The organism is Hymenobacter sp. DG25B (assembly GCF_000801315.1).
Lineage (GTDB): Bacteria > Bacteroidota > Bacteroidia > Cytophagales > Hymenobacteraceae > Hymenobacter.
Map to the genome: position 1 here is coordinate 115,343 of NZ_CP010055.1, position 56,914 is coordinate 172,256.

The following is a 56,914-nucleotide window of genomic DNA, read 5'->3' on the forward strand; positions in this document are numbered from 1 at the left end:
GGGCTAAGCTAAAGGCCAGGTTGCGCCCCTCACTCATTTGGCGCTCGCTCCAACGGTAGAGCACTCGGGCAGTATCGGCGTGGATCGTCACCTGCGACGGCTGGCTTGCTAACACGAACTGGGTCTGCGCTTCCCCCGCCTGGGTATAGAGAACATGGTCAAAATCCAGCCCCTGAATGAAGCCGTCAGTCTGCGGATGCGCTTGCAAGGAGTCCTGGCATTGTTGGAAGTAGCGCCGCTGCACTTGCAGGTAGGCGGGTGACACCGTGCCACTGCTTTGCAACAAGCGGACGTAGCTGTCGACGGCGTGAACGTCCACCGCAAATACATTCGTACTGTCCTCGTCCAAGGCAGCGGGCACAAACGGCAGGGAGTTAAGCTGGGTTTGGTGCTGCGCATACCAGGTCAAAAAGGTGCGGATAACCGCCGTCGGGGACGCCGTGGTAGACACTGAGGCTGGGGTGAATGAGACCCTAGCTGGGGTAGTTTCGTTCTGCTGCGGGCTGGAGCAGGCCGTGAGCAGGAACAGCACGATTCTCAACAGCCTTTTGTCGTGTTTCATGCCCCTAAGGTACTAGTCGGCAGCAGACACCTACCTGCCGGAAAGCCAACTGGATTTTAAGGACAAGGAGAGCGGAATAGAGGCCGGCTAGCGGCGAAGGATTTATTTACATAACCTTTACTGATTGGACTGATTAATCACCTTTGATGAGTCTGATTATTATCTTGTTAGAACCGGTGTAAACGCAATTTTTACTTGGAGAATGAGCCCTAAGGGAACAAGGAAATGGCTCCCTAGTTAGGAGCTCCCATGGGAGTTTGCGTGCCACTTTCGTACTTTATCGCCATGTTCAAAAACTTCTTCTTCACCGGTTGCTGCCTGGTACTAACAGCATCGTGCAGTGAGGGGGATGGTGCTAATGGAGTCTATCAGGAGGTACCCCTCGTTTCCAGCGCCGGGGATACCCTTTACGTCAAGTCCTATAACTGGGGGTTAACAGGCGACCATCAACTCTCCACCATTAGCGACACGAACGTCCCAATCGGGTGGGATGACCAGCAGCGGCAGGATATTGTCAAAGGCCTGGATCCGTTTCTATATCGCTTTGCCCACGATACGCTGACCGTGTATACACGTGCCCCACTTCCTGACTTTAACATTCGCTGCCCCTCCATCGTGGTACGCTATCAACTCGTAGACAACCCACAGTACATGAGCTTGTATGAACAAGTTGGCAAACAGTCCTACTATCGTGTACCTAGATAGCAGGTTATCCCGTTGCCCTACCCAAGCGCCTGCCTAGGGGTGATCACTCCGTAACAGGGTGCTTTCCCGGGCCTAAGCAAACAGGATTTTAGGGGCAGCGGCCGGCGCTGCAGTGAAAGTGTACGATACCTTAGGCCGCGTGGTGCTTACAGTGACAGCCGATGCGAGAGGTTCCGCGCGACTAGTGGTGCCTAACGACCTGAGAGACGGATTATACATCGTACGCTGCGAAGCGGGGACCAAGCGCCTCGTGGTTAACTAGGGGTGCCTTTTACACCCTCTCTCCGGGTTACATGAATTTGCATTAAATAATACCCGAGGTTAACTCATCGGAGGTCCGTCGTGCGTGGCAAGTTGGCTTTGTTGCAGGGTAACTGCCAGTACACTATTGAGCGCTAGTTAACCGCCTCGTCTTTTGCCAAACCGCTTCCAAAGGCTCCGCTTTGGAAGCGGTTTGCCTACTATTTTTGTATTGGCTTACGTAGCTGTATAGACGACTTGACTTGTATTGAATGGCTCTATACTTTAATTCTCGCTACCCATCAGCAAGCACTAGCAGCAGAGTATATGTGGCAGTATTTACACGCTCATAATGCTGTTCAAATTGGCAATTGTCATAATGCAATATTGAAGGCCGTGCTCTGCCTCAATACAGTTTGCCAAACCGAGGGGGTAATACAAAGGGTTAACACAAGGTTCATGCAGGGCTGCCTAAGAAATTAAAGCTGCTATATAGGCCCGGTTAAGCACCTGCAACAAATGCAGTACGTCAACAGCTTGCCACAAGGGTGGGAGACCGAGGGCAACAACGTAGTCCGTTTTGCCTCTTTTATGTAGAGAGTATTCCTAAAACTCGTAGCCTCCTACCCCCTAAGCTATAGTGTTGCTATTTGGTAATCGGTGCTTCCGATGCTGACGAAAGCCCTAGGACGAGGCGGCGGACCCCGGCGGCGGTAAAGTGACAGCCGCGACGGGTCCGATATCCCGAGGCCGTGAGCTGGGCAGCAATGCGGCGGTAGTCCCACTGCAGACTACGATAGAGCCGCGCGAGCTCGGCTGCTTGGCGGTTGGCCAGACTGGCCTGGGCATTGACCTGGCGTTGCTGTTGGCCTTTGATCCGGGCCGCGGCCGTCAGATTCGCCGGCGTGCCCAGTTGAAAGCCCCGGGCTTTCTTGGCCGCCAGCGCATCTTTGGTGCGGGTGGAAATCGCTTTCGCTTCTTTCTCGGCCACGGCGCCCAGCACATGAATCGTAAACTCATCGGCGGCGGGCATGTCCACGGCCTTAAAGCGCACGCGGCTTTCCATCAGGGCCGTCAGGAAAGCCAGGTTACGGGCCAGCCGGTCGAGCTTGGCTACCAGCAGCACCGCCCCGCGTCCTTGGCCGCCTGCATCGCCGCTACCAACTGGGGGCGGGCATTCTTGCGCCCACTCTCGATTTCGATAAACTCGGCTACGATCTGCTCGCCGAAAGCGAGGAAGGTGCGCACCGCCGCTTGCTGGGCTTCGAGCCCTAAGCCCGACTGGCCCTGGCGGGCGGTACTGACACGATAGTAGGCCACGTAGTCGGGCATGGAAGGGATGGGGGTGGAACGGGAAGACCCAAACCTACGGCTTTATCCCGTTGTATCATTACATCAACGTGCGTTTGTGTAATGATACAAAATCATACTTGCTCTGTACTGATCTGAATTGTGTCGTTATGATACCTTACTTTACCTTCGAGTTAAGTGCGCTCTGGTGGGCCGAACACTAGGTGCGTTGTATCTTCTGTGTTTCTCAACATCCAGCGCCGATGGCATCATGTGTATTTATTTAGGACAGCAGCCACACTTGCACTACGACAGTGCGGAGCACATTATCCCAGCCGGCCTAGGCGGAATACAGAAGTTACCCCGTGAGTACGTCAGCCGCGAATTCAATCACCAAAGCTCTAAGCAGGAACGGGTGTTCATAAAGTCTTCTATCATTGCCCTGCCACGACAACTCTTAGGACCGGGCAAAAGAGGGAGTATGAACCCCTCGAAAGCTACTAAGTCCACAGTTAACGTATTTAGTAAGCAACCATTGGAAGACAGCTTTTCGCTGGGATACATCCAACAGGGGAAACCACGGGAGCTTCCTTATATCGTGTGGAACTCGAAGCGCGACGAGTTCACAATTAGTATAGAGAAGACAGCTAAGGAGTCAGACGTAGCTGAATTCAAGCGTTACATAGCCGCCTTTAAGGAGGATCGCGTTCGGATGATTTCGCATCCAGAATTAGACAGTGATACCTATATACTAGGTGTTCAACCTGGCTTGGAGCATACAGTAGACTTCTACATTGCCAGTCAGGACGGGATTACCCATCCCTTTACCCAAGAGTTGTTACGAGAAATAGATACTCTGATCGTAGACAAGGCGACTTTTACAGGTGCAGAAGCCTATCATGTAAGAACACATCAAACGGCCGTAATTGGGAACGAGTACTATACCTGTTGCGCCAAAATTGCTTTCAATGCGCTGGCCTTTATTCAGGGCAAAGATTTTGTCTTACAACCATGCTTTGATCCGCTACGAAAGTGGATTGCCCAGGGAGGAGATAACCAGTTTGTTAGGCTTGCCCCGGAGTTATTTTCGGAGATGAAGAGCGCTTTTCCAGTGGATTCCCACTATATACTCTTTACCAAAACGGATTTAGGTCTAGTTGCAAGTGTTAGCTTCTATGACAACATTCACAACCTAGTGTGGCTAAGTGAGGAACCTACGGGAGGCCCTGTTCTGGATGGGTTTATTTGTGATTGGCGGCAACGACGGGAGTTGCATTACAATGAGTACATGGCCCATCAAGTGGAAAGTCTTAATGGCATGTCCACTCAATTCTAGTAAGCTGTGCGCTGCATTAACCAGACAGTTTAGCGGCTGAGCAACCGTCGGCTTACGGCAATCCGGCTGAACCTCTTGGTACAGCACTAACTAGCAGTAAGCGCACCACTCCCTGCGGGCCTCCTTTATGACGGTCTCCAAGCTTAACGGGGCAGATGACAGCAAGGTGATGAACCAAACCAAGCACAAGACCACGGCCATGATTCGCCGCTACACCCGCATTGATAGCGTCCGGCAGCACAATGCCGCCCAGGAAATCGGCCTATAAACTTGCGCCCCTTCTTATGTCAGAATTGCACTTGTCTCCGAAAGACCCAAAACATCTCATTCAAGCTTATCACGCCGCCATTGAAGAAGGTATAGCCGCCGAAACGGCAGCAAAAGTGCTGGGCATGGCGGCTTACTTTCGCCGGGAGCGGGATAGTAGACCACATAAAAAAATGAATTCCGCCAAACTGGCGGCACATGGGGTTCTATACAAGTACCGTGATGCTAACAACAGGCATCATCTGGATATTCTAAGAAGTCAACAGATATGGTTGGCAGATCCGGCCACTTTTAATGACCCGTTTGATTCTCGCCTCTTGGTACGATTTGATTTGATGCCGGATACGGAACGAATCCAATGGCTCAACAAGATGATGAAAGCTCATCATCCCTTAGCTGGGGATTTTCTTATCAGATCCTTAGTCGAAAAGGCGGAGAAAGCTTTACTAGACTCAGCTACGCATGATGCAGCATCAAGGCTATGGGTCAGAAACTTCGTCTCCAAGATGAAGGTATTCTGCGTGTGTCCAGAAAAGGACAATATTTTGCTGTGGTCTCATTACGCCTATAACCATACTGGATTTGCTATAGGATTCGACCCGATCAAGTTAGAGAATCTCATTAAGCAAAATCAGGGCTTCACTACAGGTTATGTGGCGTATAGAGACCGCTACCCGACTTTACAAATGCCGCTAAATAGTAGCGCCCAAGTATTAAAGGAGGATTTGATAGCTAGCTTGCTGAATGTAAAGTCTCGACACTGGGCGTACGAAAAGGAAATACGGATGGTGACTTTTGACGGTCCATCCAGTATAAGCTTCACTCCCGACCTCGTTACAGAAATAGTGTTGGGCTGCCAGGTAGGGGAAAATTCTGGGGCCGAACGGGAGCTACTCCGAATTGCCGCTGAGCAGTACCCAGACACGGCGGTGTACCGTGCTCAAATGAGTCGGGACTCTTTTACCCTAGAATTCAATAGAGTGAGATAAGATGGAGGTATTGGATATTGTCCTGCACGAGTCAGAGACTACGGCTGTTGATTTCAAGTCAACAGCCTATAAGCCGGCTACTAATCCGGAGTTTATCAAGGATGTATTGGCGATGGCCAACGCCCAGGTAACAGGCGACAGATATCTGATTGTAGGCGTCAAGCACAACCCAGATAACTCGCGGCAAATACTCGGCGTGCCACCGGAAGATCAGATGGATGATGCCAGTTATCATAAGGCCATTCTGGATAACATTGAGCCGGAAATACCCTTCACCTATTCCTATATAGAGGTGGAAGGCAAGCAGGTGGGTGTATTCCGGATTCACAGCGTAACTGATCCGCCATATATGATGCGGAAGGATTCAGCTATGCTTAAAATAGGGCATTCTGTAATCCGGAAAGGCACTACAACCCTCAACCTGAGGCGGGCCGATATTGACCGCATGTTTGCTCAGCGGCAGGCAGCTGATCCGTTCGCGGGAAAGATCGACATACTGTTAGCAGTCGATGGGAAGCGGAAAACTACCGTGCATACTTGCTCAGAGGCCACATTGCCTTCCGAGGTGGCCCGTCAGAAGATAACCCATATTCTGGAGGAAAAGCGGAAAACACTGAGGCGCCAGCAAATGGCAGAGGAGTTGCTAAAGCAGCAAGCATCTGACAATTGGAGTACGCATCCCTTGCAGAAAGCCCTCGATAAAATGCAGTGGCCCAAAGGGCTCGACGTAGCCAGCATAAGCCTAATCGGGTCTGCAGGACCGCGCAAGTACGAGGACCGCAGTATCGAGGAGCTGGAAAAGAACCTGCAGAATGTCGAAAGTGACTACCGGGAAGCTGACCAGTATGCTAGGTATGAGGAGCTGGCCCACAAGATCAATTTCATTGTGCTGAATCACAGCGAGCAGTACGTAGAAGATTGTTCGCTAACGATTACGCTTCAGCATGGTGCCGGCGTGGACATTGCCACGAAAATCATCCAGGAGCCGCAAGCACCGTCCGCCTTTGGTTACACCATGCCGCGCCCTATGCCAATGGGGTATCCTTTCGTGGAGCAGCAAGCGGAGCAGTATCTGATCCGAGATAGTATGAAAAGCCTGAAGCACGGGGTCGAAAACCGGGCTTTTCAGGAGCCGTTACGGGTTTTTGTTCCCCTGCAGGCCTCCGGCCGACAGCTGCGTTTCCACTTGACCCTGACCGCTAAAAACCTGCGTAAGCCCGTAGTGAAGGAGGTAATTCTTACCATTCTATGACCGCTATAGCGTAACTGCTATCGGGTTCTCTCAGAAAACGGAAAATATAGCACGTTCTGACGCCGCCGACCGGCAGAACATCGCCGCCGGCTACTAGGGCCCGGTAACCCAGTCGAACCTGTACACGAACCCGAACTTCGTGATACGCATCAGTCTATAGATTATAAAAAAGCCCTGAGATGAGCCAGGGCTTTTTTATGATCGGGAAGCCAGGGTTTATGATGGTTCCTTGGAAGCATAACCTCCGAGTTGAAGTTATCGCCCTGCTAGTTAGGCAACGGGTGAAGATCAGCCTGCTGAACTGAGCTGCTCAGCTAGTTGCTTGAAAATTTCAAAGGCCGCGTGCCCACCTATGCTCCCAACACTTTCCTTGGTCAACTCGTGTAACGCGTCGAAGGAGCGCAATAAAATCCCCTTCTTGGGTTCACTGCGTTGTAGCTGCGCGTCGACTACCTGCAGTTGATCATTAATATCCTCTCTTTGCGTCGCAAAAGTTTCAGCGCTCAGTACCTCACGGAGTTGCTTAACCAGGTCTTTAAGCTGCTGAATCTGCGTACCCGAAATGACCTGCTTTACTGAATCTCCACTGGCTACATTCAACTGAGCCCCCTGCCCGGTATTCGTAGTTTGCACAGAATTAGCACCCGTAGAAACTGCGTTGGTGCTGTTATCGCCGAAATTGAAAACCTGATTCGCCTGAAAGGGAAAAGCCGCTTCTACTTTATCCAGCCTTTTTTCTTCCTGCTGGATGAAGTAGATCGTCTCCTGCATACCCAGATCAATTGGGCAAGCTTCGCTTTTCCCCTTGAAAGAGCATTTGAGCTTGTGAGCTATCAGTTCTGTATCCAGCAGATGAAGGACTTCTTGGAGATAGAGCTTTTTATCACTCTTTTCATGAAATTTGTGGGTGCCATCAATCAGGATACGGCGTGTTTCACTTAAGCCATCCGGTGTATTGAATGGGTAACGTTTTGCATTCACTTGGTCAAAAGCAACCTGTGCCTGCCGACGAATAATATCTTCGTGTGTCATTACGGAAGTAGTTATCTGAAGTGGACGTATCCTGTTAGCTGCCGCTTTCTCTCCAGCCTCGGTTAGATGTACACCGAAATAGTGAGTACGCCGACCGTAAGGCCATTCGTTGAGCGTATCGTTTGGCTTGTCGTACTCCAAGAGGCCGCGCCGTATGCCTTCCTCCAGAATAAGGTGAAACTCCACCTCATCTTTGGCAAATGCTAAAGGAAAGTCATTGTGGATAGTGATGTCGCGTGTTTTGTAAGCCGGCACATCCACATCATACAGCACCTGTAATAAGTGGTCCCGCTTTTCCTGCAGTGACTCCGAAGTGTCTTGGGCGTCGTGGAAGGCCTTGCTGGTGATGTGAAATGGCTCTTGTCCTTTCTCTGATGCCTCCCGGCAAAGCCCAGCCAACTTGCTGCTGGGGGCATGGTTGCCGGCTACGGTACTGTGATACAGCCCTATTAAAAAATTAAAATCGAAGATGGCCCTCCCGATGGGTGCAAATTCATACAGCACCAACTTGTTGTTACCTCTGTACGGCGAGAAAACTGCACTGCCTTTTATGGAAAGACCCGTTAGGGGACACGTGGCAAAAGCATTGAATAAGGTGTCAGGCATTTGACTAAGGTATCAGGCAAATAACACAAGCATAATGTCAGCTTACAGTAGGTACGAAGCTACTAAAAAGCCCCTGACTGTTATCCGTCAGGGGCTTTTTAGTAGAGCTGTCACAGCATGGGGCTTCACGCCGGAAAACATCCTAGCCAGCGCCGCGGGCATTTTGCTGTCGTCAGGCTCCACTCACGCTTTCTGGGCCAGCAGTTGCAGGGCGTAGGTGCGGTGGGACAGCTCCAGCTCGTCGTGATTTATTTTAGCCCCTGCGGCAACACAGACCCCGATGACCTGCATAATCATGCCTTTCCCGACGGCCGGGAACTTGCGAAGCTCGGTCAGTATATCTGCCACCCCTCCAACTGCGTGAATGCCGTCAGCTAGTAAGCTTTACCAACCAGGGGGAGCATCCACCAGTTTTGCCGGCCTCTCAGGCAATGGATCTTCGCTAAGAAAACCGCCCCTGGATAGCTCGGCTTTTAAGTTCTGACAGCGTACGCTCAGTTGCACGTAGCTGCGCAACAGCTCCCGTAAAGGTTTCGACTTCCGCAGCCAATAGCCCCTCTGCTCGTCGCTGGCTGGCTTCCAGTTGCTGAACATACCCGGACTGCTCCGCTTGCTGGAGCCGGCCAGCAGCCTCCTGGTGTGTAACGCTGATTTCTTCTGCTGCAAGTTGTTCTTCCAGCTTTGCAAGTGCTCTTTCTTCGCCTCCAATAACATCCTCCTCCTGTGACAGTCGACGGTTAGTTTTTCGGATTCGGTCAAACGTTTCTCGTCGCTGCTCCAGCTCTGTTCGTCCTCGGCTAAGCGTGCGGCTTCGCTCTCGTTCTTCTCCCAGAGCATCTTCAAGGAGTCGGCGAGCTGGCTCAGTTCGTCGCCGAGCTTCTGCATGCGCCTGTCCACCGCCTGTTGATAGGTCAAGTGCTGCTGCTGTAAGAGCGCGTCGTACTCGTGCTGTAGCTGTGTTAACGTCCTGCTGCTTTCCTCGAAGTGCTGATTGCTCTCGGATAAGGCGGATTTCATCCTCTTCAAGCGGTCCAAGGACTCGTTCCTGCTCTGCTCGATATGCTGCCTGATACGCGCGGTCCTCGTCTGCCTGAGCTGCTGCATCCGCTCGGTCCGCTGCTTCATCCGCAGTTCGGTCTTTTCGATCCTCTGCTGCTCGTACTCGGTCGCGCTGGGTAAAGAAGTGGCGTACGCCAGGCTCTCCCATAAATCGTTGAAGTGCTCTAATTCCTTCTCGAAGCTCGAAGAGTTGGCATTCGTAGGACTCAGTGCCCGGTGCTGGTATCTGGTGTAAATCGCTTCCAGCCACGCCCGCTGCTGGGGTTGCATCAAAGCCAAAGGGGAGGTGTTGCTCTCGCTCACAGTGATAAAGCCATTTTCGGCTGCTGACCCCATCCAGCAACCGCGCAATTTCCCGGTCGGAAGCAGCAATGGGTATAGTGATTTCTAAGGTATTAAGCTGCACGCGCTGCAGGCCCACCAGCTTTTGATAGTCTACGGCGTGGGTAACGTGGATTTCTACCAGCAGCAAGGCCTGGCCCTGGGCATCGGTAAAGACGATATCCGGCCGGCAAATCAACTCGCGGCCGTTCGCTGGCTCGTGTAGCTGGTGCTCAGCTAAATAGAAAATCCGACCATCCGGCGCGGCAAAAAATGAACGTTCCGCCAGCACCTGAGCCGACTCAAACCGTTCCGCCGGCCGCAGGGTAGGCAGCCGGCCTTCGTAGCCAGGGGCTGGATAGGGCTGCACGTCGGGCACGAACACCCAACGCCGCTCCTGCAGCAACCGCTTGGCTTGCTTGTGGGCATGAGACTCATCCTGATAGTCACAATGTTCTCCCGGCGCCCAAATACGGGCCTGGTGGCGGAAATAGGGCGTGCGCTTGGGCCCTTTACAGAAGGAGAGGGGGCGACGGCAGCCCCGGCAGAAGTACTGCACATTCCGGGCCTTCCGCGCATCGGCGACGTGCACCACCTGCTCCAGTTCGTCCATAGCCAGGACGAACCGGCGCTTGCGTAGAGAGGAAGGATCAACGCTCATTACAGAAAGACAGGCAACTCCGCTGCCCTCACGTAAGGCCGCGAAACCTAAAGTTACGGGTTGCCTAGTATACAACGCACGCTATTAACCCACTAAAAGCACAGAATGTAGATCTAGGGGCCGCTGGAGGCTAGGCGTTCTTGTGGCATCACCAGCTCAGTGACAACTGGTTTACTACCAGCCGTCACCTCTTAAAGAGGAATCGAGCAACTATAGAGGGGAGGTTTGCTCACGCCGGTAGATGCAAACCAACGCGGATTCATCCCCTCGGCTTACGTTTTCTTCCTTGAAATCTTGAATTTCCTGCGGATCAGTCATTCCCCAGAAGTCAATGCATTTATCCAGCCATCTGTCAATGATGGACATCGACTTCTTCGAAAGCTTGTGGTGGATAGTGGCCGCATAGATTCTAGTAAAGAGGCGTTTGTCAAACAAGCCATCTACCTCGTCCTGGGTAAAATAGTGCTTGAAATACGTGTTGTTATCCTCCTCGTCCGGGGCATTAGTATAGTGTTGCGATGAATGCACTTTCAGGTATACCAAGGAGCCTTCCGTTGTCCTTTGCACAATTTCAGCTATGATTTTGCGGCAATCCTCCAGGGTAAAAAAGTGAAGGATATTGGAAAGTAGTACCACTGAAAACACTTCTGAGGGCAACGGATTTTCCAGCAACGTCAAGTTCTGGGTAATCAGATTTTCGCAATTATTATTCGTGTACCGATTGGCATGAACCTGTAATTGCTCCAATTGATACGAGTCATTATCAATTCCATAGATGGTTCTTTTCGACTTCAACAAATCAATTAGATAGGGATTCTGTCCGCACCCAATATCTAGCAGGGGACCCTCAATAAATTCATCTTCATAATCACGCAAGGGGATGGAGCAATCCCGGATTCTCTCCTCAAGAGTCATCACCTCATTCACTGCTTCCCAATACAGCTGCATCGTTCTTTCCATAGGTATTGGCTTTGATGACCGCTACGTTACTACAAAAACAGGAAACAGACAGGCGTTCCGACGTAGGCAGCGTGTTGTTAAACAAAGGGGTAAAGCCTTCGCTTGGGCCTACGCGGGTTTGCTTGGCGGCTGCCACGCGGCAATCAGGTCCATGTCGAAGGGGGCTTCGGGCGCCAGGGGCTGGTTGGCGAAGTCGTACTAGCCGCGCTGGTTAAAGAAACAGTAGGAGGGGTAAGGGTAAGATGGCTTGCGTGCAGCTGCGCGTGGCCGCGCTGCGCATGTCGAAGAGCCGTCGGGCATGAGGCAACACCCTCCCAGCAGATGAACAGCTTCGGAATCAGCGGTGCTGCCATTCGATTCTGTTCAAACCGGGCGTATACCCACAGACCCAAGGGAGCAGGTCAATGTACGAAACGACATGCCCATACGCCCGCGGGCCAACGGGTGCTTTATCAGTACCAGTAGGCAGGGCTAACCAGTCCACGAAAAAGGTCATTTGAGTCGCCACTTCTATGTTAAAGAACGATAAGTGGGGGCTTATTATTCCTTATTCTGCGCTTTGAGGATAGGTTCTGCTCCGATTTACTTATCATACCCTATTGACTAGTGGCTAATATGGGAAGAGTTCTGCGTCGTCAATCTTATCGAAACCTATCCGCTCAACTTTCACCTCTATTAAACGTCCGTTTAATAAACGTTATAAAGGGATAACCCCTGTCTTTGCTGGATAGAAAAGAAGCGCGAGGCGTTTGCTTCGGCATTCCGTTACCTTCGTGGCATGCGTTATCTTTTTATACTATTTTGTGTTGTTGGTAGTATGTCAAGCTCCTATGGGCAAACGACTGTCTCCGTAGGGCCCCGTATCGGGCTGAATGCGGCTACTGGGAATTTTGACATGGGCCGCCCTTATCACACCACTTTTGTATGGGGTGGAGAAGCAGGGGCGATGGTACAGGTATCCCGCCAGCATTGGGCGGTGCAGGTGGCCACACTCTACGCCCAAAAGGGATTTCGGGTGGATGATGAACATGAATATGACCCCAACGTGGGTGGGGTGTACATGCGGACCAGGGAAACTTACCGCCTGAACTATGTGACGCTGCCCCTGCAACTGGCCTATACGCTGCACGCGGACGGGCAAGGGTTTCAAGGCTTTCTGGGCGGCTATGTCGGCTTTCTGCTGAACGGGCAGCTGACGTATGATGATATCTATCGGCGTCCCTCATATGAGCCGGTGTACTATAAAGGGAAGGCGGATATTAAACCTGGCCAGGAATTAGAGATGAAAGGAGACGTTATTTCGAAAGGCACAGATGCGGGTGTGCAGGCCGGTATCGGGTATCGCTATCAGCAGTTACTGACCCAAATAAGCTATAGCCATGGATTAGTCAATTTGGGGACTAAGTATCCTAATCAGCCCAGTAATTTATACACGCCTGAGTATTCAAATCGCGTCATTCAGGTCTCCTTCACCTATCTTTTTGCGCCTCTCTCGGGTCGCCCGAAATAAGGGGGAGGGGCTCAGCTGTCCGCGTAGGGATCTAGTGCTTCTTCCCAGGTACCTTACCGACGTCTAGTGCTTGGCAATCTCATAAGCCGTAAGGGTCAAATACAGGGATTCACTGGGCCATACATTGCGAAAGGGCGTCGTGGTATCCAATGTTTCTTTTGCTTGGACCACCCCATTGATCAGCACCTCCGCGGTCAATGACGCCGTTGGAGTTAGGCGCACGCGGTTATTTCGCTGGACCTGCATAAAATCGAGCTCGACCGAAACCTGGTCGACCTCTTGCCATTTCGTATTGCGCGGAAAGGAATACAGGAAGGTCGTATCGCGGAGTGCAAACGTGCTGACTTTCAGGTTGTCATAATACCCGGCCCCCACCGGGTGCCTGCGTTACGTGGGCGATCATCACATGACCACCCCATTCGGGCCGCAGATGCAGGCCCGTAATGCGCACTTGCACGTTGGGCGTGGGGTCGGCAGACTCCGCTTTACAGGCCAGCAGGAAAAGGAGAAAGGCTAGCGGGGAGAGTCGCCGGAGAAAGGACATAGATAAAGTAAGCTAGGGGTGCAAAGCTAGAAGACTTCCCGGCATCAGCCACCAGCAAAGCCCCTCTCCTCGACTCGCTGCCCCAAGCGGGGGCGGGCTTCTTGGATAAACCACTTTCGTTGGATAGGCTAATCTGTGAAGCATTCGCTCTGTCCAAAAAAGGGGTTAAATCCCGGCCCCGAAAACTGCGTTTTCGGGGCTGTTTAGACAGGAGGCAAATGTGTCCAGAAAACGAGCGTGGCTGTTGCAGAACTCCCCAAGAGCCCACATCTCTGAGCAACAGCGATGGCACACGGCAGAAAACGAGGCTACAGAGGCTTATCCAAGCAGTTGATTAACCAGCAAACAGGTGGTGAATGCTCATTTATGGAGTTCTGCAACAGCCACGAGCCTTTTTTGGAGGGATGATTTAGAGTTCAGCCAGCTCCCATGCATCAACATCCTCTGTTCTGCTGAGAAGACTTATTCATGGGTCAGGGGAGGTAAACCCAGAAAGAAAGCGCTGCAGGCAATTACCTCTATCTTGCTTCCGCATTCCTTTCCTTCTCTTTTGGCCACTCTTTCTTTGCTACGGTCCTTCGGCTTGCTCTTGGTAGGCTTTGTTTCCTGTACCTCTCCTGACGCGAAGCAAAAGCTGGGTATTCCCATCGTCGGCGCAGAAACACAGGTCGTGCTTGAATCCCTGATTCAGCATGACAGCCTAGCCCTGTCTAGCTCGGGTAGCAGCGGCCGGCCTATCCTTTCCCAACTAGCCCCTCTGGGGCTGATTGTGCAGGCGCCCGTTGATACGGGGTTCTTACACACTACTATCCGTCTGGATTCGGTTACGCTGCGCTCCCTGCTGCGCCTTAAGTATCTAGATGGTTTCTTTTTTACCTCCCAGGATTCGCTTGCCCTGATCCAGCAAGCCCAACAGCAGCAAATGGCTCGCTTCGATACCACACGGTTGGCGCCTAGCGACTGGCTGAGTCCGCAGGCGCTCGAGCGCCAAAAGAAACAGCAGGAAGAGCGCCCTTACTATCGCTTCTCGCAGCCGCTCTTCTCTAGCGATAGCTCCCGAGCCTATCTGCTGTTTGATTACCACTGTATCGGTTGTGGTGGAGGTGTTGCCTATCTGGTCGAACGCAAAGACGGCGTGTGGCAACCCGTCGGCTGGCGGCGCCGCTGGATCAATTAAGGGATCCGGAAAAGGTGCTTTACTGTACCAGCAGCTTAACGTAATTGCAATTATAAACTCTTGCGCCCTTCCCTCCTCTTTGCCTTTATAGCAGCCAGCCGGCCCGCCGCCTGGATTACTCCATCTCATGTCGCTCGCCTCTGCTGACCTCTTTCAAGCTATCCGGTTGCATGCCCCCCTGCAGGACCTGGTGATCCCCAATATCAACGTCCGGAATGAGAACGGCCAAAGCTTGTTACAGGAAGCGATTGCCGCTCGAAACGAATCGGCTGCCCGCCTCCTGTTGCGCCAGCAGCTAGACGTGAACAGCCAGGATGACCAGGGGGCAACGGCTCTACATTATGTGGCCCTCTATCAAACGCCAGCCCTGGGGCAACGCATCTTGCAACAAGGCGGTAATCTGGCCCTGCTCGATCAGCATGGCAACTCCCCCTTATGGACCGCCGTGTTCAATGCCCGAGGACAGTATGACGTCGTCGACCTGTTTTTGCAGTATCAGGCGGATCCCCAGTCGGTCAACCGCTACGGGAAAACCCCGGCAGATTTTGCGACCCAAATCCAGGACCCGTATTTAATGCGCGTCTTACAGCCGCGCGCCTGAAAAATTGCCATTTTCGGGTCAAGACGCTCGTGTAACCCCGCGTTATCTATCACAGGATGAGACATTGACACGACCAGCAGTCTCGGCCGAGTAAGCGAATCGTCCGGTATGTCGGGGGGGACCCACCTGCGTTTTACCGTGGTATGCTGCGGCATGGTACCTTGCCCAGGGTATCTATTCAAAATCTGGCTACTGATTTTTCTTCTCTTATGGGGTATCACCGGGGCATCGGCAGCGGCTTTCTTGTCTTTCTGAGTCTGCTGGTCAGTTGTGCCGAGCCGCCGGAACGAGTCGTCTATCGCCAGCCGGTGCTCGTGTCCTTGGTGGATGGGTATGTTCGATTTCTGAAGCAAGAGCGGGTAACGGATGCCTTTTGTGTGCTGCTCTACCGATTAAATGATTCGACCATGGTCTTTTCGCTGTCCCCCTCCTACCCTGACCTGAGCGTAGGCCCCCCACTATACTTTGAAAAAGTCCAGCAATACACGGCTTATTTCGTCGGTGAGGAAGACAGCAGCTACTATCGGCTGCCCCCACTTCCACAACCCTTGCCGGCTGATTTACTGGAGTATGCGCAGCAGATCGACAACATTACCGATCCTAATTTCCTGCCGCAGGAAGACTTAGAAGGAATTTGGGAGTTTCACTTTGTGCGCGGAAAACTGCGCCACTATGCGCCGCGGCCCCGTATCAACCGCTATGTGTATCTGCCACCCAGCAAAAGCTAATGCAGCTGGTAAATAGGGCTTGGACACGAAATGCTTGAGTAGCAAAGGCGCTGAGATTGCCGGATCAAGCGGCTGTATTGAACCTCTATCCAGATCTAGACTTCGTTATTCATTCTGCTACTGAACAAGCCGGAGAGCAGGGCTATTTCTGTGCTTGAGGTTATGTAAGCGGTGGCAGGGAAGCCTGGTTATCGCTTCATGTCCTTCTTAGAAAAAGACGCATAAAAACGGCTTAGCAAGTGCTGGAGCACCTATTTAATAGTGTGCTGATCCTCAGGCTGAAGGGTAGGACTTTTCCAATCCACTAGTATTTATAGGGTAGATTTACCCGGTTAACGCTGTGGAAAGCGGTGAATAGCCGCATCCCCCTATTATCCGTGCTATTCCTGTGGCCTATGCTCCGACCTCTACTGCTCCTTTTCTTCCTGGCTTTCAGCTTGCCCCTGGTGGCCCAACAGCGCCTGGCACACGCCCGGCAGCGCAGCTACTACACCAAGGTCTTCCGGCTGACCGAGCCGCAGACACAGCTGCTGTACAATCAGGGGCTGAGCCGGGCGCGGCAGGAGTTCTTTACGGCCGCCGTAGACTCTTTTCCCACGGACAGCCTGACAGCTGGGATGACCCGTCCCCTACCCTTAGGCTATTACCTGGTCGCCCACACCCAGGGTGCTCAGTTAGTATACTGGCTGCGCACGGTAAGCCGCCTGCAGGTAGCCGTGCTCAATAACCAGGCGGACCTGGTGCTGACCGTGCGGGACTCCAGCGGGCAGCTGCTGCGCGATGCGCAGGTGCGGCTGCACCGCCGCCGGGTTCCCTTGGATCCGCTGACGGGCACCTACCGCCTGGCTAAGGGCGGCCGGGAAGGCCTGCTGGCCATCACCCAAGACGGGCGCACCACCTATCATCTGCTCGAGCGCAAGCGCCCCTACGGGTGGGAAAAGCGGGGCTGGGTGAAACGGGCGCTCTTTTCCTTTCCCCTGAGCCTGCTCTCTTCTCCGGTCCGCACCCTGTGGCATGATCTGCACAATGCATCTTACACCAACGAGCGGATAGTGGGGCTGCTGCGCTCCATCTTCAATGAGGAGGTGCGCTACGAGCGCCAGGAGCAGCGCGAGCGAAAGCGGGAGGAGTACTGGGTCAGTTACCTGGCCCTGAGCAAGCCGCACTACCGGCCTAGTGGGGATACGCTGCGCTTGAAGGCCCGCGTGCTGCGCCGGCGCGACGGCAAGCCCAGCACCGACCCGCTGGATTTGATGCTCCAAAGCCAGGGCAAGGTTAAAAAGGTAGCCACCCTCCGTCCCGTGCGGCCCGGCTCCTATCTCTACACCTTACCCCTGACCGATACGCTGGGCCTGCAGGCCGACCGCAACGTGACGCTGTACCTGCAGGACCGGCAGGAAATCACCCGGGCCGAAGAAACCTTCTACTTCCACGATTACGAGCTGAAGAACACCCACTACACTTTGCGAGCCGCGCAGACCATTCACCGGGCCGGCACGGCCCAAGCCTTCTATCTGCGGGGCACGGATGCCAACGAGCTGCCCCTGCTCGATGCCCGCGTCCGACTCGTGGTCCTGCCGCTGGAGGTCCGGGAGCTGGGCAGGCCCACCGTCTTTGTGCCCGATACGCTCTGGACCACCTCCCAGGCCCTGGATCCCGTGGGCGAAACCCGAATCAATTTGCCCGCCGGGGTGCTGCCGGCCACGGCCCTGCGCTACCGGGTAGAGGCCACCTTCCTCAATGCCGACCAGGAACAGCATGTGGCCAAGGAAACCATCACCTACCACCTGGACCCGGCCGAGCTGACGCTGACCCTGCAGGGAGACTCCCTGCAGCTGCGCTACCTGGTGCACGGGCAAAGCGTGCCGCAGGCCGCTACCCTGGAACGGTGGGCGGAAAATGGGCCCCTGGGTCCCGTGGCCGGGCAAAAGGTGCAGCTGCCCCTGTCACTGCCCGTGCAGCCTCACGTAGCGCGCTACGTGCTGCGCGATGCGCAGGGGCACCGCGCCGAGCTGCGCCTGAGTGAAGCGAATGCTGGCCTGAGCGTGCAGTCCGACCGGACCCGGGATTCGCTGTACGTGGCCGTGGAGAACCCCCACCGGATTCCCTTCTGGTACTTTCTCTACCGCGGCAATCAACTCATGCAGCGGGGCACGGGCACCTCCTGGCAGGTAGCGCTGCGCACGCCGGCCCGGGAAAGCTGGTTTGTGTCCCTGCATTACCTCTGGGGTGGGGAGATACAGGCGGCCGAATACCGGATTCAGCTGCCCCAGAAGGCCCTGCTCATCCAAGCCGAGCAGCCGGCCGTGGCCTACCCCGGCCAGCACCTGCGCCTGCACTATACCGTCACGGACGCCAGCGGGGAGCCCGCCGCGGGAGTAGATCTGACTTCCTACGCCTACACTACCAAGTTTGCTGCGCCCACCGCCCCGGCCCTGCCGGACTTTGAGCCCTATAGGCCGGGGCGGATAGCTGGGCGCCGCTTTAGTCTGGGCACCGCCTTTGATAGCTCACCCCAAAAGCCCGCCGCCCAGATCCTGGGGGATACCTGGCCGCAATGGCGGGAGCGGCTGGGGCTGGGCTCCCTGCGCTTTTATCAGTTTCTGTATCCGGACCAGGGCCGGTTTCTGGAGTATCGGCCCGCGCCGGGCGGCATCACCCAGCTGGCCCCCTTCGTGGTGGACTCGGGCCGCATTGCGCCCGTGGCCGCCGTGTACGTGGATGGGGTGCCCGTCTACATCCGGGAAATCAACGCCCAGGAGCCCTATGCCATTGTGGCCGACAGCGGCTATCATACCATCGCCCTGCGCACGGCCACCCGGCTGATCACCTTGGAGCAGGTGTATCTACGACAGGGGCACAAGCTGACCTTGAGCATCGACCCGGCCTATGTGCAGCCGAAGGTGCAGCTGGAAAAGCGCCCGGCTCAGTTTACCCAAGCCGAGCAGGCCACGCTCAACCGCTACCTGCTGCCCGTGGAAACCGACCGGCGGGGCGGAGTGAGCGGGAGTACCCTGCGGCAGGGCAACCGCCTGCAGGTAATCGCCGCCGGCAAGACCGTATACAAACGTAATAAGCCGGTGGTCCTGGGTGGCCCGTTTCGGCCGGACTCGGTCCTGTACCGGGAACCGACCGGGCTGCGGCAAAAATTCCTGTTGGAGCCCGCCTACCAGTATCACTTTGCCCCGGGCCTGCTTAAAATGACCAGCATGGAGCCGCATGCCTTCCAGTCTTTGCCAGCCTTTCTAGCTTCCTCCGATTCCCTACCCTTGCGGGGTTTTGCCTACACGGAGGCGGCCGTGCGCCAGCTCTTTCCCACCCCGGTGTTCCGGCCCTTCATTCGGCTGCGTCTGGATGACACGGTGCAGACGCGGGCCGGCCAGGGAACCCTGGAGCTCTGGCGGAGAAACGATCTGCCTCAGCCGCTCTACACGCTGGTGACCCAGCCGGGTCGTCCCGGTTTTGTGCGCCTGCTGCGCCACGCCCCCGCTATTGAGGGACTACCGCCCGGTACCTACCAGGTAACGGTGCTCCTGACCGACAGCACCTGCCTGCAGCCTGCCCCGGTGCTGGTGCGGGCACAGGGTACCACCTACCTGCAGCTGCGGCCACAGGATCAGCGCCAGCCAGGGCCGGCCAGCCGGCGGGTGCTAGCGGAAGTGCAGCAGCGAGCCCAGCAGGAGGTGGCCCGCGTACACGACCTGGCGACCCGCGAAATCAAGGTGAAGGCGCCTACGGCCCGGGGAGTCGCGGCCGGCAACTGGCCCCTGGTGCGGGTCGGGTGCTGGACAAGCAAACGGAAGAGGGCTTGCCCGGGGTCACGGTGTTGGTCCAGGGAACTGAGATCGGCACGTCCACGAATGCGGATGGCAGCTTTGAGCTGGCGGCTCCCCGTCACAGCCAGTTATCCTTTTCTTCTATTGGCTATATCACCCAACAAGAGCTTGTGGGCAATGGGGGTAGTATCGAAATCCGAATGATGCCGGATACCAAGCAGCTGTCGGAGGTGGTGGTCACCGGTTTCGGCTTCGAGAGCGTCCGGCGGGATTTTAGCGGCCAGGTGGCGGGCATTCAGGTGGGGGGCGCCGAGGTGCGTATCCGGGGTACGGCTTCCCTGACAACAACCCCAAAGAGGGCGCCCCCGCGGACTATCCCGGAAGTACCCTTGCTGGCCAGCGGGGATAAACAATATGCGTTGCGGCGGCACTTTTCGGATTATGCCTGGTGGCGGCCCGCCCTGTTTACCGACAGTCAGGGGAAGGCCAGCACGGAAGTCATCCTACCGGACGACGTCACGGGCTGGAACACGTTTGTGCTGGCCTCCGACGATCACGGCCGCACGGGCCGTGCGACGGGCAGCCTGCGCTCGTGTAAGGCCGTGCTCGGCGAGCTCATGGTCCCGCGCTTTCTGGTGCAGGGCGACCAGGTGCAGGTGCTGGGCAAGGCGCTCAACTACCTGCCGGATACCAGCCGGATTACCACCACCTTTCAGGTGAATGGCGCCGTGGCTCAAACCAACCGGCACGAGCTGGTGACCGCTATCATTGATACGCTACGCGTGACGGCCCCCGCGGCGGGTGACTCGCTGCAGCTAACCTACCGCCTGCAGCAGGAAAGCGGCTACCAGGATGGGGAAGTGCGCCGCCTGGCGGTGCTGCCCCGCGGCACCCGGGAGCGAGTGGGCACCTTTGCCGTGCTTACCGCCCGGGACACCACACTACAGCTGCCGGTGAATCCTCGACTAGGGCCCGTCACGGTTCGCCTGGAAAGTGACCCGCTGCCCGAACTGGAGGAAGAAATCCGCCATCTGCAGCGCTATCCCTACCTGTGCAACGAGCAGGCCGCCTCCAAGCTCAAAGGCCTGCTGGTCGAGCAGCGCATCCGGCAATTCCGCCACCAGCCCTTCACGGGGCAGCGCGCGGTCCATCAGCTGATCCGCACGCTGCTGGCCGGCCGGCGGGAAGGACAAGTCTTGTGGGGCACCTGGGCGGCTTCGCCGGCCAGCCCCTGGGTGAGTTTGCACGTGGTGGAAGCGCTGCTGGAAGCTGAGCAGCTGGGGTATCGCGTGGCCCTGGACCGGCCGGCCCTGGAAAAACAGCTGCTAGGCCAGCACGATCAGGAATTTACGGCCTCGCGAACGAGCCAGCCGAGCGCGCATTTATTCCAGCCCGCGGCGGACCGAATCCGTCTGCTGCAGCTGCTGCAACGCTTGGGCACTGCGCTGGACTATGCGACGTACTTGAAACGCATCGAGCAGTCTTATCGGGGTCAGCTGCCCCTGGATGTGTACCTGGCCACCGTCACTCTGCGGCAGGCGCTGCACCTACCCTATCAGCTCGACACGCTACGCCGCTTTCGCCGCACCACGCTGCAGGGTGGCGTGTTCTATGAGGACAGCGTGCAGGGCAGCGCCTACTATCAGCAGCAGCTGCCCGCGCGCATTGGCAACACGCTGCTGGCCTATGCTGCTATGCGCCAGCAGGGAGGACAGGAAAGGGAGCTGCTGCGCCTGCGCACTTTCCTGCTGCAGCAGCGCCCGAGCGGGCACTGGGGCAGCACGTATGAGAGCGCGCGCATTCTGGAAACGATTACGCCGGATCTGCTGGCCGAGGGCGCCGGCGCGGTCGCGGCCACCGTCCGCCTGCGGGGGCCCTGTCCCGGGAGGTAACTCAATTTCCCTTTGAAGCCACATTCGCTCCGGGGGAAGAGACGCTGACGCTGCAGAAGCAGGGCGCGCTACCGGTTTATGCCACCGCCTACCAGTCGTTTCATAACCCGGAACCGGTGGCCACGGCGGCTCCTTTTCAGGTAAGCTCTACCCTGGCCGGCAAATCCGGGGGACAGGTGTCGCTGCGGGCGGGCCAGCCGGTGGAGCTGGTGGTGACGGTCCTGGTGCCGGCGGAGGCCCGGTATGTGCTGCTGGAGGTGCCTATTCCGGCTGGGTGCTCCTACGGTCCGCCCGCGCCCGTGAACCGCCAGGAAGTGCACCGCGAGTACCTGCGGCAGCAGACCGGGATTTTCTGTGATGTGCTGCCCGCCGGCAAGCATGTGTTTCGCATTGCCCTGCAGCCCCGCTTCCGCGGCCGCTACACGCTGAATCCAGCCCGGGCGGAACTGATGTATTTCCCTACCCGGTTTGGCCGAACCGACAGCAAGCAGGCAGAAATCAAGTAACCGTTTTTTGGTAATTGAGAAGCAAGAGAACCTAGGACTCCTGTCCAAAAAAAGAGGGTAAAACAACGGCTCCGGAAACCCAGTTTTCGGGGCCGTTTAGATGGAATTCTAGGAGTATCGAAAAACCAGCCTTTTTTGGAAGGGCGTTACCGCAGAATTATCGAACCTTATCTTTCTGACTACTGGCGTAGGAGGCACAGCCCTAAGTGGCCTAGCTGCGCATCCACCAAGCCGGGCAGCAGCCCAACCGTGGCGGTGGAATAGGCATATAGATTGGTCATGGGGAGCAGCAGAAGATAGCCATCCGCCCTCCGTTTGTCGGATGGACTTGTAGAGCCGGTTTCCTTTAAGCCTGCCCGTATTAGCTCTTTGCCATCTGCTCTACTGCATATACTGACGGCGGATGGCCTGAGAGAAGGGAATGGGTACCGTATAGTCTTGTACCTCGGGTTTTCCGGCACCATAGGCTGGAATCCAGCGGGGCATCTTCTGTAAGACGCGCACGACTTCCTGATCATGGGCGGTATCCATTCCGCTGCGAATCTGGATGTCGTGAATGCGGCCCGTCGTATCAATGCGGAAGGAGGCGAATAGGCGCCCTTCCCGGGCAGGAAGGCGAGTCCAGCGCACCTGCTGCCACACCAACTGGTGCAACCGGTCAAGGCCTCCTGGAAAGGAGGCCTGGCGATACCAGTGGCCCGTCTGCTCTAAACTATCCGCTTGTTGGGCTGCTTCTTGCAAGAATTTCGCGCCGTACTTGCTTTGTAGCTGCTGCACCATCATGGCGTCGTAGCAGCCATAATAACTACCGGCGGTGTCCGTGTCTACAAACCGCCACTGGATTTGATAGGACTGACTCAGCACATGCAAATAAGTGTTCGGCTGCGGCAGAAATTCAATGGAATGCAACGCATACATGCCCTGCTGAAAATCCTGTCTGGCCCGCGCTGCGGCTTGTGAGCAAGTATCAGAAGTCTGAACGAGCGACTCTTGACGCAGGGTAGTAGCAACCGGCGAGGGGCCGTTACAACTTAACAAAAGCAGGAAGAGCAGTGACTGTAGTAGGGCAATGCAAACAGCGCGTAGCATAGCAGCAGGAATAAGAGCTGACTTGATAGAGGTAGCGTATAAATGTCCTGTGTTCGTGTGTTGCAAGGTATTAACTAAGAACAGGATGTTGCATAGAAGGCGGTTATACCTCCTGTTACCGTAAGAAACTTTTTCCAGAAGTTGGGCCAGCTTGCCGTAGCTCCTTTTCTCGCTTTTGCCTAACTAGCCTACTCCGTTCACCCGCAACAGATACGCTCAGTTAGCGTTTGTCTCGTTCTTCCCTCGCATGCGCTTTCTGAAGAAGGTATTCTTAGGCGTTCTCCTCTTGCTGGTCCTAGCGCTGAGCGGGATGGGGGTGTCTATTCTGACCATGGACGAGCTCCAACCGGGTTTGCAGTTGGAGGCTTCTCGGGCAGCCTCCCTTGGCGGCATTTGGTTGGGGTTATACCAGGACCAGCATTTTTCTATGGGCTACTCGGAAACTAGCCTCAACACCCGGGGTACGTACACCTTTCGCGACGATACCCTGCGCTTAACGGCGGATCCGGGCACGGTCATCACGCGGGGGAAAGATCGGCTCACGTTCGTGCTGGTGGATTCTCTCCTGTTGGAACTGCCCCAACCGGCTAGACTCGGCCGGATCAACTACTTGCAGGTTCGCCTCAACCAGTTTAAAAGCCCACACCGCCACTAGCGCGCGATGGAACAGAACGTTTCCGTATCCATCAGGATCCATTGAACCTGTCGACAAAAAGACTTATGTTTCGCTTCGGTTTAGCATAAGGCAACCTGTCGGACAGGTTATCAAAATTTCACATCGAAGCGCCCGTCTGTTACCTGGACTTGTTGGCCCGTCTGTGCGTTGGTGCCGACAAAATGGAACCGACCGGAGAGAATGCCTTGGGTGCGGTCGAAGCGGGTAATGGTGAGCTCGCCTTCATCTTGGTCAAGCTTCTGGTAAGTATTGGGTGAGCTACGATAGGATGCTTGAGCGCTACCCTTACTGTTCTTGAATGAGTAGGTTTTTCCTTCTTCCACCAGCAAGCTGTCAGCGGTAATGTGAATCCCTTCACTGGGGCTAGGTCGCCATCTAACGGCGGGAATGTTCAAGAAGTAGGAGTCCCCATCAGGCTCTGTGCCTAAATTCACATACTGCACATATAAGCCGAGTTGTCCAGCTCCGTCTTTGGGCAGGAATATGCGCCCGTCCACTTTGCAGCCGAAGGTCATGGCGCCGATGGTTGTTTCCGGAGGCAGTTGGGGGGAGGCTTCGTGTTTTTTACACTGACTGAGCAGGAGTAAGACCGTTAAACTGGCGACCAAGGGCAGAAGACGCATGGGGGAGCGAAACAGGAGATAAAGTGGCCCGCAGGACGCTAGGCAAGGTAGAATCGGGAAATAAAAAATACGCTGTTTCTACCCCACCCCTCACCCGCGCGACCACTGGTGAGCCCGGGAGGCGGGAGGTGGTCTACTTCCTGGCCGGGCGATGGCGCCAGGGATGCCCGCTGCAGGAGCGCACAAAGACGGCCGTGCTGCCATCAGCCAGCCGGACTTCGGTGTAGACGCCATTGCCATTAAAGTGGCGGTTGGTTAAACTCTCTAGGGCAGCTTCGATGGAGGTAGGGGCAGGCATAGGCGAAAGATAGGGGCTTCTTAGGCCAGGGACCAAGGAGAGCCGACGGATAAACATAAAGAAGACTTATCAGACTAATAACATGCATGACTAGACAAAGAAGAACCATAGGCGCAGTGGTAGAAATCAACCTGTTGAATGGCTACTATGGGTATGGGCGAATCGTAGGGGATGCCAGCTTCGCCATTTATGACCTTTACATTCCGCACCCGCTGACGAATCTGGAGCAGATTATAGAGCGCCCCATTCTCTTTATCGTGGCGGTCTATGATGACGCAGTTACATCCGGCAGATGGCGGAAAGTTGGCAGCGCGCCTTTGCCTGCTATGCTGCGTACGTTACCTCTCAAATTTATACAGGACGCGCTAAAGCCTGAGAGTTTCAGTCTGTATGATCCGAATACAGGGGAAATTACACCAGCTACGAAAGAGACCTGCAAGGGCTTAGAGCGAGCATCAGTGTGGGAGGCAGAACATGTGGAGGAACGCATTCGAGACCACTATGCCCATCGGCCTAATCAGTACCGACAGGAGGATGTAGCGGTTTTTGAATAATTCGTGGCTAACTCCACTTGGAGGAGTTGTCGCAACTCTTCTTTTTCTCCCTTAACATAACGTTTAGGTATCAGACGCAGCTGGGAATTAACGTATTTTGATGGTCACTTAATTCGAGTGAAAAAAATAGTATTTAGCGACTCAGGTCGCTCAATTGGTATCCTCTATCCGTTTTAATGTCTGCTATTCCCCGTGGCCTCTTAGTGGGGCTGCTCGTGTTACTCAGTTGGGGCTGTAGCTCTCAAAGCCCATGGTCCTTAGAGGAAGGAAGGGGACTAGCGCAAGCCGGGCAGATAGCACACATGGAGTCGCTGGTGGTACTCCACCCCCACCTCAGCTTAGGATTCGGCAGTTTCCTTCGGGAACAGGATCTATTGGCTGGAAAGGGGAAGGTTACTACTGCCCTGATTTGCCGCACCACCGATGGTGGCCAGTCCTGGACTCGGCAGCTAGTGGGCAAGGGCCGCTTTATCTATGCCTGTTCCGTAGGGCCGCAGGTGTATGCGGTTAACGTTCACGCTAGTGTGACGAACGATTCCTCGTATGTATACTTCTCGAGCGATGAAGGGCGTAGCTGGCACAAGCGCGGCGGTGTTGCGGGCCTGATTACTAAGATTATGTTCCCCTCCGTCGAACAAGGATATGCGATCGTGAATGTGCCCGGTCAACGACACCGCCGGGCCGTCCTGCTCACGGCTGATGGGGGCCGTACGTGGTCTCCCCTAAAGCACCCATTACCTGGGGTTAGGGATGGCGTGGTCCTGCCACAGGGGGGTGCCGCCTTTCTGCTTACGTCTTCCACTTCGCCGGTATATGCTACCCACTTGGCGCACGTGGAGCACACTGGGCAACCGCCCCAATGCGAAGAGCTACCCGGATTTCGCACCGATGTAGTAAGCAGTGATGCCCAGGGCAATCTCTGGTTTTTGGCCAATGATTCTACCGGACAGGTCCGCCTGATGAAGCGGGACGCCAGAACCCACCGCTTCTCAATGGTGCACCGGTTTGGCTCTAGACGCCCGACGGCCTTAGGAGAATGGGTGCAAGTACGGAAGCAAGAGGTATTTGTCCTGATCGCGGAACTAAGCACCCATCACAACGAGTATCGGTTTTATCACAGCGCAGATGGCGGGCGGCAGTGGCAAGAAGAAGCGCTACCGGTTGATTATAAGGTCAAACCATACGCCTTCTCGTCGGGAGGCGACGTGTGGCTGTCGGGTACCGGGGCAGAAATGCAGGTGCGAGCAGCGAAATAGGCGCGATCCTCAGTAAGGGGGCTATCTGGGTGATAGCAATACGAATCAAGCTTCTGAACACAGAATAAGGTCCGATAAATCGGCCTTATAAACTCCCTAAACCGCGTTTTACATCCAGGCTGTCGCCCTCGCCATCTGCCATTATAGAATCCCGAGAGCTATGGGTAGCGCATGTTAAAATCTTCCTGACTGACTGATACTCTTAAGTAGCTGATTCTGCAGCAACTGGTCCCGATATGCCCCCTCTACAGCCTGTCGAGCTGGTCCAGGCATGCTGGCTTCGTGAATCAACCTATCAGCTTCCTCCCGAAGCTGCAGGGCCTTAACCATGTTGTCATTTGCCTGCCCCATGGCCCGCAGGCGCTCGGCTTCGGTCATGGAGTAGCGACCGGGGTTTTTAAGCGTGGCCATGAGCTCGACGCTTTGCGCCGTCATCTCATCGGCAATCTTCTGATAGTTAAAGGCCGTTTCAACGTTCTTCTTCTTAAGCACCTCCTCGTAAGCATACGCCGACGCAAAGGCTTCCTGTCGCATGTTTTTATAGTCGCGGTAGGTGAAGGACTGGGCCCCATCACGACCAATATCCAGCCCGGAGAAAGCCTGGTACACCGTTTCCACGTCCTGCTCGGTGCGGCCCTGCAGCGCCTGGCGTAACCGCCGGGCCTTGTTTACTGGTGGCATGTAGTCGGGCTGGGAACGGGTGTTCATAGCCATGGCCCGGCCGAAAAGCTCCAGGGGGTTGGCGTAGCGCAAATCCTTTACCGATTCTACTTTGCGCAGGTCGGCCTGAATCTGGCGCTGCAGCTCCAGCCCCTCGTAGGTAAGCTCCTTGACCTGGCCGGTGATGTCGCGGGTGACGCCGGCAATCTGCCGGGCATCCTTGATTACCTGGTAGTTCTTAATGGTCTCGGTCCACTGCTTGAGCTGCTTGGCAAACTGACCGATGTGCACGCCCATGTGCACGGGGTCGTTGACGACCATCTGCGCGGAAGCGAGGTACGGAACAGTGCTGACCCCAAGAGCCAGCGCGAGGGCAAAGGCAATCCTTTTCATGGCTTGGACAGTGAAGTGATACTTAGTTGTTGGCCGTCGGCGCGCTGGCATCGGTCGCGCCGGTGGTAATGAGCACGGGGTAGCCGTCGGGCAGGCGCACGTCGCGCAGCTTCTGGCGCGGCGTGGAGGCCCGGCCCACCATGGCCGCCGCAACCCGCCCGCCCACCCCTACCACGGAGTTGGCCGCGGAGGCCGAGCGGTCAATGGCCAGGCCTACTTCCTGCGCCCCGATGGCGCGGGCATCGTTGAGGGGATTGTCGGCGGCCGGCAAGGGCTGGCGCTTTTGCGGGTCAATCATGAGCCCGGGCAGGTAGTGGTAGTCGTAGATGTCGGCCGCCACCCGCGTGGGGCCCAGGCGGCTGATGCGGATGGCCACGTGGTTGGATTCGACGCTGGCCACGCCGGCAAACACCAGGTTTTTGGGAAAGGTCTGCCCGCTGATAACGGCGTCCTCGACCAGGCGCAGCAGCACGACGGAACCCGTGCGAATCTTCTGCTCGCCATTCACCACCGCCTTGTAGAAAATATCGGGCAGCAGCTGCGCCTGCCCGTTGTCGGCGGCGTAGCGGTAGGAGCCCGCCTTGATGGTGCCAAAGGCATCATAGGCCATAGCACCATTACTATCTGGTGCAGCGGCTCCGCCGGCCCGCAACGCCGCCCGCCGGTCGAAGTAGCGCCGTCCCGTCATCTGCTCGTACGAGATGCGGGAGGCCGGGGAAGCCGCGTCCAGCATGTCCAGCACGTCTTCGTTCTGCTCATAGGGCACCCCATCGGGCGCTGTGCGCGGGCGGGCCCCGGCCCGTAAGTGCCAGCGCGGGTCAGCTCCGTAGCCGCCTCCTCGGCCCCCGGTTTGCACCACCGGGATGCGCACGGCCCGGTAGGCACCGGTCTGCGCATCCACCGCCGTCACCTCCGTCGAGTCGGGCGGCGGCAGGGCCGCGCGGTTGGCGGCGGCCCGGGCCTGCCGCTCAGCCGAGGCCAGAGCCGTGCGCCGCCGCAGGGCGGCTTGGCCCACCGTATCGACGGCCATGCCGCCGGCCAGCTGGTCGGGGGTGGGAACGGTGCCCGGCAGCTGGGCCCCGGCTTGCCGCGCGGCGGCCTGCTTTTGCTCCAGCACGTCCGTAGGCGCCGGGGCTGCTTCGGGCGTGGCCGGCGCAATTGTGGGCTCCAGATTTTGGGAGGTAGCCGCCACGGGGCTGGCCTGCTGCGCTACTTCCTGCGACAGGGAGCGGGCGTAGAAAAACAGCGTTACCGCCGTCAGCAGGCCGATGCCGACGAGCAGCGGAAGCCAGTGCCGGCGGGCCAGCTCCCCCACCGAGGGGCGAGGCGTTGCTGGGGTAGTGGGTGAATTAGCAGGACCGGGCGCGGGCTGCGGTTCGGTAGTGGAGTTGTCGCCGGCAGGATACACCGGCTGCATGTTGTGCTCGGACATGGTGAGATGTTTTAAATGGCTGCAGCCGTGTTGATGACTTTGCTCGGCACCTTCAGCACCAGCACCCGGGCCCCGAACTTCTCGCGCAGGGTGATTTCGAGGTGGCCCCGGTCGGTGGCCGCATACAGCGGCACGGCGTAGAGCAGGTAGCCCGTGGCCCGGGCCGGGATGGTCTGGCTTTCGGCCCCGCCTGCGGGCGCCAGGGGCCGGCGGGCCTCGTTCTTCTTCTTGCCCAGAAACTTCCTGCGCGAGTTTTCCACCAGCTCGAAGTCGGTGAAATCCACGGCGTAATCTATGCTCGTGGTGTTGCGCAGCTTCAGGCGCAGGTAAGTGAAGTCCTTGTCGTTGCGCACGTTGGCCAGCGAGAGCACCAGGTCGTTGTCGGCTGTGCGCAGCCCGCTGGTATCGGCGTGCCTGGCGGTGGCCAGCTTAGCCAGGCGCGCTTCGGCCAGCTCCCGCTTTTCCTGACCCTGGTCCAGGGCCAGCGCGTCATCCACGCCGGCCCCGTTGCGGGCCTTGCCGCCGGCGCTCACGCCCAGGGCACCGCCATCCTGAAAGTCGTAGAGCTGCAGCACCGGCCGGCCGGTGTACACCAGGTGCCCCATCCAGTAGCGCGAGCCGTAGCGCACCAGAATGGGCGTGGGCGGCGGATTGCGGCGCCTGGCCCGCACGAACACGGCATTGCTCTCAATCTTGACCAGGTAGTGCGGGGCCTGCCCCACGTCGACCAGGGACACCGGACCGGGAAAGACCAGGTAGGTCGTGGAGGAGTCAGAAACGGCTATTTCCAGCTGCATTTTCGGCGCCACGTTCGCCGGATGCGGGGCCTGCACCCCAGCAGGACGGGTGGCAGTCGAAGCCAGAGTCTGCGCTAGTAACGTGCCGGGGAGGAGCGCCAGCAGCGCGCAGGAAGCAAAGGAGAAGGGAAAACGCATAAGAAGAGGATAGAGGTAGCTTACTTACTGAGCAGGTTGAGCCGCGGGGGCAGGGGCCGTGGGGGCCGGTTGCGTCAGGGGCACCCCGGCGGCTTCGGCTTCTTCGCGCAGCTTGCGCTGCCGGGCCTGCTCCTGGTCACGCAGCTGGTCTTTCTCTTCCTGCGTGACGGGTGGGTTGTAGGCGATAAAGTCGAAGTCGGTGATGAGCAGCCCAAAGGGGTTGGCGTCGGAGCGGTCAGTTTCAACGAGGGCGAATTTGGCCCCCAGGGGCTTGCTCTGGCTTTGCTGGTCGCCGATGAACACCGTCTGCTTGATGTAGGCGCGGCCGGTAATGGGCCGGTGGTTCATGTCCAGGTGGATGCTGTCCACGGTTACGGCCTGGCGGGCACCGTAGCGGATGTAGTTCTGCAGCACCTGCCCGCGCTGGAAGCTCTCGAACAGAAAGCGCCCGCCGCGCTCCTCAATCAGGGGCAAGCCGGCGTCGAGGTTGTGCTTGAAGGAGTACTGGTCGTGGCCGAACATGGTCAGCAGAAAGGTCTTGACCAGGTTGCGGGCCTCGAAGGACGTGTGGCCCCCGCCGCGGCCTATCTGGGCCGAGAAGGATCCGGTATCACTGACCACGTACACGCGCTGGCCCGTGGATTCGTAGGCCCGGTAGAGCAGCGCCCCGGCGGCCACCGTGACCACTCCCAGCAGGGCCAGGGCCGACAGCGCCATGGTGCGCATGGTGATAAAGGTCTTATTTAAGTCTTGGACAGAGTTCATAAGTGAGTTAAAGAGGTTGAAGAAGAGAAGGGGCTCCGCCGCCCTGGCTTTTTTGCCCCACAGCCCACGGCTAGAGCGGCAGGTAGACCATCTTGCGCGAGTCCGGTGGCCCCAGCGGGTTCCGGTAGGGGTACAGCACCAGCCGGGGCGCCTGGCCGGCGGCCGGCGGAGTGGCATAGGCGTAGGCCACCCCGCGCACGGTTACGGCCTGCCCCGGCTTCAGCAGAATGGGCGCGGTACCCGCTTGGCCAGGTACAGTCACCTCCGGCTCGCGCAGTGAAAAGGTGTTCAGGGTGTCGGGTTCCCACGGGCCGTCCAGTGCCATGGCGGCGGGAATTTTCTCTCCCGGGGCGTAGCCCATCGGCTTCCACTTGAGCACGGCTTCGAAAGGCAGGCGGTAGCCGGGAGCCATCGGGGGGTAGTTGCCTTTAATGGGGCGCCACAGAATGGGTAACAGCAGGATAGCCGGCTGCGCTGCACCCGTTGCTTTAACTGACACCAACTGCAGGTAACCATCCTGGGGTAGTAGCTGCTCCAGGGCCGGGCGCAAATCAAGGGGCTTATCGGCAGCCAATTGCGGTGGTGTAGTTGTAGCAATTCTCCAAGCGGCCTCCCGGGCTTTGGCTTCGGGGGAATTGGCGGCCGCGGTGGCTACCTGCTGCAGCTTTTCCGCGGCGGCTTCGTTGTCGCTCTGGCATCCCGTCAATAGTGTGCCTGCACCCAGCAGGCTGAAAAGAAGCTGTTTCATAGCGTTGATTGGTTAGCGCCGACGGCGCGTGGGCGCGCCCGAATCGGCGGAGGACATGGTGGGAAGGTCGGCCGAGGCAGAACCCGAAGGCGCGCTGCTGGCGCCGCCACCGTAACTGCTGCCTCCCTTGTCGGGGCCGAAGCCCAGCTTGCGACCCAGGGCGCCGCTGGCCCCCCCGCCGTAGGCGCCGGGAAACACGACGCTGCTCACGGCACCGGCAGCCCCGGCCACCGCCCCGCCGAACATGCCCACGAACCCCTGCACGGCCGAGGAGCCGATGAGGAAGCTCGTCAGCCAGGGCACCATGCAGTAGAGGATGACGAAGCCGATGGAGTTGATGAGGTAGGTTACATCGTTGGCGTAATCACCCGGGGTCATGCCGGTGGGAAGCAGCACGTTGCCCGTCGCCGGCCGGGTGCCGGCGTAGTTCGCGTAGATGGTATCCAGCAGCGAGTAAGTCAGGGACCAGAACTGCACGGCCATAAAATTCTGCAGCCACTGCTTACCCAGCTGCGCGAAGGGCGGCAGGGCGGAAAGGCAAATGGCAATCGGGCCGCCCACGTACAAAAAGGCGACGATGTACTGGCGAATCATCACCAGCAGCTGCCTAATCAGGGCCACAGTACTGGTGGTAAATAATTCGGTGAGCAGGTTGATAAGTGAGAAACGGGTCAGCTTGTCGAAGGTGGAGGAGATGTTGCTAATCTGATCATTCACGAAGCCGGCCGTGTTCGTGGCTTGGTCAGGTTGAATAGCAGGCGAGCCAGCGGGGTTAGTGAGGCTGCGTAAAGACTGAGCAATAAACCCAGGGTCATCCGGCGCCACCAGGCTGGAAAAGCCCCCAATAGCCCCGCCAATCAAATCCATGAAGTCCCGGTAGAAGAATAGGATGAAGTACACGAACAGGGCCTTGAGCAGGGGCGAGAAATCCATGCGCAGCTGCCCGCCCTGCAGGTAGCCGCGGCCCACGGTGTAAAGCAACGCCACGGAGAGGAAGGGCGGAATCAGGTAGAGCTGGCAGGCCTGCAGCACCTTGCGCAGGGCGCCGTCGGCGGCCGTGATAAAGTCGGTGTCCAGGTCCATGCCGACGAGTAGAAACAGCGGGCCACTCATGCCGGCAGCGCCCCCCTGCGCTTCTGCTTTTCTTCCACGAACTGGTCGACGGCAAAGTCCAGCCGCTGCTCGGTCACAGTGGTGTAGGTGGGACGGCCCTCGGCGTCGCGCACCAGGTTGCCCATGGCGTCGCGCACTTCCACCGGCCGCTGGCGCTGGTAGTGGCGCACGAGCTGGTTGAGGTAATTGCGCTCGGCCGGCCGGGAGGTCAGCACCGCGTCAAGCTGGGGCGAGGCTTCCAGGGCGTACACCCTGGCCTGGGCGCCCTGCTTGATGAAGAACTCCCGGAAGGAGTCCGTGGAGCGCACCGAGCGAATCAAATCCATCTCGTGGCCCGTCAGGCCCAGCGGCGCCTGCAGGCGGGTGAGCGAGGCCTCGTTGGCGTGGCGCAGGATGATTTTGGTGGAGGAGTTGTCAATCAGCGTGTAGCCGATGGGCGAGTCGATGATTTCCTGGATGCCCTGGGTGATGATGGTAATGGAGCCGTTGGTCTTGCGGATGGTGCGGTACATCGACACGATAAACTCCTCCAGCACGCCCGAGAGCAGCGCCCAGGCTTCGTCGAGGGCGATGTACTTCACGGCGTCGGGAAACTGGCGGAACAAATCCAGGCTCAGCTCGGTGATGAGCATGGCCACCACCGGATACAGCGTGGGGTCGGTCTTCACCCGCGCCAGGTCAAAGCAGATGAGCGGGTACTGGCTGAGCTGGGCTTCGCGGGTAGAGTTGAGCACTTTGGCGTAGCGCCCGCCCGCCACGAACTCACCCAGCACGAGGAAGAACTCGGGCATGTCGATGTACTTCATGTCGGTCTGGTACTGGGCCCGCTGCAGGGCCAGCACCGCGGCACCCTCATCCGATGTCTCTCCTTCACTTGCCACCGGCGTCTCGGCCCGCATCCACTGGTCGAAGCGCTGCACGTACTTATAAAAGCTTTCCATTCCCGGGAACTCCTCGTCCGACTGGCCCAGCCGCTCGTGCTGGTTCAGGTCGTGGTAGTAGCCGGTCAGAAAGCGCGAGAGGATGGTGCGCTCACTCTTGCTCAGGGCGCGGTCCTTGCCGCCCTTCCAGAGCGCGGCCAGCAGGGCCAGGTGGAAGTTGAGCTTCTCGTCGGAGTAGTGCCAGGGGCCGTTTTCACCCTCGCGCGGGAGCAGGAAGGGGTTGAACTCAATCGGGTTCTGCGGGTCGTACTCGAAGTAGGTGTGCTCGAAGTCCGGCCCCATCAAACTCTGGAACACGTTGCGGTAGGTGCCCCCGATGTCGATGATAATCTGGCGGGCACCGCGCTCGTAGCGCTGCACGATGAAGTTGCCGAAGGTGTAGCTCTTGCCCGAGCCCGAGGGCCCGATGACCAGGGCGTTCTGGTTGTCCAGGTCGGTGTTGAACAGGTTTACCTTGACCAGGTTGCGCAGCCGGTCGCAGAGGTACTCGCCGGTGGGCTCGGGCCGGTAGGTAGTGGTCCAGTGGAAGTAGCAGGCGGCCCGGTCGGCCGAGGTGGTCAGCCAGCGGTCGGGCACCTGCCAGGCGTTGCCGGGCGCCAGACCGAAGAACAGGGGCAGGGTCAGGTAGCTTTCCACCACGGCCTCGGCCCCGAAGATGGAGCGGAAGGCGGCCATTGTCTTTTCCACGTGCTCGCGCCGGGCCTGGTCGTCCACGTCCCAGAGCAGACAGGACAGGTGCAGGCCCACGACCTGCTTGCCGGCCGAGCGCACTTCGGCCGTGAACTCGTCAATCTCGGCGGCCCGCAGGTGGTTGTCCTGGGTGGCCAGGAAGGACAGGGAGTTGTTGATTTTCTTGTCGTTGTCGAGGCTCTTGAGCTCGGCGCGGGAGTCCTGAATCAGCAGGGCCTGCGTGAGCACGTGCGGGCAGGAGAGAAAGGCCGTGAGCGGGTAGAGCATGGGCGAGGTGACCCCGTAGCCGTTGCGCACGGCGGGGTGAGCCTCACTCCCCTGCCCCACCAGCGAGACGATGCTCACGCGGTTTTCGCCCACGGAGAAGGCGCCCGGCACGTTGCTGATTTCGCGGGTCAGGCCGGCGGGCTGCTGGTCGAACTCCAGGTTGAAGTACTGGGTGTAGATCTGCGGCAGCTGGGCCTGGTACAGGCGGCGGTAGTCCAGGCCCCCGAGGCCGCGCAGGCTCTGCAGCAGCTCAGTGGCCAGGCGCTCGGCCGCGTCGAGGGTCTGCACCACGCCGGCAAACGGGTTTTTGGCCAGCTTCTCGCCGGCGCGGTTCACCAGCGCACTTAAAGCATTCGGCCGCACCGGTTTGGTCTCGTCCGAGGGCGCAAACGAGACGAACAGGTAGGCCCGGTGAAACAGCACCAGCCGGTCGGAAAAGTGGGCGTTCATCCTGCCCTCGAAGTAGCCGGGGCGGTTCTCGCCGCCCAGGCCCTGAAAGGGCCGGTCGTAGTAGAGGTCGGTTTTCTGCACCACCGTGCCCACGGGCAGGGTGCGCAGGGCCCCGAGCAGCGCCGACTGGAGAGCAGCAAACTCTTCGGCCTGCCAGCTTTCCATTTCGGGGCATTCGAGCACGAAGCCGACGCCCACGCGGCCATCCCGGAAGATGACCTTGTCGTCCTGGTAGGCGTAGGCCGGGTGCAGGTCCGCAAAATCTGCCGTTCGGGCGGCGGTGCGGTCAGCGGCCTTAGCGGGGAGAATGTTCATGCGAAGGGGGAATTGCGGTAGCGCCGCCCGCCGAAGGCCCCGACCGGGCGCGGCCCAGGGCAATGCGGCGCGGCTGCCGCCGGTGAAAGGATAGCCAGCTGAGCAGAAAGCCCGGGGGCCGGTGCCGGGCCAGGTAGCGCAGGCCGTAAAGCAGCACGACCAACACCATCAGTAGCAGCAGGTAGAGAAAGCGCGGGACGGTGACGACCAGCCCCGCGACGCCGATCAGGAGCACGGCGGCCAGAAACAAACCCACCACCAGCCCCAGGTCCGGCAGGTTCATGCCCAGCACCTGGGCCGGGCGCTCGATGCTTTTGTAGGAACGCATGGGCCGGTTTGCTTAGGGCGTTACGCCGCCTTCGCCCCCGCCCATGGCGCTGGCCAGGTCCTGCTTGAAGTAGTTGAAGCCGAACCAGAGGATGACGCCCCCCATGAGCCAGCCCAGGGCGCCCAGCGCATCCGGCGCGCCGCTGATAAACTTCTGCACGACGCGCACCAGGCCGATGGCCAGCACGATGATAAAGAGCACCTGCACGATGCTGATGACAATGGTCTGCACGCTGCGCAGGGCCCCCACGGCGCGGCCGCCGGCACCGGCCTGGCCGAATACCAGGGCCGGGGAAGTGGTAAGCAGCAGGGCCATGGCCAGGCGTTCGGCGCGGGAAGGTTGGTAAGTGTGGCCTGCCGCGAGCAGGCGCAGTCCGCGGGCTGCCGCCTGGGCGGCGCCCTGGTGCAGGCGCGTGAGCAAGGGTGTTTGCATGGAAAAGGAAGTAGGTGAATGGAGTGTAAAAGCAGATAGGTGACAGCGTAATCTTCAGGCGGAGGCCGGCGCCGCGCGGCGGTTTTCGAGGGCGGTGCCCATCAAAGCGCGCATTTTGGCGCGGCGCTCGGCGGCGGTGAGCTCCACGCCGCGGTTGTGCTCGTCGGTGGCCGTTGGGGCCGGCGCCGTGAGGTAGTTGTGCCGGGCCCCTTCCGGCAGCTGCCCGGCTTCGGGCGCCGGGGTCGGGGGCTCCTCCGGCTGCTTCGGCGCCGGGGCTGCTTTCGGGCGGATGGCCGGCGGCTCCGGGACGGGAGCGGGGTCCGGCCCCGGCGGCACCACCAGGGGCGCCGGGTGGAAATCAGCCAGGCGATAGTGGCGGGTGCGCAGGGAGGGATGGTTGCCGCTGAGCACCGGCGGCGCCACCGCGGCCCCGGGACCCGCGGGCATGGCAAAGCGCCACCAAAGTAGGCCCAGGGCCGAGAGCAGCAGAAAGAGCAGCAACCAGAGCATCGATTTCAAGCCGGCGGGTCGAAGTTTTTTGTGAGCATTTGCGGCAACTATACGGAGCACTTCCGTATAAGTTCTGCTTTAGGAGGAGTTTTGCGGAAGCTACGCAGGTGTTTCCGCCGGATTTGCGGGCAGGGCATGCAGAATCATGTACCAACAGCAATCTGGTAGTGCACGCGGCCGACGGGTTTGTTACCTTGCGTCACACACCTATCTGCTCTGATGTCTACTGCGACGCCGATCTTACCTCCTACTGCTCCACCGGAACCAGTAAATGCGGGCTTCCCGGACCCCGCTTTAATTGTCTCATATGCTACCGTTCTGCGCTATATCCGCCACCGCCTCAATGCCATGCTGCACGGGCAGCTTAAGCCCTGGGCCCAGGAGCACAAGTTCAACTACGCCCGGCTGATTGAAATCAAGAAGCTGGAGGAGGAAACCCAGGCCGTGCTGCTGCAGCGCCTGATGGCCCACTTCCAGTTTCCCACCGAGCTGCTGCGCATCATCGTGCACCAGTCGCGCCGGCACTTTTTCATGTTCACCTCCCTGGAAAATCTGGCCCGCTTCAAAGCCGAGCTTCACCTGTTCGATAACCCGCCTTTTGACGCTCCGGCGTCGCCTAACACCCCTAACTAGCGGAAAGGCCCTTGGAGCCTGACCGCTCCACGTTGCTCTTTTCCCTATGCCTGTTTCCGTCGCTTCCCGCCGCCCGGCAAAATCCCCGACTACCCCGGCCGCCCTGGGTCCCCAGCTGCCCGACCCCGCGCTGGCCATCGCCTACGACGAGGCCCGCCGCTACGTGCAGCTGCGGCTGCGCAGCCTGCCCCACGGGGGCCTGCGGGCCACCTGCACCGCCTTTGGCTTTCCCTACACCACCAGCGTGGGCCTGAAAACGGGCAGCCTGCAGCGGGAGGAATACCGCCTGGTGCAAAAGCACCTGCGCGTGTTCGGCTTCGAGACCGAGCTGGTGCGCCTGCCGGTGGGCGGCCAGCTCTGCGAGCACTACCTCTTTGCCGACGCCGCGCTGCTCTCCACCCTGCGCGAGCAGCTGGCGGCCCACGAGCAGCTGGTCAGCTAGCGCCCCTCCCCTTCCCATTTATTGTTTACCGCCTACGCCCCCTGCCCTCGGGGCGCGGCAGGTGTGTACCCTATGCTATCCTGCTTATGCCCGCCTCAACTTCCTCCCTCCGCGACAACGACCCCCAGGAGCTCGACCGCTTCAAGCAATCCATCGACCTGGTGGACTACGCCACCCGGCGCCACGGCTACGACGTGAAAAAGGCCGGCCCCCGCGGTCAGTGGCACCAGCTGGAAAAAGACGGGGAAATGCTCATCGTCTCCCGCAAGGGGGACCACCAGGTCTACCTGAACCCCGGGGATGACCGGGACTCCGGCTCCATCATTGACTTCGTGAAAACCCGCGAAAACCAGACGCTGGGCCAGGTGCGGCAGACCCTGCGCCAGTACCTGGGCGAACCCGAGCAGGGTTGGCCGGCGGCCCCTTCTCCCCCACCGCCCACCTACGCCCCCAATCCCGGCGAGCCAGCGGAAGTGGAGACCGAAGCCGAGCGGCGGGCCCGCCTCGTGGCCGCCGTGATGGGCACCCAGGCCGCCCTGACTGACCGCAGCTACCTGCACCACCGGCACCTGTCGGATGAGACCATTGATAGCCCGGCCTTTCAGGGACGGGTATTCACCAGCCAGCAGGGGAATTTCCGCAACACGGCTTTTCCGCTCTACAACGAGCACGGCATTGCCACCGTGGAGCAGCGCAACGAGGACTACAAGCACCTGCTGCAGCTGCCCAAGACGGGCGTGTGGGTGTCGCACCCCACCGAAGGGCCGGGAACCCCGGTGCAGCGCCTGGTTGTGTCCGAAAGCCCGGTGGATGCCATGAGCTACCACCAGCTGCACCACGGCGGCGCCGAGGGCCAGCCCAACACCATTTATGTGGCTACCAGCGGCACCGTCACCGAGCGGCAGGTGGAGCTGATTCAAAAGCTCATCGACAAGCAGGAGCCCAAAAAAGTGGTACTCGCCAACGACAACGACGCGGCCGGCCGGCGCTTTAATATCAATTACCTCAATGAGCTGCAGGCCCCGCGCCGGGCCCGCGAGGTGGCCGACGGGCACGTGGCCTACGACGAGGCACCCCGCCCGGTGCAGTGGCACGCCACGGCGGCCGGCAAGTACCACACGGCCCTGCGCGTGGAGTTTCACCACGCCACCCGCGCTGAGGGCACGGAGCACTTAGCCCAACTCACCGCGCAGGTGCAGCAGCTGCGGCCATCGGCTGACGAAACGTTGCGCCTGGAAGTGCAGCGGGCCAGCCGGCAGGAAACCGTGGTGCGACTGGTCACGCCCAATGCCGACAGCCACGCCCTCGAGGATTTGGCGCGCACCCTGCACGCCCAGCGCGAAAGGCAGCGCGGACAGCTGGAGCGACAACCTGCTGAGCCCGGCCGGCAACCTGAAAACTTCATCCGCACCGAATACGCCATCAGCAAGGACTTTAACCGGGACCTGGAGCTGCTGAGCCAGGGCCTCACCCGCGAGCAGGTGGCCTGGCAGGCCCGCGCCGACGAGCTGGCCAGGGAGCACCAGCGCCCGGATGCCCAGCGCCCGGAAGCAGACCAGCAGCGTGACGCCGCGCTGCTGGCCGTGGCCCTGGCTACCGGGGACCCGGCCCTGCAGCGCGTCGTGCAGCTGACGGTAACCGAACCAGGCCCCGCCGACGAGGCCACGCCCAGCCAGGCCCGGCAGATGCTCGAGCTGCTGCGCAAGGCCGGCGCCGACGTGGCGCTACGAGCCGAAACGGACCCGGCCAGCGGCCAGCTGCGCACCGAGCTGGAGGTACGCTACCATCCCCACGCCACCCCCGGTGGGCTGCGCCAGCTCAGCCAGACGCTGGACGCGCTGGCGAAGTCTCCCCTGGTAACGCTGCGCGAAGATGCCGGCGAGCAGGCCGAGCGCCGGGAACTGGCCGCGGCCGCCCCGCCCCAGGAAGTGACCAAAACCGCCCTTATCCGCATCGACGAGCCCGAGCCCCGGCCGGGCAGCACCGGCCGGGCCGAAGCCGTGGCCGAGCAGCTGCGCGAGGCCGGCCTGAACACGGGCACCCTGCTGACTGCCACCGATCCGGCCACCCACCAGCGCCACAGCGAGCTGGTCGTCAGCTACCGCCTCGACCAGCCGAACCTGGCGCGCGTCAGTGCCGCGCTCGATGACGTGGCCCGCCGGCCCGGCGCGCAGCTGCACGAACATGCCAGCGACCGGGCCGAGCGGCACCGGCTCGCGCCGAGCGGCCTAGGGGCCGCTGCCCTGGTTGAGCGCACCGCCGGACCCGAGCGATAGCAAGTTGTCGACCGGTCAAGGAAATACCCCGGAAATATGGTCTGATTCTTTAGTTTTGCGGGCATAGCAAGCTGCTCACCATGCTGGCGAATACAGGGTTTACATCTACTTACGCGCCGTCTGACCTGCCGCAAGCCGGCCGGACCCTGGCAGCCGCTGCCCGGCGGCCGCTGCCTATTTCCGAGCGCCCGGCCCTGTTCGTGGGTCCTCATCGAGGCTAATCCAACTTTCTGGTAAACATCCCCCGCAGCTGCTGCGGCTGCCATCGGCTGGCTGACAGCCGACGGGTTGGGCTGCCTATGCCTTCCTCCGCCGTAGCGGCAGCCCGAAGGCCTCATTGAATCCCCTTACACGCCATTACCCCTGTTATGATAGCTACCGGTCACCGTCCTTATTCTAGTTTTTGCCCCGTCATGCAAGGCCTTATTCTGCAGCTCATCCGTGACGAGTATCAGCCGCTGCTGCACCTGCCCGCGGACCTCCCGAGGACGCCTGGAGCCAGGCCGTTACCAAGGCCAATCCGGTCTTGTTCTACCTCAACGACGGAGCACCCCTGATTCAAATCGGGGAAGCATCCCGGGCGAGCCTGCTGGAATGTCTAAAGCAGGAACTCAGCCAGCCTGAGTAGTCTGCTCTTCGAAGTGGTGAAAGAGCCCGCCAGCAGACCTGGCGGGCTCTTTTGTGACCGGCCCTTTTGGGTGGGGGGGTGGGCGAACCAGGCGCCAGGGGCAGTGGGGAAGAAATGGTTTGGGGAGGCGAAATAATGCCCGTAATTACAGTAATTCGTTTTCATTTTAGCAACAATAAAGCTTGTTTTTGCGTTTAATAAGTAAGGAAACGGTTTTTAAATCAGTCACTTAGCCTCTACTTAGCGATGAAAAAGCAAGCCAGCCCCGCCGCCCACACGACCACCCGCCCCGACGTGTACCAGCTTGTGACCGACCGGGTAATTGCCGCGCTCGAAGCCGGCCAGATTGCCTGGCGCAAGCCCTGGCATGCCGCCTACGGCTTGCCCCGCAACTACGTCAGCGGGCGGGCCTATACCGGCATTAATGCTTTTTTGCTGCACCTGGTCGGCGGTACGCCGTTCTTTCTCACGTTTCGGCAGGCGCGGGAGCTGGGCGGCAACATCCGCAAGGGGGCCAAGGGTATGCCCGTGATTTACTACAACGTCACGACCCGCACCGACCAGCAAACCGGGGAGGAGGAAAAAACGCCCTTTATCAAGTACTACACCGTCTTTTCGGTGGATGATGTGGAAGGCGTTGACATCATCCTGCCCGAACAGCCCCAGGACCGGAACCACGAGCCCCTGGCCGCTGCCGAAGCCCTGGTAGCAAACTGGGCTACCTGCCCCCGCATTGAGCACGGCGGCAGCCAAGCCTACTATGCCCCCGGCCCCGACTTTGTAAACGTGCCCCGCCCGGAAACCTTCACCAGCGGCGAGGCCTACTACTCGACCCTGTTTCACGAGCTGACCCACGCCACCGGCCACCCCAGCCGCCTGGACCGGCCCGACCTGGCTGAGGCCCTGCGCCCGAGCGGCCGCGCCGGCTACGCCCGCGAGGAGCTGACGGCCGAGATGGGCGCCGCCTTTCTCTGTGGCCACGCCGGGCTGGACCCCAGCGCCACGCTGGAAAACACCGCCGCCTACCTGCAGTTCTGGCTGGAGCAGCTGCGCGGCGACAAAAAGCTGGTTGTGCAGGCCGCCAGCCGCGCCCAGCGGGCCGCCGAGTTTATCCTGGGTACCGCGGGCGGCGATGATAATGAGCCCGGCGCCCCGGAGCCGACCCCGCCCCGCGCAAGCCCCGTGGCCATGGTGATAAGCGAGGAGCCCGAGGGCGCCCCTGCCCGTGCGCTGCCTGCCTTGCCCCTCGTTGCCCTGGGGCAGGAAACGCAGCCCACGCTCACGACGGTCGTGGTTGCTGCCCAGCGCAGTGAGCTTACGCGCCTCATGGAGCACCCCGCTTTCACTGACGAGCAGCGCCGCACCGCTACGGCCCGCATTCGGGCCGAGGCGGACCCCGCCCGGCTGGGCCGCTGGCTGACCAACATCATGCGGCAGATAGCGGAATGGGAGGAGCGCACCCTGGCCGGGGAGGCGCGGCAGAACCCTCCCTTTACGGCCCTGGAGCAAACGCCGGAATAGCCCTTAATCTCGTTGCCCCGCCCGGTACCGGGCGGGGCCGGGGGCGATGGGGTACCGTTCCTTTGCCCCCGGCTTATTGCTTTACTTTTTCCTTGCCTATGCCCTCCCCTCCCCCACTGCCCCCCAATGACGCCAAGCCGCCGCGCCGCTTTGCGGACCTGCTGCGCCACGGCCGCTTCACCTTCACCGAGCGCGAGCTGATGGAGCACCTGCGCATGACTTACCGCACCATCAAGCAGCGCGAGGCCGACCCCTCCACCCTCACCATTGCCGAGCTGCTGCGCGTGGCTGATCTGCTCGACGAGCCCGTGCAGGACATTATCGCCGTGGTACTGGCCGAGGTGCAGGTCGGTGCCCAAGGGCATAGAAGGGGCTGATGCATGGCGCCGCTGGCAGGCAAGCGTAACCAATGGTATACGCGTCTGCCAATTTATCGTGCCAAACCTTCGTTAATCGAAAATAAAAGCCGAAATTGTTGCTTTAACAGCAAATAATTAACATCATCAGCCTGCGGCAGTCCCTTAATGGAAAAAAATGCACAGTGGCCCTTACTGGTGTATGGTACGTCGGACCCGGCGCTAAACCGCCGGATCCGGCAGGCGCGCCAGCGGCAGGAGCTGCGGGAAGTAGCCCCCCGCATTTACTCGCCGGATTTGAGCACCCCCCCGGCCGTATTGGTGCGCAAGAACTGGCTGCCCATTGTCCAGCATCTTTTTCCGGGGGCCATCATCAGCCACCGCTCCCAGCTCGAAGGCCAGCCCTCCAGCGAGGGGCACCTGTTTCTGACCTATAAATACACGCGCAACGTCGAGCTGCCCGGCCTGAGAGTGCACCTGCTCGAAGGGCCCGGGCCCCAGCCCGGCGATGCCCCCTTTGGGGGAGGCGACATCCTTTTCGCCTCGGAGGCCCGGGGGCTGCTGGAGAACCTGCAGCCGGCCCGCGTCCGCAGGGGGGTATCAGCAAGGCCCTGCCCATCGAGACCGTGGAAGAGCGGCTGGAGATGGTGCTGCGCGTGCGGGGCGAAGCCGGCCTGAATGCCCTGCGCGACCAGGCCCGCGACGTGGCCACGGCCCTGAACTGGCCCGAGGAGCTGGCCGCGCTGCAGCGCATTGTGGGCGCCCTGCTCACCACCCACTCGATTAAGGTGCTTTCCTCGCCGGTCGCGCGGGCCCGGGCCCGGGGGCTGCCCTTCGATGCCGGCCGGGTGGCCTTGTTTACCACGCTCGCGGGGGCGCTGCGCACCACGGCCCTGCCGGAGCGCGTGGACCCGGCCCCCGTGGCACCGGCATATTACACGGTGGCGTTTTTCGAGGCCTACTTCTCCAACTTCATCGAGGGCACGGTCTTCCAGGTGGACGAGGCGCACCGGATGGTGGAAACGGGCCAGGCGGTGGGCGGGCGGCACGCTGATTCGCAAGACGTGCTGAGCACGTACCAGCTCTGCAGCAATCCGGCCGGGATGCGCGTCGTGCCCCGCTCGGCGGAAGAGCTGCTGGCCCTGCTGCAGCGGCGCCACGGCCAGCTCATGCAGGCGCGGCCCGACAAGCGGCCCGGCCAGTGGAAGGAATACGCTAACCAGGCCGGCCTGACCAACTTCGTGGAGCCCGAGCTGGTGCGAGGCACCCTGCACGAAGGCTTTGCCCTGTACCAGGGCCTGCCGGACCCGTTGGCCCGGGCCATGTTCATGATGTTTTTAATCAGCGAGGTGCACCCCTTCGATGACGGCAACGGCCGCCTGGCCCGCCTGATGATGAACGCCGAGCTGGTCAGCGCCGGCCAGTGCCGGATTATCGTCACCACCCGGGCCCGGGAAGCCTACCTGGATGCGCTTCGCCGTCTGAGCCGGCAATCGGACCCGAGCCTGTACATCCGCATGCTTAGCGGCGCCCAGCAGTTTGTGGCCGCCCTACGGGTAGGCACCTACGAAGAGGTAAAGCAGCAGCTGGAAGCGCAGGACGCCTTTACCGAAGTGAGCTCGCAGCTGCGCTGGTAGCTGGCCGCTGGACGGTTCCCTCCTCCCCTACCGGCCTTTGGCGGGCGGGCCGTGCTGCAGGTAGTAATTGACCGCTTCGTCGACCAGCTCTTTCAGGTACACCCGGCGGCTGTGGTACATGAGCTCCTCGTGGATGTAAGCCAGCGCGGCCCGCTGCGTCTCCCCTTCCAGGCGAATCAGCGAAGGCTGCAGCCCGGACGGGGCCGCTTCGGCGGCGGGTGATTCGGCTTTGGGCGGGCGACCCCGCCCCCGCTTTGCTGCCGGCGGCGCGGGGGCAGCGGGCTTAGGGGTGGCTACCGCGGCGGCAACCGGGGTCGGCACCGGAGCCGCAGCTTCTACCACCGGCGGAACTACCGGGGCTGGTTCGGGGACTGGTACGGGCGCGGGCTTCGGAGCCGGGGCAGCTGCAGTAGCGGGCTCCGCTGCTGCGGGCGCGGCCGGCATGTGCCCCGGCTGCCCGCGCAGCATGGACATCTTCTCGTCGGTCGAGATTTTCAGGCGTTGAATCTTGGCCATTACGATACGAGTTCAGCGGTGAGTTGGGCCCGGGCAATCAGCTCGTCGCACAGGGCACGTACTTCGGTTTCCACCGAGCCATCGGCCCCCACGGCCCGGCGGTAGGCCGGGTTGAGGTAGCTGTAGCGGGTGGAGAGGCGCTTGTAGCAGCCCAGCTGGCGCAGCGAGGACTGCAGGCGCGGCAGCCCCAGGGCGTCGGTGAATTCATCCATATCCTTTTCCTCCTTCAGGTTGGTACGGTGCGAATGCACGCCGAAGAACTGGAAGTCCAGCCCCTGCTCCCGCGAGAGCCGGGAAATCTCCTGCAGCAGCTGCATAAAGGAAATCGTGGCCAGCCGTTCGGCATCCGACGCCCCCAGCGGCACTAGCACCACGTTGGCGCCGCTGAGCACGTCAATCATGGCCGTGTCGTCCGAGCGGCCCGGCACGTCAATAAACACCACGTCGTAGTCGTCGCTGATTTCGTCGAGCCGGTCATACACCTGGCCCATGCCCACGGATTCCAGAGCATAGGGAAAGGCGGGCTCGGCCAGCGTACCGGCCTGGCGCTCCAGCTCCACGCTGGGCTGGTCGTTGGTGAGGCGCACCCCCGCCAGCGTCTGCTGGGAGTCGGCGTCGACTACCAGCACGCGGTAGCCGTAGTCGGCGGCCAGCGCACCCGCCAGCACGGTGATCAGAGTACTCTTACCAATGCCGCCCTTCTGGTTGGCCACGCAAATGATTTTCATAAAGTCGGGAACTAATGGGAAAGCCGCCGAACAAGCAGCTTGCAAAATAAGCAGCTTGTTTCTCAATTTTCAAAGCTACTTGTAAACTTGTTTTTTTGTTTCCTGGAAAATAAAGCAAATACCTTATTGGGAAAATGAAATATCTATTTCCTGTTTTCTTAATTTCCTGTAAAATAGAGAAAATGAGTTATTAAGAAAATAAGATACTTATTTTCTGATTTCTTTATTTCTTATAAACTTTATATCCAACAACCTTTATTTCTTAGAAAATAGAGATTTAAAGAAGCTAATAAACCAAGAAACAAGGTGCTCAGTAAACATTCTGCAAAAGTTCTCAAGAAACTTATTTCCTAAAATCCTAAGAAACAAAGCAGGATACGGGGCGTAAAGCAGCCAGGATGCCAGGTTTTATTTCTGGATTTCTTTGTTTCCTGAGAAATAAGGAAATCTCTCTTTTTGCTCTGCTACGACTGCTATTCCCATCCTGATAGCCCCCTGAACGACTTCCATGCGTGGCTCTGCCCGGGCGCCGTGAGACTCTAACAACCGGAAGGGTTGCTGATGGAGAGGTTAGTAAATCAATACAGCTTAGCCAGCCGGACCATCGGAAGGGAGCAGCAGATCTAAAGGTAGTTAGTATGGTAGTTAGCAAGAAGACCCGCATTTAACCGCGCTAACGCGCTGGTTAAATGCGGGTTACATATCAACAGAGTTGATATTCGTTAATCTGGTAACCTAAACAATTGACTGTCAAGCAGTAAACCTTAAAATTCCTGGTATGCTGAACCAGCCCCAGAACCCGTCACCTCAACCCGCCAATAGCGCCGCTGTCAAGCATCTTACCGTGAGTGGGCCGGCCCACCGCCTGGTGGGGGCAGAGTCGGCGCGGTTGGGTTTAACCCGCACGGAGTACGCCGATGCGGCCATTCGCTACTTCGGGGAGCGCGGCCTGAACCCGGTGGAGTCGCAGGCCCGGGAAGGCCAGCTCATTATGGCCGAGGTGAAGCGGCTGGGTGACCGGGTGTTCTCTTACCTGCAGGAGCAGGAGCGGGGCGTGCTGCTGGAGATGCTGCGCTTTCAGCTGCGGCAGCAGGCAGTGCAGGAGCAGACGCTGCGCGTGGTAGAGAATTTACTGGCCCCGGAAGGCGGGGAAGCACTGCATAAAATACAGCAGAAAAACCAGGCGCGCATCGCCGAAGCTGTAGCGGCCGGGCTGGCTGCTTTGGACATTAAAGCGCTTAAGAAAACGCGTTAAATCAGAATTTCTGCCATGCACGCCAAGCTACTTAACCCAAAAGCGAACGGTAAAAAAGCCTATCATAACCAGGGGAGTGCGGCCCAGTCATTGAATTACCTGACCCACGAGGCTCGTAAAAATGGTGAGGAGGCGCGCTTCTTCAATGGCCAGCAGGACCTGTTGGACCGGGATACGGTGCTGGCTTCCCTGGACGGCAACGTCAAGGGGCTGCGGACCGGGGAGGCCAGGTTTTATTCCTTAGTGCTTTCCCCGAGCCCGGAAGAGTTGGCGCACATCGGCGGGGGCGATGAAGCGAAGCTGCGCGCCTACACGCGGGAGGTGATGGCCGCCTACGCCGCCGGCTTCCGTCCCAGGGACGGTGGGGCCGTGGGGAAGGATGACCTGGTGTGGGGAGCCATCATTCACCACGAGCGCACCCACCGCGGCACCGACGCGGCCGTGCGGGGCGGGGAGGCCCGACCGGGGCAGGCGCGGCCCGGCCTGCAGGCCCACATCCACGTCGTTGTTTCAGCCCGGGATAGAGCGCAGCGCGTCACCCTGAACCCCGGCGGTCGGGTCAGCCGGTTCAGCCTGCGTGACTGGCAGGACGAGGCCCGGGTGCTATTCGAGCGTCAGTTTCACTACCAGGGCCCAACGCCCAGCCGAAGAGCAGCCCCGGCCATCCCGGAACCCAACCCCAGACGGAATGCCCGCATTGCTGAGCGGGTGGAGCAGCTAAACCGGCAGGCGGACCCAAGCCAGCGGCTGGAGGTGGCGCGGGTGCAGCGCATTGCGCAGGGGCGAGGCTACGACCAGATTTTCTACGACCGGCTCCGCCGGCTGGAGGGGCGCGCCCGGCAGGGGCAGCCCTTGGATAATGCCTATCACCTGCTGGCCACGGGCCGGGAGGAGCCCGCCCGGGCCAACACCGGCCACCAGGTGCGGCAGGCCCTGCACAGCTTTCAGCAGGCCCTGCGCGCTGCCAGCGGCCCCGACCGCGTGACTACCCAGAACATCGGGGAGCAGCGCGGGCGCCGGCAATGGGAGCCCGAGCTGTAACCCCCGATCAGCAAATCACTTAATTCCCTTTCCGCATGAGCATGATGAGCGCGCCCCGGCAGCCGGCTACCCACCGCCTGACCGGCCTGTATGTGGCCTTAGGCCTGCTGTTGGTATTGCTGGCCGCCGGCGAGTACTACCTGCTGTCCCATCCGGCATTCAGGGCCGAGGCGGCGGCCCCGGGCGGGCCCGCTGCCGGCCTGGGAGCTGCCATCACCAGCCGCCTGCTGGCGGGCCTGGTTAGCTTTTACCAGCGCTTTGGCCTGGTCGTGCGCGGGGCGGTGCTGGTAGCCGGGCTGTTGCTCGCGCTGCTGCTCAAAGCCCCGCCTGCCCGGCCCGGCCAGCGCCGCTGGCAGCCCACGCAGCTTCAGCTGCGGCGCGTTCAGCTGGGGGCCGCCGGCGTGGGCCTGGTGGGCGGGGTGTTGCTGCTGGCGCTGGCGTCGTTTTCAGCGGGCGTGATTAGCTGGCTGTACCCCGCCGCCGCCCTGCTCGTGCTGGGCGCGGGCCTGGCGGCCGGCAGCGCGCGGGCCCTGCACAAAACCGAGCGGTTTGGCCTGCGCACCGAGCGCCGGCAGCAGGTCTCGGAGCACGGCTTTAGCCTGACTACCACGGATGGCGGCTGGATTAACATTCCCAACCCGTTTCGCGGTACGCTGGTGCTCGGCGGGGCCGGGGCGGGCAAGTCGTACTCGATTGGGGAGCCCCTGATTGAGCAGTTCACCGAGAAGGGCTTTGCCGGGCTCATCTACGACTTCAAGTTTCCGGTACTGGCGGAGGCGGCCCAGAAGGCGTTTGTGCTGGCCGATGCCAAAGCCGCGGCGGCAGGGGAGGGGCCGCGGAGGCCTGAAGTGCAGCTGCACATCATCAACTTCAAGGACCTGGAGCGCAGCGAGCGGGTAAACCCGCTGCGGGCCGACAAGATGCCGGTGGTGGCCTACGCCAACGAGTACGCCCGCGCCATCATGGCCAACCTGAACCCGGAGAGCATCAAGAAGATGGACTTCTTCGACACCAGCGCCAACGCGTTTCTGACGGCCATCATCTGGTTTTACAAGAAGAACTTTCCCGCCTTCTGCACCTTGCCCCACGTGGTCAACACGGCCCTGCACCCGGACTTTACCCACGTGCTGAGCATGCTCGACACCGACCCCGAGTGCGGCGACATGGTGCGCTCCATCACCACGGCCGTCAGGCAGCGGGCCGAAAAGCAGGTGGCCGGCGTCATCGCTTCCCTGCAGATTGTGCTTACGCGCATCAACTCCCCGGAAATTGCCTGGGTGCTCACCCCGGATGAGGCGAGAGGGGAGGGGTTTTCGCTGGAGCTGAATGACCCGCAGGCTCCCAGGGTGCTGGTGGTGGGCAACGACCCCACGCTGAAGGAAACCTTCTCGCCGGTTATCAGCTGCATCGTGGCCGTGGCCCTGAAGCTCATGAACCAGCAGCACAAGCACCCAAGCTACGTGTTCCTCGATGAGGCCGCGACCATCTACGTGCCCAACCTGGAGGTAATACCAGCCACGGCCCGCAGCAACAAGGTGGCTATGATTTACATGACCCAGGATTTAAGCCAGATGATTGACGCCTACGGGCGCGACAAGATGCAGGTAATGGTGAGCAACCTCAACAACCAGTTTTTCGGTAAGGTCAACTCCCTCGAAACGGCTAAGTTCGTGTCGGAGCTGGTGGGCAAGGAGGACCGGGAGATGGTGTCGGCCAGCCTGGGCCGCAGCCAGAGCGGGGGCAGCCGGGGCGCCGGCAGCAATGCCAGCCAGAGCGTGAGCTGGCAGGAGCGCAACCTGGTGCGCCTGCAGGATACCATCACGCTCGAAACGGGCGAGTTCATCGGGCAGACGGTGGAAACCGAGCAGCCTTTCTTTCAGGGGAAGGTGGAGCGCCAGGCGGCGCCCGGCAGGTACCCGTTGCACCCGCTGGCTACGTTCGAGGGGGGGCCGGCGCCAGTGCTGGCTGAGGCCCCGGCAGGGGAGGGGCGGGACCAGGACTGGCAAAGCCAGCGGCGCGCGGCGCGGCAGGCGGGGAGCAGCCCCATGACGGGCCCGGTTAGCGCCCAGCAAGCGGTGATTCAGGCTAATTTTGAGCTTATCCGCGAGGACGTGGCCGGCATCGTGGGGCAGTATGCCAACACGCTCAAACCAGGCCAGGTGCCCGACCATGAGCCCATGCTGTAAGGGCAGTTTAAGGCACGATAAGAACTGATCTGGTGTTTACCTAACACCCATAATCCTGACCAAATACGTAGTTTGCATGATGGAAACGCCTGCTTATCCGACTCCCCAGTTTGGCCCGCGTGAGCAAACCCGCGAGCAGCGGCAGTTTATCATCAGCCAGTCGCTGGGCATCACCCGCAGCCAGGGACCCTACGAAGTACCGGTCTGGCAGCAACAGCTGCACGATGAGTATATCGCGGGCACCATCGACCTGCAGCAGATTCGACTCCGGACCGAGGCGCACCGGCAGCAGGAGCTGGCGCGCAGCAGCGCTTCCAAAGCCAATAGCCTGTAAACCAGTTGAAGGCTTCCTGTTGTTTCGTGCCCTGGTTGAGCAACGCCGGCGGGCCAGGCAGGAAAAGGCGTGGGCCGCGTATTTACCGGTATGGCTGACAAATTTACCGACCCTGTGACGGGGGTGCTGCTAAACAAGCTCGGCCTCCGGGATGCCGCCGAGCTGGATGCGGCCGCCAAACGCTACTCCCTCAGCCGCCTGCAGGAGCTGGCTTCGGGGCAGTTCGGCCCCCAGGGCGCAACCTTTGACGCCCCGCGCCTACGGGCCGTGCACCAGCACCTGTTTCAGGATACGTTTGATTGGGCCGGCCAAACCCGCCGGGAAGCCGGTTTCCAGGGAGTGAAGGCGGCCGACCTGCCGGGCACCACCGCCGTGCCCATGCACTTTGCGCCCTTTGAGCGCATCGACCAGCGGCTGAACGCGCTGGGCGAGCAGCTCAAGCTTGAAAATAACCTGAAGGGCCTGCCTACGCCCGAGACCTTTGCTGAGCGGGCCGCTTATTACTTCGACCACTACAACCACGTGCACGCCTTCCGCGAGGGCAACGGCCGCACGCTTCAGGCCACCTTCGCTGAAATAGCTTACCAGGCCGGCTACCAGGTCGACTTCAACCGCGAGCATGAAAAGCTCAACCCCGCCCGGGATCAGGGCATCGTGAGCCTGCACGGGGCCGGGCACAAGGAGCTGGACCTGCAGGCCCTGCGCGACTTGTTTGCCCGCAACACGACGCCCTTGCCCGGACCGGAAGCCGAAGCAGCCCGCCATCCCAGTCAGGCCCGCCCACTGACGGAAGGGCCCACGCCCGCCGTCCGGCAAATTGAGCAGCTGCATGAGCTGGTGGCCGCGGCGCCCGCTATGCAGCAGCTCGTGGCCGGCGTCGACTACCGCCGCAATCATCGCGCTGATGCGCTGCTAGTTCAGGTGCTTGATATTGACCGCGACCCCCAGGCAAGCCTGAACCAGCACGCGCCTTATCTGCACCAGCTGCTGCAGGAGGTGAGAGAGGACAAACGCTTTCAGGACCCGGACTCGCAGCGAGAGGCCGCTCGCTTCGGGGCTGCGCTGGCAGCTCTGCAGCCACCGGCCCAAACCGTAGCTGTAGCAGCTGCGCCGGGTATAACCACCCAGCAGTCCCATCCTTCGTTGACGGCAACGTTCGGGCGGGCGGCCAAACAGCTAAGCGAAGGACTCGACGAGCAGGGATACCCCGGCCCGGCCGATACTTTATTGCGGACGGCAAAAAACGTGGAGAAGCTGAACTACCTGGGCGGGGCCAACTTGCAGGCAGTGGCCGAGGCATTAACCAGAGCCGAGAAGATACCGGCATTAGCCGAGGAGGCCGCCATCCTACGGGGCGCCGGACGCAGTTTGCAGGAAGCGCAGCGCACGGCTACGTCACCGGCGCCGAGCCGTGAGAATGAGGGCCTAGAACGGTAGGCTTCCATCCATTCCGCATTTAACCCCAGAACAGCCAATAAATCTACGTATTGAAGCCGAGTACGAAGCAGCCAGCTGGGAAAATGAGGCGAGCAACAGATTGTCCGAAACAGCCCGCCTCTAACAGTTACCTTGCTGCCAATGAAGGACGATGAACTACAGTTTCTGCAGGAACAACTAGAGGCTACCGAATTGCTGCCCTGTGCCATCTGCGGGGAGGAAACGCTACACGCTCATATTGAGGTGCTGGAGCGGTACGCACACGCCACGGAGCTATTGATGGAATGTACGGTCTGTGGCTCTCGCCGCACGTGGATGCACCTGAACTCGGTGGGATAACATTCGCCACAATGCATTTTCCTAAGTGATCGGAAGGCTGCGACAGTTGCTAAGCGACAGACCTGGGAGCAGCTCCATGGCGGTTGGTTCCAGCAGAAGGATTCTGAGTTACCCATAACGTCTGGCCTACTGGGATGCGCACGGCCCGATAGGCAGCATGAGCGAAGTACCGACCACAATGGCCACCATCCGGCCTTGGCCATGCCCGTTCTGCCACCGCTTTACTCACTTAGCGCAGGCCCACCATCTTGAGAAAAAGACCGCCCGGGTTCTTATCGGCCTTCACCTTGCCGGTTTTGTGCTTGTAAGTGAACGAGAACAAGGCATTAAGCTTCTTGGCATCCCCCAGAATCTGGCTGATGAGCTTGGGGTCCCGGATTTCCAGCTCTTCCAGGTTCTGCAGGGCCCGGCGCTGTTTCTCCTCCTCGGCCCCGTCCTCGAAGGGGATGGGCAGTTGCTGGGGCACCTGGGCATTCACGAAAAAGCGGATGCTATGGAAGGAACGCCCCTTCTTGATAAGCTCGTAGTTGATGCGCAGGTCGGTGTGCTCGTTGATCTGGGTGGTAGCCACGTCGAGCACGTACTTCTGCAAAGCAGAAATCTTCTCGTACTGCTCCGGCTCCTGGCCCTTGGGGTCCTTGAGGGCGAGCATAATCTTAAACTCGTCCAGCGTAAAGGTCTTGGTTTCCCCGATGTCCTTCCACTGGGAGGCAATCTGGTAGATGCGCTTGGCGTACTTGCTGGACAGGCTGAAAACCGACTGCAGGCGGTAGGAGGTGAAGTTGTTCTTCAGGTCAATGAGGTAGCGGCGCATGCGCTCAGAGATTTCCAGCTCGATGATGCCCTCGCCCTTTACGTAAAGGGCGGAGGCCAGCAGGCCTACCTGCAGCACGTGCTTGTTGTCCTCGATGTGGTACTCGCGGCTGCGCAGGTTGGAGGTTGCCTCCAGCAGGCGCTGGTAGTTCCAGACCCGGCCCGTGAGCTGCTCGAGCTCCTTAACCCGAATCCGGTAGATGGTGCCCGGCTTGTCTTCCTTGCGCAGCACGGAGAGCAGGGAGAAGACAATGTCCATCTCGCAGGCGCTCATCTCGTAGCGGGCCGTGGTGATGGCATTGTGCTGCCGGATTTCCAGGAAGGAGGATTCAGTAGTAGCCGGTACGCTCATAGGGTAAGGATAAATAGCTTCTCTGACCAAATATAAACAACTTGCAGCAGTTAAAAGGAAGCCTTCCTTAACATTCTATCCTTTGGCTTACCATCTCTATCCCTACCACTTACGAAAGCTATCCTTTGGCTTACCGTTTCTATCCTTTGCCTTACGAAAGCTATCCTTTTCACTTACCAAAGCTATCCTTCCTCTTACCAAAGCTATCCTTAAGTGGGTATAAAAAACAGATTTACAATAACTTATGAGCCCTGCAAATAGAGTAAATAAATGACAAATAAATAAATCTCACAAAATTGTTGATGTCGTTTTTACGTAAGGCTTTTAAAGGGTACAAAATGCGGGAACGAGCAGAAAAGCAACAAGAAAAGGGGGCATTAAACAGTATAAAATAGCATTGCACTATTTAAAGAAAAAATGTACTTTATTATACTTTTATTGAGGCTGTATACTTCCTTTTCTCATCTGGTTTTTGGGCTAAGATAGTATAAAAAATACCCTTCCGGCCATTATGCGGCTGTTTTTATGATCGTCTAGCTATCCAGCTTCTAATATTTCCAGAGTGCCCGAACCGGATAAGCAGGATTGGCGAAAGGATAGAAATGATAAGCCCGCCAGGCCAGACCAAGCCGAAAGGATAGAAATGGTAAGCTAAAAACCCGGGCTAGCTCGGAAAGGATAGAAATGGTAAGCATTTCCGGGCCCCCAAGGCGGTTTTTAGGTCCACAGCAGGCATGCAATAGTGATTCGCTTATTATTTGACTTACCATTTCTATCCTTTTGCAGAGCGACCTGCGAACTTTTCGAGAAAATCCGGCTAATAAGCCTCCAGCCAGGTAACTAATCCTTATTTAGCCTCCTTATCAGGATATTAAATCTCGAAAATCTCTTTTTCATACTGCTTAGATAGTAGCCTCATCAGCGGTGGGCAGCGCACCCGGACTTACAAAATCTATCCTTTCGCCAGTTGGTTGCGGAAACCCCTTGGGTTTAGTCTTTTGTCTGCTCATCCCACCATCAGCAAATCCTCCAGCCGGGTAGTGTATTGCGGGGTACGCCACTGCGCCTGACCCTCCCAGGGTAGGCGTGACTGACCCGGTGGCAGAACCATGGCCGCGAGATGCACGGTGCCTTTGCCGAAACGGCGGTTTAGGGCATCCAGCTCAGCCATCAGCCTGTTTCGCTTTTCAGAAATGGGTCCCGCTTCAAAAAGCGTGAGCTGGGTCTGCCCAGCGGGCTCTAAGCCGTCGAGTATCACGCCCGCTTTGGTGTAGCGGTTGCCCGGCTGCCAAAGGCGCCTGAGCGCCGCCCGCGCAAACCGCACCAACTCCATCGTGTCATTGGTGGCTACGGGCAGGGTGAGCACGACAGAAGCGGAATACGGCGGGGCTTCCAGCCCGTAGCTGCTCTTGCTCAGAAACACGGTGATGAGGTGAGCCGCGTCGCCCTGCCGGCGCAGCTTCTCGGCCGCTCGGGTGGCAAAGGCCGAGACCGCTCCCAACACATCGGGAAAGGCGCTCAGCGGCTGGCCAAACGTGCGCGAGCAGCAAAGGCTGCGGCGGGCCAAGCTCCCATCCTCACTGGGCAGCAGCCCCTGGCAGGGCTCGCCCCGCAGCTCGCGCACCAGGCGCTGGCCCACCACCCCACCCAGGTGCTGACGGGCAAACCCGTCGCTGCACCCGGCCAGCTGCGCGGCGGTCAGAATCCCCCGGGCCATCAGCCTCTGGGCGTACTGCCGGCCGATACCCCAGACATCCTCCACGGCCACCTGCTCCAGGGCCCAGCGGCATTTCTCGTCCGAATCCAGGTAGAGTACTCCTTCCAGCTCGGGTTTCTTCTTGGCGATGCGGTTGGCCAGCTTGGCCAGGGTCTTGGTCGGGGCGATGCCCACGCAGGTGGGAATACCGGTGCGCACCTTCACATTCGCCCGCAGCGTGCGGGCCAGCTCCTCCAGACTCGGGTTCACGAAGCGCTCCAGGCCGGAAAGATCCAGGAAGGCCTCATCGATGGAGTAGACCTCCACGGCCGGCACCACCTGGTTTAGATACCACATCACCCGCCGCGACATGTCCCCGTAGAGGGCATAGTTGCTGGAAAGCACCGTGACATTATGCTGCTCGAGCAGGGGCTTGACCTGAAAGTAAGGGTCGCCCATCTGCACGCCCAGCGCTTTGGCTTCCGCGCTGCGGGAGATCAGGCACCCATCGTTGTTGGAGAGCACCACCACGGGCCTGCCTTCCAGCCGGGGTTGGAACACGCGCTCGCAGGAGACATAGAAGTTATTGCAATCCACTAAGCCAAACATGATGCTATCTCCTTAATCGCGGGTGCGCAGCAATGCGCTCAACTTGCCCGGCACCAGCTCGTGCAGCACGTGAGTGACCACGCCCCAGATGCGCACGGCATCGGGCTCGGTAATAGAGTAGGGGGCATAGGCCGGGTTCTCCGGCCGCAGCCACCACTGGCCCTGCTCGCAGACCAGGCGCTTGACGGTGCACTCGCCTTCCACCACGGCCACCACGATGTGGTTGTGGTCCGCTTCCAGCTGCTTGTCCACGGCCAGCAAGTCGCCCTCATGGATCTCCGCTCCCTGCATGCTGTCCCCGCTCACGCGCACCAGGTAGGTGGCATCGGGGTGGCGCAGCAGCAGGCGGTTTAAATCAAAGAGCTCCTCGGCATAGTCGGCGGCGGGGGAGGGGAAGCCCGCCGGCACCCGGCAGCTGAACAGCGGCAGCCAAAAGGGCGTGGGGGCATCAAAAACGGGGATCAGTTGAACGTTGCGCATCCGATAGACAAGAAGGTGTCCACAAGTATACGCCTTACTAATAAAATTAGTAATAAAAGACAGAAAAATCCGCCGCTTCCTCCCGTGTTGCCTATCCTAGCGCACCGGTGAGGCAACCGGAGTCGGCAGAATGGACAGAATCTGTAGCCCCAGCAGCCGGGGACTTCGGAACCGGGCATACAAGTCGGCAAAGACTTCGTTGGGTTCTTCCGTATCCGTCTGCAGCGAATAATCGGTCCGGGTCGTACCCGCGATGATCCCGTTATCTATCCGGGCTAGGACCACTTGGTAGGCCACGCAATAGCAGGGTTTCTTCTTCATAAGATCAGGGCGTTAGAAGGCGAATAGACAACATTTGCAAAGCTAATATAATTAGCATTATATGCTACTATATAGCGCCCAACTATGCCCCTACTTATGCAGTTCCGCATCCCCTAGGTTCGCCCACTTAGCTAACCGAACCGGTAGGTGCAAACAAAATGCGGTTACACCCCAGGTGTAACCGCATTTTGGTAAAGAATCTTCTCGCCGCTGAGACTAGTAACACTTCTGGCAAGCACGCTTGCCGATTTCCTGGGCGGCACTGACGGACATCTCCCGGACCTCGTGCGTGCAGCGGGTTAAGCCGGCGCACTCTTTGGAACTATGATAGGCCACCGAGTTTTTGCTGATACACACATATACTGTCCCCGTGGGGGCAACCTGCTGACTGGATAGCCGGGACAGGCTTAACCCCGCATCTGCGGGCGCCGCGCCGGAAAACAGAAGGATTGCCGCGAGTAAAAGACTTTTCATAGAAGAGGGTAAGAATGGATAAACTGCGTCGCCAGGACGAAGATCCCGCTTTCCAGTTATCCTACCATCAGCCCTGAAAAATACTTTTTCTACCAGTCACTATCTTAATGCCTATCCTCTGATCATCTTCCCGCTCTGGGAATGAGCCGGAAACCAGCAAGGTGGTCTACCACTCAATAAAAAGCCCCGTCCGGTACCGGACGGGGCTTTTTCTAACCGTAATAAAATGACTTATCGGGTGAGCAGCAGGCGCGTCTGGTAGGTTTGTCCGCCGCTGGTTACCTGCACCGTGTACATGCCCTGGGGCAGACTGGCGGGCAGGCGCAGCGCGTGCTGCGTCTGATACGTGGT

General features: G+C 59.3%; 52 protein-coding genes and 3 pseudogenes (2 of these 55 cut by a window edge). 27 read left to right on the forward strand and 28 right to left on the reverse strand.

Translation table 11 applies throughout. The features are described from left to right. Window positions 1-562: the 5' portion of a hypothetical protein gene (locus PK28_RS17100; RefSeq protein WP_044517746.1), read on the reverse strand. It extends 47 nt beyond the left edge of the window; only the first 562 of its 609 coding nucleotides appear in the window; it begins with the start codon at window positions 560-562; its stop codon lies beyond the left edge, outside the window. Between the two features lie 285 nt (window positions 563-847). On the opposite strand from PK28_RS17100, the gene PK28_RS17105 reads away from it, so the two are divergent. Then, window positions 848-1,267, forward strand: coding sequence for a hypothetical protein (locus PK28_RS17105; protein WP_044517748.1), 420 nt, complete (start codon window positions 848-850; stop codon window positions 1,265-1,267). Window positions 1,268-1,418: 151 nt separating this feature from the next. Then, the gene (locus PK28_RS21355) at window positions 1,419-1,529 is read left to right on the forward strand and encodes a hypothetical protein (RefSeq protein ID WP_410471236.1); all 111 of its coding nucleotides are present in this window, start codon (window positions 1,419-1,421) and stop codon (window positions 1,527-1,529) included. A gap of 624 nt (window positions 1,530-2,153) precedes the next feature. On the opposite strand, the pseudogene PK28_RS17110 reads toward PK28_RS21355, so the two are convergent. Next, window positions 2,154-2,839, reverse strand: a pseudogene (locus PK28_RS17110) (recombinase family protein). Between the two features lie 259 nt (window positions 2,840-3,098). On the opposite strand from PK28_RS17110, the gene PK28_RS17115 reads away from it, so the two are divergent. The 4 genes from PK28_RS17115 to PK28_RS17125 all read left to right on the forward strand — a co-directional run bounded on the left by PK28_RS17115 (window position 3,099) and on the right by PK28_RS17125 (window position 6,641). Beyond that, complete coding sequence (locus PK28_RS17115) at window positions 3,099-4,133, forward strand: hypothetical protein (RefSeq protein ID WP_044517751.1); 1,035 nt, start codon at window positions 3,099-3,101, stop codon at window positions 4,131-4,133. 127 nt (window positions 4,134-4,260) lie between these two features. Beyond that, window positions 4,261-4,401, forward strand: a complete 141-nt coding sequence (locus PK28_RS20580; RefSeq protein ID WP_197070524.1) for a site-specific integrase — start codon at window positions 4,261-4,263, stop codon at window positions 4,399-4,401. 16 nt (window positions 4,402-4,417) lie between these two features. Next, entirely contained in the window at window positions 4,418-5,389 is a 972-nt protein-coding gene (locus tag PK28_RS17120) for a DUF2971 domain-containing protein (protein WP_044517753.1), read from the forward strand. A gap of 10 nt (window positions 5,390-5,399) precedes the next feature. Continuing rightward, window positions 5,400-6,641, forward strand: a complete 1,242-nt coding sequence (locus tag PK28_RS17125; protein ID WP_197070525.1) for an AlbA family DNA-binding domain-containing protein — start codon at window positions 5,400-5,402, stop codon at window positions 6,639-6,641. A 288-nt stretch (window positions 6,642-6,929) separates the two neighbouring features. On the opposite strand, the gene PK28_RS17130 is transcribed toward PK28_RS17125, so the two are convergent. From PK28_RS17130 to PK28_RS17145, 5 genes and pseudogenes are all read right to left on the reverse strand, one after another. After that, window positions 6,930-8,279: a FlxA-like family protein gene (locus tag PK28_RS17130; protein WP_044517758.1), complete on the reverse strand. Its 1,350-nt coding sequence runs from the start codon at window positions 8,277-8,279 to the stop codon at window positions 6,930-6,932. Between the two features lie 183 nt (window positions 8,280-8,462). Then, on the reverse strand, window positions 8,463-8,627 hold the full coding sequence (locus tag PK28_RS20585; RefSeq protein WP_156126520.1) for a hypothetical protein: 165 nt from the start codon (window positions 8,625-8,627) through the stop codon (window positions 8,463-8,465). Window positions 8,628-8,663: 36 nt separating this feature from the next. Continuing rightward, a complete protein-coding gene (locus tag PK28_RS17135) occupies window positions 8,664-9,710 on the reverse strand; it encodes a hypothetical protein (protein ID WP_156126522.1) in 1,047 nt (348 codons plus the stop codon). A 415-nt stretch (window positions 9,711-10,125) separates the two neighbouring features. Then, a pseudogene (locus tag PK28_RS21380) lies at window positions 10,126-10,320 on the reverse strand (zinc finger domain-containing protein); the annotation flags it as partial. Window positions 10,321-10,530: 210 nt separating this feature from the next. Beyond that, window positions 10,531-11,280 (reverse strand): methyltransferase domain-containing protein, encoded by a 750-nt coding sequence (locus PK28_RS17145; RefSeq protein WP_044517768.1) that lies wholly within the window; start codon window positions 11,278-11,280, stop codon window positions 10,531-10,533. A gap of 778 nt (window positions 11,281-12,058) precedes the next feature. Here PK28_RS17145 and PK28_RS17150 point away from each other — a divergent pair. After that, a complete protein-coding gene (locus PK28_RS17150; protein ID WP_082017236.1) occupies window positions 12,059-12,790 on the forward strand; it encodes an outer membrane beta-barrel protein in 732 nt (243 codons plus the stop codon). A 355-nt stretch (window positions 12,791-13,145) separates the two neighbouring features. Here the strand turns inward: PK28_RS17150 and PK28_RS20590 are convergent, their stop codons facing one another. Further along, on the reverse strand, window positions 13,146-13,334 hold the full coding sequence (locus PK28_RS20590; protein ID WP_156126524.1) for a hypothetical protein: 189 nt from the start codon (window positions 13,332-13,334) through the stop codon (window positions 13,146-13,148). Window positions 13,335-13,884: 550 nt separating this feature from the next. On the opposite strand from PK28_RS20590, the gene PK28_RS17160 reads away from it, so the two are divergent. From PK28_RS17160 to PK28_RS17185, 6 genes and pseudogenes are all read left to right on the forward strand, one after another. After that, complete coding sequence (locus PK28_RS17160; protein ID WP_156126526.1) at window positions 13,885-14,511, forward strand: hypothetical protein; 627 nt, start codon at window positions 13,885-13,887, stop codon at window positions 14,509-14,511. A gap of 127 nt (window positions 14,512-14,638) precedes the next feature. Continuing rightward, window positions 14,639-15,112, forward strand: a complete 474-nt coding sequence (locus PK28_RS17165) for an ankyrin repeat domain-containing protein (RefSeq protein ID WP_044517781.1) — start codon at window positions 14,639-14,641, stop codon at window positions 15,110-15,112. A 143-nt stretch (window positions 15,113-15,255) separates the two neighbouring features. Then, window positions 15,256-15,840, forward strand: coding sequence for a hypothetical protein (locus PK28_RS20595; RefSeq protein ID WP_156126528.1), 585 nt, complete (start codon window positions 15,256-15,258; stop codon window positions 15,838-15,840). A 3,823-nt stretch (window positions 15,841-19,663) separates the two neighbouring features. Then, window positions 19,664-19,795, forward strand: a pseudogene (locus tag PK28_RS21360) (carboxypeptidase-like regulatory domain-containing protein); the annotation flags it as partial. 21 nt (window positions 19,796-19,816) lie between these two features. Then, entirely contained in the window at window positions 19,817-21,508 is a 1,692-nt protein-coding gene (locus PK28_RS17180) for an alpha-2-macroglobulin family protein (RefSeq protein ID WP_044517789.1), read from the forward strand. Window positions 21,509-21,624: 116 nt separating this feature from the next. Next, a complete protein-coding gene (locus PK28_RS17185; protein WP_044517792.1) occupies window positions 21,625-22,014 on the forward strand; it encodes an alpha-2-macroglobulin family protein in 390 nt (129 codons plus the stop codon). 381 nt (window positions 22,015-22,395) lie between these two features. Here the strand turns inward: PK28_RS17185 and PK28_RS17190 are convergent, their stop codons facing one another. Further along, entirely contained in the window at window positions 22,396-23,103 is a 708-nt protein-coding gene (locus PK28_RS17190; protein ID WP_044517795.1) for an energy transducer TonB, read from the reverse strand. A 247-nt stretch (window positions 23,104-23,350) separates the two neighbouring features. Here PK28_RS17190 and PK28_RS17195 point away from each other — a divergent pair, with 247 nt between their 5' ends. After that, window positions 23,351-23,758 (forward strand): hypothetical protein, encoded by a 408-nt coding sequence (locus PK28_RS17195; protein WP_044517798.1) that lies wholly within the window; start codon window positions 23,351-23,353, stop codon window positions 23,756-23,758. Window positions 23,759-23,868: 110 nt separating this feature from the next. On the opposite strand, the gene PK28_RS17200 is transcribed toward PK28_RS17195, so the two are convergent. Next, the gene (locus tag PK28_RS17200) at window positions 23,869-24,402 is read right to left on the reverse strand and encodes a Riean_0653 family protein (RefSeq protein WP_156126532.1); all 534 of its coding nucleotides are present in this window, start codon (window positions 24,400-24,402) and stop codon (window positions 23,869-23,871) included. Window positions 24,403-24,535: 133 nt separating this feature from the next. Next, window positions 24,536-24,700 (reverse strand): hypothetical protein, encoded by a 165-nt coding sequence (locus tag PK28_RS20605; RefSeq protein ID WP_156126534.1) that lies wholly within the window; start codon window positions 24,698-24,700, stop codon window positions 24,536-24,538. 86 nt (window positions 24,701-24,786) lie between these two features. Here PK28_RS20605 and PK28_RS17205 point away from each other — a divergent pair, with 86 nt between their 5' ends. Then, on the forward strand, window positions 24,787-25,254 hold the full coding sequence (locus tag PK28_RS17205; protein WP_065814182.1) for an immunity 26/phosphotriesterase HocA family protein: 468 nt from the start codon (window positions 24,787-24,789) through the stop codon (window positions 25,252-25,254). A gap of 1,430 nt (window positions 25,255-26,684) precedes the next feature. Here the strand turns inward: PK28_RS17205 and PK28_RS19300 are convergent. The 10 genes from PK28_RS19300 to PK28_RS17255 form a co-directional block, all read right to left on the reverse strand. Next, window positions 26,685-27,563 (reverse strand): hypothetical protein, encoded by an 879-nt coding sequence (locus PK28_RS19300; protein ID WP_156126536.1) that lies wholly within the window; start codon window positions 27,561-27,563, stop codon window positions 26,685-26,687. Window positions 27,564-27,585: 22 nt separating this feature from the next. Continuing rightward, complete coding sequence (gene traM, locus PK28_RS17215) at window positions 27,586-28,995, reverse strand: conjugative transposon protein TraM (RefSeq protein ID WP_044517807.1); 1,410 nt, start codon at window positions 28,993-28,995, stop codon at window positions 27,586-27,588. A gap of 11 nt (window positions 28,996-29,006) precedes the next feature. Continuing rightward, complete coding sequence (locus PK28_RS17220) at window positions 29,007-29,930, reverse strand: DUF4138 domain-containing protein (protein WP_044517809.1); 924 nt, start codon at window positions 29,928-29,930, stop codon at window positions 29,007-29,009. Between the two features lie 24 nt (window positions 29,931-29,954). Next, window positions 29,955-30,695 carry a hypothetical protein gene (locus tag PK28_RS17225; RefSeq protein WP_048826513.1) on the reverse strand — a complete coding sequence of 247 codons (741 nt, stop codon included), beginning with the start codon at window positions 30,693-30,695 and terminating at the stop codon, window positions 29,955-29,957. A 70-nt stretch (window positions 30,696-30,765) separates the two neighbouring features. After that, on the reverse strand, window positions 30,766-31,443 hold the full coding sequence (locus tag PK28_RS17230; protein WP_156126538.1) for a hypothetical protein: 678 nt from the start codon (window positions 31,441-31,443) through the stop codon (window positions 30,766-30,768). A gap of 12 nt (window positions 31,444-31,455) precedes the next feature. Continuing rightward, a complete protein-coding gene (locus PK28_RS17235) occupies window positions 31,456-32,556 on the reverse strand; it encodes a hypothetical protein (RefSeq protein ID WP_197070527.1) in 1,101 nt (366 codons plus the stop codon). Then, window positions 32,553-35,219: a VirB4 family type IV secretion system protein gene (locus PK28_RS17240; protein WP_044517815.1), complete on the reverse strand. Its 2,667-nt coding sequence runs from the start codon at window positions 35,217-35,219 to the stop codon at window positions 32,553-32,555. Before PK28_RS17240 ends, PK28_RS17235 begins: the two co-directional genes overlap by 4 nt. Continuing rightward, window positions 35,200-35,547 (reverse strand): hypothetical protein, encoded by a 348-nt coding sequence (locus tag PK28_RS17245; RefSeq protein ID WP_048826515.1) that lies wholly within the window; start codon window positions 35,545-35,547, stop codon window positions 35,200-35,202. The genes PK28_RS17240 and PK28_RS17245 overlap by 20 nt, the downstream gene beginning before the upstream one ends. 12 nt (window positions 35,548-35,559) lie before the next feature. After that, window positions 35,560-35,979, reverse strand: a complete 420-nt coding sequence (locus tag PK28_RS19635; RefSeq protein ID WP_052430616.1) for a hypothetical protein — start codon at window positions 35,977-35,979, stop codon at window positions 35,560-35,562. Between the two features lie 54 nt (window positions 35,980-36,033). Next, window positions 36,034-36,489: a hypothetical protein gene (locus PK28_RS17255; RefSeq protein WP_044517818.1), complete on the reverse strand. Its 456-nt coding sequence runs from the start codon at window positions 36,487-36,489 to the stop codon at window positions 36,034-36,036. 219 nt (window positions 36,490-36,708) lie between these two features. On the opposite strand from PK28_RS17255, the gene PK28_RS17260 reads away from it, so the two are divergent. The 7 genes from PK28_RS17260 to PK28_RS17285 all read left to right on the forward strand — a co-directional run bounded on the left by PK28_RS17260 (window position 36,709) and on the right by PK28_RS17285 (window position 43,982). Beyond that, on the forward strand, window positions 36,709-37,122 hold the full coding sequence (locus tag PK28_RS17260; protein WP_156126540.1) for a hypothetical protein: 414 nt from the start codon (window positions 36,709-36,711) through the stop codon (window positions 37,120-37,122). Window positions 37,123-37,168: 46 nt separating this feature from the next. Further along, complete coding sequence (locus PK28_RS17265; protein WP_044517823.1) at window positions 37,169-37,564, forward strand: hypothetical protein; 396 nt, start codon at window positions 37,169-37,171, stop codon at window positions 37,562-37,564. Window positions 37,565-37,650: 86 nt separating this feature from the next. Then, window positions 37,651-39,840: a toprim domain-containing protein gene (locus PK28_RS17270; protein ID WP_044517826.1), complete on the forward strand. Its 2,190-nt coding sequence runs from the start codon at window positions 37,651-37,653 to the stop codon at window positions 39,838-39,840. Between the two features lie 874 nt (window positions 39,841-40,714). Then, window positions 40,715-41,989: an ArdC family protein gene (locus PK28_RS17275; protein WP_048826518.1), complete on the forward strand. Its 1,275-nt coding sequence runs from the start codon at window positions 40,715-40,717 to the stop codon at window positions 41,987-41,989. A gap of 98 nt (window positions 41,990-42,087) precedes the next feature. Next, a complete protein-coding gene (locus PK28_RS17280) occupies window positions 42,088-42,366 on the forward strand; it encodes a hypothetical protein (protein WP_044517829.1) in 279 nt (92 codons plus the stop codon). 147 nt (window positions 42,367-42,513) lie between these two features. Beyond that, a complete protein-coding gene (locus PK28_RS19305) occupies window positions 42,514-43,023 on the forward strand; it encodes a hypothetical protein (protein WP_048826520.1) in 510 nt (169 codons plus the stop codon). Continuing rightward, on the forward strand, window positions 42,972-43,982 hold the full coding sequence (locus PK28_RS17285; RefSeq protein ID WP_156126542.1) for a Fic family protein: 1,011 nt from the start codon (window positions 42,972-42,974) through the stop codon (window positions 43,980-43,982). Before PK28_RS19305 ends, PK28_RS17285 begins: the two co-directional genes overlap by 52 nt. 27 nt (window positions 43,983-44,009) lie before the next feature. Here the strand turns inward: PK28_RS17285 and PK28_RS17290 are convergent, their stop codons facing one another. Beyond that, complete coding sequence (locus PK28_RS17290) at window positions 44,010-44,498, reverse strand: hypothetical protein (protein ID WP_044517832.1); 489 nt, start codon at window positions 44,496-44,498, stop codon at window positions 44,010-44,012. Continuing rightward, window positions 44,498-45,226, reverse strand: coding sequence for a ParA family protein (locus PK28_RS17295; protein ID WP_044517834.1), 729 nt, complete (start codon window positions 45,224-45,226; stop codon window positions 44,498-44,500). The genes PK28_RS17290 and PK28_RS17295 overlap by 1 nt, the downstream gene beginning before the upstream one ends. A 778-nt stretch (window positions 45,227-46,004) precedes the next feature. Between PK28_RS17295 and PK28_RS17300 the strand changes: the two genes are divergently transcribed. The 5 genes from PK28_RS17300 (at window position 46,005) to PK28_RS19315 (ending at window position 51,479) form a co-directional block, all read left to right on the forward strand. Then, the gene (locus PK28_RS17300; protein WP_044517835.1) at window positions 46,005-46,481 is read left to right on the forward strand and encodes a hypothetical protein; all 477 of its coding nucleotides are present in this window, start codon (window positions 46,005-46,007) and stop codon (window positions 46,479-46,481) included. A gap of 15 nt (window positions 46,482-46,496) precedes the next feature. Beyond that, window positions 46,497-47,522, forward strand: a complete 1,026-nt coding sequence (locus PK28_RS19310) for a DUF5712 family protein (RefSeq protein WP_048826523.1) — start codon at window positions 46,497-46,499, stop codon at window positions 47,520-47,522. 35 nt (window positions 47,523-47,557) lie between these two features. Then, window positions 47,558-49,708, forward strand: a complete 2,151-nt coding sequence (locus PK28_RS17310) for a type IV secretory system conjugative DNA transfer family protein (protein ID WP_048826525.1) — start codon at window positions 47,558-47,560, stop codon at window positions 49,706-49,708. A gap of 76 nt (window positions 49,709-49,784) precedes the next feature. After that, on the forward strand, window positions 49,785-50,042 hold the full coding sequence (locus tag PK28_RS17315) for a hypothetical protein (protein WP_156126543.1): 258 nt from the start codon (window positions 49,785-49,787) through the stop codon (window positions 50,040-50,042). Between the two features lie 90 nt (window positions 50,043-50,132). After that, window positions 50,133-51,479 carry a Fic/DOC family protein gene (locus PK28_RS19315; RefSeq protein ID WP_156126545.1) on the forward strand — a complete coding sequence of 449 codons (1,347 nt, stop codon included), beginning with the start codon at window positions 50,133-50,135 and terminating at the stop codon, window positions 51,477-51,479. A gap of 568 nt (window positions 51,480-52,047) precedes the next feature. Here PK28_RS19315 and PK28_RS17330 read toward each other — a convergent pair. The 5 genes from PK28_RS17330 to PK28_RS17350 all read right to left on the reverse strand — a co-directional run. Beyond that, complete coding sequence (locus PK28_RS17330) at window positions 52,048-52,983, reverse strand: replication initiation protein (protein ID WP_044517842.1); 936 nt, start codon at window positions 52,981-52,983, stop codon at window positions 52,048-52,050. A 1,006-nt stretch (window positions 52,984-53,989) separates the two neighbouring features. After that, complete coding sequence (locus tag PK28_RS17335) at window positions 53,990-55,240, reverse strand: Y-family DNA polymerase (protein WP_316931984.1); 1,251 nt, start codon at window positions 55,238-55,240, stop codon at window positions 53,990-53,992. A gap of 60 nt (window positions 55,241-55,300) precedes the next feature. Next, complete coding sequence (locus PK28_RS17340; protein ID WP_044517848.1) at window positions 55,301-55,768, reverse strand: LexA family protein; 468 nt, start codon at window positions 55,766-55,768, stop codon at window positions 55,301-55,303. Window positions 55,769-55,864: 96 nt separating this feature from the next. Continuing rightward, window positions 55,865-56,089 (reverse strand): hypothetical protein, encoded by a 225-nt coding sequence (locus PK28_RS17345; protein ID WP_044517850.1) that lies wholly within the window; start codon window positions 56,087-56,089, stop codon window positions 55,865-55,867. Window positions 56,090-56,794: 705 nt separating this feature from the next. Next, window positions 56,795-56,914, reverse strand: partial view of a T9SS type A sorting domain-containing protein gene (locus PK28_RS17350; protein WP_044517853.1) — the end only. It continues 132 nt past the right edge of the window; the window shows 120 of its 252 coding nt (coding positions 133-252); its start codon lies beyond the right edge, outside the window — the gene reads right to left on this strand; the stop codon is at window positions 56,795-56,797.

Bases quoted from the DNA above. Each gene is read 5' to 3' on its own strand.
- PK28_RS17345 (WP_044517850.1), bottom strand. From the start codon at position 56,089: ATGAAGAAGAAACCCTGCTATTGCGTGGCCTACCAAGTGGTCCTAGCC.
- PK28_RS19305 (WP_048826520.1), top strand. From the start codon at position 42,514: ATGGAAAAAAATGCACAGTGGCCCTTACTGGTGTATGGTACGTCGGAC.
- PK28_RS17120 (WP_044517753.1), top strand. From the start codon at position 4,418: ATGTCAGAATTGCACTTGTCTCCGAAAGACCCAAAACATCTCATTCAA.
- PK28_RS17200 (WP_156126532.1), bottom strand. From the start codon at position 24,402: ATGCGTCTTCTGCCCTTGGTCGCCAGTTTAACGGTCTTACTCCTGCTC.
- PK28_RS17275 (WP_048826518.1), top strand. From the start codon at position 40,715: ATGAAAAAGCAAGCCAGCCCCGCCGCCCACACGACCACCCGCCCCGAC.
- PK28_RS17280 (WP_044517829.1), top strand. From the start codon at position 42,088: ATGCCCTCCCCTCCCCCACTGCCCCCCAATGACGCCAAGCCGCCGCGC.
- PK28_RS17145 (WP_044517768.1), bottom strand. From the start codon at position 11,280: ATGGAAAGAACGATGCAGCTGTATTGGGAAGCAGTGAATGAGGTGATG.
- PK28_RS17225 (WP_048826513.1), bottom strand. From the start codon at position 30,695: ATGAACTCTGTCCAAGACTTAAATAAGACCTTTATCACCATGCGCACC.
- PK28_RS20605 (WP_156126534.1), bottom strand. From the start codon at position 24,700: ATGCCTGCCCCTACCTCCATCGAAGCTGCCCTAGAGAGTTTAACCAAC.
- PK28_RS17235 (WP_197070527.1), bottom strand. From the start codon at position 32,556: ATGAGTGGCCCGCTGTTTCTACTCGTCGGCATGGACCTGGACACCGAC.
- PK28_RS20590 (WP_156126524.1), bottom strand. From the start codon at position 13,334: ATGTCCTTTCTCCGGCGACTCTCCCCGCTAGCCTTTCTCCTTTTCCTG.
- PK28_RS17255 (WP_044517818.1), bottom strand. From the start codon at position 36,489: ATGCTCTGGTTGCTGCTCTTTCTGCTGCTCTCGGCCCTGGGCCTACTT.
- PK28_RS17220 (WP_044517809.1), bottom strand. From the start codon at position 29,930: ATGCGTTTTCCCTTCTCCTTTGCTTCCTGCGCGCTGCTGGCGCTCCTC.
- PK28_RS19310 (WP_048826523.1), top strand. From the start codon at position 46,497: ATGCACGCCAAGCTACTTAACCCAAAAGCGAACGGTAAAAAAGCCTAT.
- PK28_RS17230 (WP_156126538.1), bottom strand. From the start codon at position 31,443: ATGAAACAGCTTCTTTTCAGCCTGCTGGGTGCAGGCACACTATTGACG.
- PK28_RS17295 (WP_044517834.1), bottom strand. From the start codon at position 45,226: ATGAAAATCATTTGCGTGGCCAACCAGAAGGGCGGCATTGGTAAGAGT.
- PK28_RS17130 (WP_044517758.1), bottom strand. From the start codon at position 8,279: ATGCCTGACACCTTATTCAATGCTTTTGCCACGTGTCCCCTAACGGGT.
- PK28_RS17180 (WP_044517789.1), top strand. From the start codon at position 19,817: ATGATGCCGGATACCAAGCAGCTGTCGGAGGTGGTGGTCACCGGTTTC.
- PK28_RS17165 (WP_044517781.1), top strand. From the start codon at position 14,639: ATGTCGCTCGCCTCTGCTGACCTCTTTCAAGCTATCCGGTTGCATGCC.
- PK28_RS17330 (WP_044517842.1), bottom strand. From the start codon at position 52,983: ATGAGCGTACCGGCTACTACTGAATCCTCCTTCCTGGAAATCCGGCAG.
- PK28_RS17150 (WP_082017236.1), top strand. From the start codon at position 12,059: ATGCGTTATCTTTTTATACTATTTTGTGTTGTTGGTAGTATGTCAAGC.
- PK28_RS17300 (WP_044517835.1), top strand. From the start codon at position 46,005: ATGCTGAACCAGCCCCAGAACCCGTCACCTCAACCCGCCAATAGCGCC.
- PK28_RS17245 (WP_048826515.1), bottom strand. From the start codon at position 35,547: ATGCGTTCCTACAAAAGCATCGAGCGCCCGGCCCAGGTGCTGGGCATG.
- PK28_RS17195 (WP_044517798.1), top strand. From the start codon at position 23,351: ATGCGCTTTCTGAAGAAGGTATTCTTAGGCGTTCTCCTCTTGCTGGTC.
- PK28_RS17205 (WP_065814182.1), top strand. From the start codon at position 24,787: ATGACTAGACAAAGAAGAACCATAGGCGCAGTGGTAGAAATCAACCTG.
- traM (WP_044517807.1), bottom strand. From the start codon at position 28,995: ATGTCCGAGCACAACATGCAGCCGGTGTATCCTGCCGGCGACAACTCC.
- PK28_RS17290 (WP_044517832.1), bottom strand. From the start codon at position 44,498: ATGGCCAAGATTCAACGCCTGAAAATCTCGACCGACGAGAAGATGTCC.
- PK28_RS17105 (WP_044517748.1), top strand. From the start codon at position 848: ATGTTCAAAAACTTCTTCTTCACCGGTTGCTGCCTGGTACTAACAGCA.
- PK28_RS17310 (WP_048826525.1), top strand. From the start codon at position 47,558: ATGAGCATGATGAGCGCGCCCCGGCAGCCGGCTACCCACCGCCTGACC.
- PK28_RS17240 (WP_044517815.1), bottom strand. From the start codon at position 35,219: ATGAACATTCTCCCCGCTAAGGCCGCTGACCGCACCGCCGCCCGAACG.
- PK28_RS20595 (WP_156126528.1), top strand. From the start codon at position 15,256: ATGCTGCGGCATGGTACCTTGCCCAGGGTATCTATTCAAAATCTGGCT.
- PK28_RS20580 (WP_197070524.1), top strand. From the start codon at position 4,261: ATGACGGTCTCCAAGCTTAACGGGGCAGATGACAGCAAGGTGATGAAC.
- PK28_RS19300 (WP_156126536.1), bottom strand. From the start codon at position 27,563: ATGAAAAGGATTGCCTTTGCCCTCGCGCTGGCTCTTGGGGTCAGCACT.
- PK28_RS17265 (WP_044517823.1), top strand. From the start codon at position 37,169: ATGCCTGTTTCCGTCGCTTCCCGCCGCCCGGCAAAATCCCCGACTACC.
- PK28_RS17260 (WP_156126540.1), top strand. From the start codon at position 36,709: ATGTCTACTGCGACGCCGATCTTACCTCCTACTGCTCCACCGGAACCA.
- PK28_RS17270 (WP_044517826.1), top strand. From the start codon at position 37,651: ATGCCCGCCTCAACTTCCTCCCTCCGCGACAACGACCCCCAGGAGCTC.
- PK28_RS19315 (WP_156126545.1), top strand. From the start codon at position 50,133: ATGGCTGACAAATTTACCGACCCTGTGACGGGGGTGCTGCTAAACAAG.
- PK28_RS17340 (WP_044517848.1), bottom strand. From the start codon at position 55,768: ATGCGCAACGTTCAACTGATCCCCGTTTTTGATGCCCCCACGCCCTTT.
- PK28_RS17315 (WP_156126543.1), top strand. From the start codon at position 49,785: ATGATGGAAACGCCTGCTTATCCGACTCCCCAGTTTGGCCCGCGTGAG.
- PK28_RS17190 (WP_044517795.1), bottom strand. From the start codon at position 23,103: ATGCTACGCGCTGTTTGCATTGCCCTACTACAGTCACTGCTCTTCCTG.
- PK28_RS19635 (WP_052430616.1), bottom strand. From the start codon at position 35,979: ATGCAAACACCCTTGCTCACGCGCCTGCACCAGGGCGCCGCCCAGGCG.